Origin of the sequence: Lactobacillus equicursoris DSM 19284 = JCM 14600 = CIP 110162, from assembly GCF_001434815.1 — a bacterium.
GTDB classification, from domain to species: domain Bacteria; phylum Bacillota; class Bacilli; order Lactobacillales; family Lactobacillaceae; genus Lactobacillus; species Lactobacillus equicursoris.
The window spans coordinates 1-57,671 of sequence record NZ_AZDU01000006.1 but is presented as its reverse complement, the minus strand read 5'-3'; the positions used below and the strand labels follow the sequence as shown (position 1 = coordinate 57,671).

The following is a 57,671-nucleotide window of genomic DNA, read 5'->3' as shown; positions in this document are numbered from 1 at the left end:
CGTAAGGGCTGGTCTTTTCTGGGTCCAGCCAAACGGCACCGCCAGCTGACTTGCCGAACTTAGTCCCGTCAGCCTTCAGCATCAACGGAATGGTCAAACCAAAGGCTGGCCGGTCTGCCCCTTCCAAGCGGTGGATCAAGTCGATACCGGCCGTGATGTTGCCCCACTGGTCGGCCCCACCGATCTGCATTTGCACGCCGTAGTCCCGGTTCAGGATGTAGAAGTCGATGGCCTGCAGGATTTGGTAGGAGAATTCAGTGAAGGAAATCCCGTTTTCCAAGCGGCTAGCTACCACTTCCTTGTTCAGCATGTTGTTGACTTGGAAGAGCTTGCCGTAGTCGCGAAGGAATTCCAGCAGGGTCATCTTGCCCAACCATTCGCGGTTGTTGACGATGCGGAAGTTTTCCGTGCCAAAAAGCTTCACCATTTGGCTAGTCAAGGCTTCTTCGTTCTTGTGGATGGTTTCTTCTGATTGCAAAATCCGTTCCGTAGACCGGCCTGATGGGTCACCGATTGACCCGGTACCCCCACCAATGATGATCACTGGCTTGTAACCGGCCAATTGGAATCTCTTCAAGATCATGAAGGGAATCAAGTGCCCAATGTGCAGCGAATCCCCAGTTGGGTCGGTCCCGCAGTAAAGAGCCAGGTCGTCATGCTTGGCCAAGTAGTCTCTTAAGCCTTCTTCGTCAGTTTCCTGGTTGATGGCGCCGCGCCATTTCAAATCTTCCAAAATGTCAAAATTAGCCATTTTTACCTCCAATAAAAAACGCCCCCTGGATCATCGATCCAAGGGACGACTAAGTTCTGCTTTAGCCGTGGTACCACCCACGTTTGCACAATTGTGCCTTACCAAGGGAGATTAACGAGGCCCTTGCCCCGCGCCGTATTTCGGCCATTTGACCTGCCTAGCTTGCACCACCCGCTAGTTCTCTGAACGCTGAGTCAAACTCCTACTGTTTTCTGGCGTTTTATAAACATAAAAATAACATGATTCCGCGCCAAGGTCAAGCTCTTTATCAGGAAAAAGCTTGCCAGCAGCAGCCAAGACAGCCAGCATCCCAAAATGACCACTTGCCCCCACAGGGGAATGCCAAAGGTCAGCACGGCTGTATTTTTCCCCTTCTTGGCTTCAACGACAGGGAAGCCACCGCTCTTGCGGGTTAGCTTTTTAACCGCCTTCCCGTTCAAGGCAACCTGGCTTTGCTGGTAGGCAACTAGCGGCAAAATAACCTTGCCACCTTTGCTGGTCCAGCTAAGCTGCTGCTTGCCTCTCGGCAAAACCTGATGACCAAAGCTTTGCCAGCGGCTGGCGATCTGCTTACGGTAAGCCTTACCGATATCTGGACCCTTTTTAACCACCGGCAAGTAGTCAGCCTGGCTACCATAATTCAGGACCGAAAGCAGTGGGTCCAAGCCCTGTCTAGCCAATTTTGTCTGCAGCAGCTTCTTTGGGCTGAGCTTCTGGGTCCTTAGCTGGTTAGTCTGGTATACAGGCCGTGCCAGTAAAAAAAGCAAGGCTGCTAAAACCGCAGCAAATATCGGTAAATTCTTTTTGGTCAAAACTTTTTGAACCGTCAAGGCAACAGACAGGAGCAGCATCGGGTAAATGATCGTCACCAAGCGAAAGGGAAACTGGAAGTTCGTAGCTAAAAACGGCAGCTGCTTTTGCACATAGCCCCAAGGGAAATAGTTTGATGCAATTAGCAATAAAACCATTGACCAGGCTAGTAACAGTATCTCAGCTGGCCCTTTTTGCTTCAAAAGCAAGTTGCCTGCAAAATCAATAGCAATCAAAAGCGCAAATACCGGCAAAATTTGACCATAGCTGTTACCCAGCTGGGTTTGCTGGCTGACCAGTTTAAGGCCGCTGACTGCCAGGTTGTAGGCGTCTGGACTGGCTAACTGGTTGGTCGCTGACAGCCAAAGCAAGGCTAAGATGGTATTTGATCCTAAGACTGCCGCTAAGGCAACTGCTTTAAAAAAGTCCTTCCAGACCTTTTTGCGCTTGATCAATGCCAACAAAAAGAAGGGTGCTAACAGCAAGCAGGCCAGCAAGGCACTTAACAGGTGGACCTGCAAGAGCAGTCCCATAGTGCTGCCGAGCCAGAGCCAATTAATTGGCTTCTTTGGATCCTTGACCATTCGCCAGCCATTTAGCAAGACTAGCGGCATGAGCGCCTGTCCCCAGCCGCCAAAAGAACTGGCGTTGATGAAGGCGGGAATTAAGCCGATATTCAGGTAAATCAGGCTGATTAAGACACTGATCACTTTCTTGACGCCGCTATAGTGCAGCAGCAGCAGCATACTTCCAGCCGCCACTAGACAGAGCAGATAGATGCTGACAACCTGATAGGTAAACCAGTTGTTGCATAGCAAAAGCAGAGCCCCGTTAAAGTAGGCAAATAAGGGGCCATATAGCGCATTAATCACCCGGCCGCTTTGCTGAAAGCCGTAATTAGTTTGAAAAAAGCTGTAGTGGCCCGTCTTAATCTGCATGGCTGCATCATAGAAACGACCAAAGTAAAAGCCAGCGTCTCTAACAATAATCACTCTTTTGCTCGTAAGCTGCGGCCAAATAATGATTGTGGTCAGCAACATTACTGTTAATAACGGCCACAAGCAATCCCAGGCCTTTTTTATTTTTCTTTGCATCGCTAAACCATTGTTGTCTAACAAAAAAGTAGGAAAACTTAAATTGTCTTCCTACTCTTTCCTAATTTAGAATTAGTCTATTTTTTCATCGTGTAAAAACCCTTAATCTTCAAAGCATAAGCGCTGCCGGCAGTCATGTCGTATTGGATCAGTTCGTAATCCTTCAGCAGAGCTTGCTGTGAGCTGGTCAAGGTCTTTGGATCAACTTCCTTGCCCTTCTGGTCAACCAGCGTGAAGCCGGAGTCATCAGAGTAGGAAATGGTCAAAGCTGGCAGCTTCTTGTGAACTTCCGTCAGCAAGGCTTGATATGCCGTTACCTTGCTGTTGGTTTGTTCCAACAGCATAGCGATGAAGTCACTAGTGTTGACGTAGTTGGTCTTAGAAGTCAGCTTTGCCTTAGCCCCGTGCTGACGCGCATACTTGTTGGAGTAGATAAAGTAGCGCGTTGAGTGCATTTCAACTGGGTACTTAGACGTGTAAGATTGAGAAACGATTGATGGGTAGTGGTCCCCGTAGAAGACCATGGTAATTGGCTTCTTAATCTTGTCGATCTGCTTGATGAACTTCTTAACTGCTTGGTCAGTGTAGTGGGTCCCCATTACATAAGTTGCCATCTGGGTCCGCACGTCGCCATCGCTGAAGAGGTCACCTGAGATCTTACCAGCGTAGTAGTTCTTTGGATACCAGTTGTTGTATGGCATGTGGTTTTGAATGGAGATCAGGTTGATAAACTGGCCCCCCTTGCGAGAGTTGATCTGCTTCAAGCCATTAGCGTAAGTGGTGAAGTCAGAGTTGTAAGAGTTAGTCCCCAGCTTCTTTTGATCGATGATCTTGTACTTAGAACCAATGTAGACAAACTTGTTAAACTTGAACCGCTTGTAGTCTTCAATTCTGGAGTAGTAAGTCCCGATGAATGGGTGAACGGCTGAAGAATAAGTAAAGTTAGCCCCAATGGTTGGGTAGTACTTGTATTGTGGCACGACTTGAACGTATGGAGTCAAGCTAGTGCTGAAGGCCCCCATGTTAAAGCCAGTCAGGGATTCCCATTCCATGTTGGCCGTCCCGCCGCCGTAACCAGCACTCAGCATGGTCCCGTAAGTAGTAGAGTTCTTCAAAGAGTGGATGTATGGAATTGGATCCTTAGTCCCCTTGGCAAACTTGATGGTTGGGAAGGTAGTTGGGTCCATGAAACTTTCACTCAAGTTGAAGATCACGGTTTGATCGGACAAGTTGTTCTTTCTGGTCTTGTTGATCTGGTCAGCCAGCTTTTGATACTTCTGGTAGAGCTTGGTAATTTGGCTCTGAGAGTAATTTTCTGGCTTGTCCATGATCTGCAAGTCAATGTAGTTCAAAGAGTTTAAAATTGGCCCGTTGACTTGGATATCTCTTTCAGGGTTTCTGAAGGATTGTCTGTTGCCAAAAGCTCCGCTTAGGTAGTAAATCGGAGTTCCTTGGTGGTTAAACCAAAGAGGCGTCATAAACAAAGCAAGACTAGCTAAAGCCCAGAGGCCACGCCGCTTCCAGTTGCCACGCTTTTTCACCTTAAACTTAATTTCGCAAAAGACGATCAGCGCAATAACCGCAGCTAAACCGATCAAAATCATGATCAAGGTCTTTTGTCCACCAATCATACTCAGCAAGCTATCAGCGTTGGTTACTTCTGACAATTCACTTGGATAAATTGGTTCCCCACGCAAGTTCAACTTGATCTTGTTAGCAATCGCCCAAGCCAAAACGACAGTTGTAGTCGTAATGATTGATACCCAGTAGCGCGTCGTCACAAAATAAAGAATGGTGAATAAGGCATCAACAAAGATCGTCGTCAGTACCAGAGGGCCAAGTTTGGTTCCGACCAACCAAACGACAGCATTAACGTTAGCAGCCGTAGTAATTTGAATCCGCAGATTATCAGATTCAATCAAGAAGGAAGCAAACGCTAAAATAAAGAAGAAGGTCCAAGTCAGCAGATTGGTTCGGTGGTACTTGATAAAGCCCCAAACCCGGTTGAAGCAGCATTCGACAACATCCCCAAAGCTCTTGGTTTCATACAAGAACTTGTTTATCCGCTTAACTGGCTTGAAGCGGAAGAGGTAGCGGTCTAGAACAAAGTGCCAAACAATGGCAATGGCAAACATGATCAAGATAGTAATCAAGCGGTTGAGCTGACGGCTGCCAGTACCGTATTTTAGCGAGGCCATGAACTTGTGCGCAGCTGGTGCCTGCATGAAGACAATCAAGATGACCAGGAAGCTTAAGTCTTTTTCTTCCAAGGTCTTGATGGCCTTTCGGGCAATGGCAAAAGCCGCTAAAGCCATCAAGCAGATAAATGGCGAGGTTACATTGATCAGGAACAATTCGTTCCATGATCCATTGATGGCTTTGCCCTGCAGGACTTGTGACCAGTAGACAGCATCAAAGCCAGGTACGCCAACTTCTACAGAAACAAAGGCAACTGCCCCAGCCAAAATGGACAAAATCGTTCTCTTAGCAGTCCATTTGATCCGGCCCAAGAACATCCCCCAGGCAAAAGGCAGGATCAGGTAAAGACCATAAATTGAGTAGTTCAAAGTGTAGGTCCCGGCTGACAGGGCGAAGCCCAAAAAGGTCAAGCCGGTCAAGATCATCAAGCTTTGCTTGTGGCTAAACTTTTCCTGCCAATCATAAATCACTGGCTGGACTAAGAGGCCAAAAACAATCCCCGTCATGAGGACCGAGCTGGAGGTCAAGATCGGGAAGAAGATCCCCCACAAGAACCAGGTGTTCATTTGGCCGGGTTTCATGATGAAGTAGACCAAGTAGTAGGCAATTAAGGTTGCCTCCATCACGGCCCAGGCCTTAAAACCCTCATTAAAGCGCAACTTCCGCTTGTTAAAGACTGCCCCAAAAACCATTGGCAAGAACCAACAAGTCACACTTTCAGCAGTCGTGGGCAAATAGCGCAAATAAGTATACGGGCTTCTGATCATCGAACGTTTAAAATTAAACATCTGCAGCAAGATTACTAGTGCTGTGATGACCAAAAAGCCGATCTTCAACAAATTATGTTTTTTATTAGATTGTATTGGTTCACTCATCGTGATCAGACTACTTCTCTTTCTTTCGCATTTTCAATTTTTCATTATACCGGGCAAATAAGAAGAAATACTAAAGATTTACTTTAAAATACCAAGTTTCTTCTTAATACTGTATAAAATATCCACTCTTTTGCCATGGCCAGTGAAAAAGTCGTAAATGTCCTTCTTAAACTTGTAAGCCATAATCCCGGTAATGATCAAAAAGATCACACCCGCTTCAACTGACTTGCTTAGTTCATAAAAGCTAAACAGCAGCATGAAGACCAGGGGCGGGATGGTTAGGTTCTGCATGACGGCCGTTAAAAACAGAGCGATCAGCAAAGTGATCAGCCCCGCCTTGGTATCATATAAAACCGTAGTCATCGCCATGACGGCGACCGCCTTGCCACCCTTGAAATGATTCATAATCGGGAAGCAGTGGCCAATCACCACCCCTAAGCCCGTATAGGCAATCAGCAAATGCTGACGATAGATGGCGTAAACCAGGCCAATGGCTAGCAAAGTTTTTAACAAGTCGCCAACACAAGTCATAATGCCGGCTTTTTTGCCAAAAACTGCCCCCACGTTAGCCGTGCCCGGATTGCCCGACCCAAACTTGGTCGGGTCCTGGTGCAGGTAGAACTTGCCCACGAACATGGCACTCATGAAGTTGCCAAAGATGTAGCCAATCAGCACCGCGATAATCTTCGCTTCCACTAGTAGCCTCCTGAAAATGGATTGGTATTGTAGCTATAGGTGTAATTCGAATAGTAATTAGTAGAATTACTGCTACTAGTATTATACGCCGTTTGCGAGCTGGATTGGCTGGAAGTCGCTGATGATGACGAAGAGGAATTTGATGATGATTTCTTCTTTTCGCCTTCGCTGGTCGTCCTTGATTCTGAATAAATCGTGTAGTTCTGCGTCTTGCTGGAATTAAAGTTAAAACCGTTAGCGATGTTGAGTGCGTTTAACTTGGTTTCCCGGTTAGAAATCGTTTCGGTCTTTAAGCCCAAAAGCTTTCTAATCTTGTTGGACATCCTTTGCAGTTCACTGGTTGAAGCGATCTGGTAAGCTGCTTCATCAATATAAGCGCTGTAGCCGTGCAGGTAGTCGCTTTCGCTTGATGAAGTACAGTCAGAGTAATTAGCCAAGATTGACTTTAGAGCTGAGAAACTCAAGTTGGTCTTTACGTTAGAAGACAGGGTATTCGCAATCTTGGTGAAGTTTTGCAAAGAATCGGTTGTTGCCAGCTTCTTGACCAGCTTGGTAATCACTTCTCTTTGCCGCTTTTGCCGGCCATAGTCCCCTTCAGGATCTTCGTAGCGCATCCGGCTGTAGGCCAAGGCAGCTTGCCCATTCAGATGCTGCCGTACGCCCTTTTTAAACTTGATTTCATTATAGGTAAAAGTCAAGCTTGGCGTCACGTAGATCCCGCCAACATAGCTGACCAGCTTCATTAGTCCGCCCATGTTAACCAGAGCGTAGTACTTGACTGGAATGTTCAACAGGCTCGACACGGTCTTCATGGTCATCTTAGCCCCGCCAATGGAGTAAGCCGCATTGATCTTTTGCACGTCGTCTGAATCATCCCCCACCATGTCCGCCATGGTATCCCGCGGAATGGAGATCATCGTGTAGTTCTTCTTTTTCGGGTTAACGACCACGACAATAATCGTGTCAGTATTCCCCTTCTTTTCCGTCCGGTTCAAGGCCCCGGTGTCGGTCCCTAGCAAGAGGACGGCAAAGGATTTCTTGCCGTTAAACTCACCGTAAGTAGTCTTAACGGCGTTTTCCTTGTCATAAGCCTTGTTAGCTGCATTTTCCGCAGTCTTATAAAGGTGGGAAGCATAAAAGCCGACCCCAGCCGCCACCACACAGATGACGGTCAGAATGCCGATAATCCAATTTCTGATCAGCTTCTTCTTCCGCTTTTTCGCCTGTACCCGACTTTCAGGAAATGTTTTTTGCTCTTTTTTATCCATAGCCTAATTACCTATATTCAAAAAATGTACATTAGTCTTTATTGTAGCAAAAAAGTACCGCTAGCTTAACATATTTCTAGTTTTCTTATTAAAATCGTAAAAACTAGCCTTCCTTTAATGGTCATCAAAATTAAGTTCTCTCTTACAAGCTAACATTTATCCACAGTCAGTGTCAACTTTGGGTAAAAAGAAGATTAAAAGGCAAAAAAGAGCAAGAAAAAAAGCAGAGCCAATCTCTGCTTTCTTAAGGAAAGAAGGAATTAGTCCAACTTTTCCTTGCTTACAACGTTCAACTTGTCGTCGAAAGTGTAAACAACTGGTTCACCAGTCTTCATTTCAACATCCATGATGTCTTCGTCAGAGATGTTTTCAATGTACTTGGTCAAAGCACGGAGTGAGTTACCGTGAGCTGCGATGATCACGTTCTTGCCAGCCAACAGGTCTGGAGCAATGTGGTCTTCCCAGAATGGCATAACTCTGTCCAAGGTAACCTTCAGGTTTTCTGCCTTAGGAACGATGTGTGGGTCCAAGTTTGCGTAACGACGGTCGTTAGCTTGGCTGAATTCTGAGTCGTCTGCCAAAACTGGTGGCAAAACGTCGTATGAACGACGCCAAATGTGAACTTGTTCGTCGCCGTACTTTTCAGCAGTTTCAGCCTTGTTCAAGCCTTGCAATGCGCCGTAGTGACGTTCGTTCAGTCTCCAGGTCTTAGTTTCTGGAACCCAAAGTTGGCCACTTTCTTCCAATGCAAAGTGCAAAGTCTTGATGGCACGAGTCAAAACTGAAGTGTAAGCTTGGTCAAATTCCAAACCAGCTTCCTTGATCAAACGACCAGCCTTCTTTGCTTCTTCAACACCCTTGTCTGAAAGGTTAACGTCAACCCAACCAGTAAATTGGTTTGAAAGGTTCCATTCACTTTGACCGTGACGGATTAAAACTAATTTAGACATGAAAAATCTCCTTTAGCAAATTAAACGTTTCACTAAATATTATACGGCCTATCGCCCGCTTTTCAAAGTCTTTGACCGAAAAAAAGCGAATTTTCTAGCCTCAATTTTACCAATCCCCCGCCAATTTGCTAAAATTATAGGCAAAGGAGGCTGATCACATGATAAGTAAGAAAAAAGGCAAGTTTTTAAGCCTGTTTGCCGGGATATTTTTAGCACTATTCATGCTAACCGGCTGCAGCCAGCCTAGCAGCCAGTCGCTTTTAAAAAAGGCCCAAAAGACCGACATCCAAAACTTCCAGCTGCAGCTGGACGAAAAATCCAGCAGCGAGCACTTCTACGGTCAAGTCAGCTACCAGCGGTCACCCTTTTTAATGAAGACCAAACTAACGGAAAAAGGCGACCAGACCATCAACATGTGGGTGCAAGGCAACTACGCCTACGTTAAGTACTTCAAGGGAAAGCAAGCTGCCTGGTACAAGGCAAAGCTGAGCCAATATACCACCATTAAGCAGTTCCAGGCCACCATCAAGAAGATGGACCAGCTCTATTTAAGCAAGCAGTCAGCCAAGCTGTTTAAGGTAGCTTCTACCGCTTCTGGCTACAAGCTAACCTACACAGGTAAAAATAAAAACTTGTGGCAGGACATCACGGAAAAAGACGGCCTGGCAACTTTGACCAGCGATGCTAGCATGGTCAAGGCGACCATCAAGCGGATCAAGATGACGATCCTGCTAAATAAAAAGGGCCGCCTGACCGGAGTCAAATTGACCGCCAAGTACCAGCCTCAAGGCAAGCAAAAATCGACCACGACCAAGTTGTCTCTTTTAAAGATTAACCAAGGAAAGAAATTGAGCTTGCCGGAAAAGGTGAAGAAGAACTCAGTTGACATCACTAAGCTGAACAAGTAATTTTTAAATCAAAATAAAAAAGAAAGGAAAAGGCACCAGATGAAATTAGGCATTATCGGCAGCGGCAAAATCGTCCACGACTTTTTAACAGCCTTGCCCATCCCGGGGCTAGAATTAGCTGCCATCGCCACCACCAAGCGGTCAGCCCAGGTGGGCCAAGATTTAGCAAAGAAATATCATATCCATAAGTGCTATGACGACTACTTGGAAATGCTAAAAGATCCAGACGTTGATACGGTTTACGTGGCAACTCCTCCATCCATGCACTACCAGATGTGCCGAGACAGCCTCGAAGCCGGCAAGAACGTTATCTGTGAAAAGCCCTTTGTCTTTACGCCTGATGAGGCGCTGGATCTAAAGAAGACGGCAGACGAGCACGGCGGCTTGATCGCAGAAGCCATCACCACGGTGTACTTGCCTAATTTCCAGACCTTGAAGAAAGACCTGGCAAAAATCGGACCCGTCCACGTGGTCAGCCTCAACTACACCCAGTACTCCTCTCGCTACGATGCCTTTTTGCAAGGGGAAATCTTGCCTGCCTTTAACCCCAAGCTGGGCGGCGGGGCCCTCCTTGACTTAAACGTCTACAACATCCACTTGGCAACCGACTTGTTTGGAGCCCCAAAGGCTGTCCACTACTATCCAAACATGCAAAAGAACGTGGACACTTCTGGTATCTTAATTTTGACTTACGAAGACAAGCAGGCCACTCTAACCGCGGCCAAAGACTCCCAAGCCTTTTTCAAGAACCAATCCCTAATTGCCGGGGAGAAGGGCTTCATCTCCTTTGCTGGCAGCCCTGGGGCTCTTGCTTCCTACCGGCTGGACCTAGGTGAAGGACAAGATGAGGAGAAAAAGCTCTCCGTCAAGCACCGGATGATTCCGGAATTTGCAGCTTTTGTTCAAATGATGGATAACCGCGACCAACTGGCCTGCGACCGGGCCTTCCAGCACAGTCTGGAGGTCATCCAGGTTTTAAATGACGCACAAAACGGCTAGACTAAAATCACAGGCACATAAAATAAATCCCAAGATCAATGATCTTGGGATTTTTTGTCTTATATTGTCTGACTTGTATTGTTTGTCTTTTATATTTTTTAACTTGGCTACATAATTTTTCCAATTTTAATTAAACAGTTCCTTGTATTCACCATAGCCGGCTGCTTCCAGCTGGTCATAAGGAATAAACTTGAGGGCAGCGGAGTTGATACAATAGCGCAAGCCCCCCTTGTCCAAGGGACCGTCGGTAAAGACATGGCCCAGATGGGAATCAGCCTGGCGGCTGCGAACTTCAATTCTTTCCATGCCAAAAGACTGGTCCCGGCGCTGGGTAAGTTTGGTAAGCGGCTTGGTAAAGGCTGGCCAGCCGCAGCCAGAATTGTACTTATCCAAAGAGGAAAAAAGGGCCTCCCCACTGACTACATCGACGTAAATCCCTTTTTCAAAGAAGTCGTCGTACTCGCCGGTATAAGGCGGTTCAGTTGCTGCGTTTTGGGTCACGGCATATTGCATTGGCGTCAGCCGGTCTTTCAGCTTGTCTTGTTCAGTCATTTGAGTCACCTCATCTTTAGGATAAGACTATTGTAAACTGACCAGCTTAGCTTTTCCTTGATTTAACTCAAGAAAATCAGCATTAACCGCTGACTATCCAGAATTTTATTCTTGACGCTGTTTGAACGACCGCCGTAAGCGGCTTTAGCCCTTCACTAGCAGACTTTTTCCTCATCCAAATCAAAAGGCACCGGATTTTTCATCCAGTGCCTTTTGATATTACTTAGTCAAAGAAACCGTCAGCCTTTAAAGCTTCCAGGTAGCGGTGCACCGCGTCTGGCCAAGTTGGCAACGGCTTAAAGCCGTTCTTTTCCAGCTTGCTCTTGTCCAAACGGGAGTTAAATGGCCGCACTGCCTTAGAGAGGCCGTATTCTTCCGTAGTAACTGGGGTCACCTTGGTCTTGTAGCCAGCCTGGCGGTAGATTTCCTTGGTGAAATCGTACCAGCTGATGTAGCCGGTCTTAGTGCCATTTTCATCATAGCCGCTGGCCGTTTCCGGCAATTCAGCGTTAGTAGCGTGGTAGTAGCCGTACTTGTCGGTTTCGATCATGTCGACTAAAAGGCGGGCCAGGTCTAAAGTATAAGTTGGCGTACCGATTTGGTCGCTGACCACCTTGACTTCATCATGAGTCTTGCCCACATTAAGCATGGTCTTGATAAAGTTCTTCCCGTTCAAACCGAAGACCCAGGCGATCCGGACGATAAAGTACTTGTCCAAAGTTTCAGATACGGCAAGTTCCCCGCCTAGCTTGGTTTCCCCGTAAACGTTCATTGGCTTGTAGCCCTTGAAGTCCGGGTCCCATGGAGTAGTGCCCTGGCCATCAAAGACGTAGTCAGTAGAGATGTAAACCATTGGCACGTCTAATTCCTTGGCTACGTTGGCAATGTTTTGGGTACCATCAGTGTTGACCTTGCGAACAGCCGCAACCTTGTCGTCGTCTTCAGCCAGGTCAACCGCGGTCCAGGCTGCACAGTGAACGATCACGTCCGGGTTGACATCCTTGATCACTTTTTCAACAGCGGCAGCGTCGGTAATGTCCAGAGAAACGTAAGGAGCAGCAGTGACAGCTGAGCCATCAGCGATCCCACTGTATTCTGGAGCAAGGTCACTGCCGACGCCTTCGTAGCCGCGCTTAGCCAATTCGTTCATCACGTCGTGGCCCAGTTGGCCATTGACGCCAGTTACGAAAACCTTCATTAACTTTTTCCTCCTGAAAATTAGAACTTAAAGGTATCCTTGATGCCCAGCCACTTTTGGTCCTTGTCAGACAAGGTCAGCTTAGTGCCGTCTTCCAAGGAGTAGCCGCTGGCGTCAGCGGAGCCTGGGTATTGGCCGACCAATTTTGGCCATTCGATGCCGATTTCTGGGTCGTTCCAAGCCATGCCGCCTTCATCGTTAGGGTGCCAGAAGTCGTTAACCTTGTAGCAGAATTCTGCCACGTCGCTCAAGACCAGGAAGCCGTGGGCAAAGCCTTCTGGAATCAAGAATTGCTTCTTGTTTTCAGCGGTCAGTTCAACCCCGTACCACTTGCCGTAAGTCTTAGAGTCGCTTCTGAGGTCAACGGCCACGTCAAAAACGTCACCGCGAACAGCACGAACCAGCTTGCATTGTGGGAAGTGCTTTTGGAAGTGCAGGCCGCGCAAAACGCCCTTAGTTGATGAAGATTGGTTGTCTTGGACAAAGTTAATGTCAAAGCCAGCTTCTTTCATGTCGTTTTCGTTGTAGGTTTCCATGAAGTAGCCGCGGTCGTCCCCGTGAACGGTTGGAGTGATGACTGCCAAGCCTTCGATGCCGCCGACGTTCTTTTCAACTTTAATTTGACCCATTTTGATATCTTCTTTCTTTTTAAAAAAATCCAAAAATTAGTACTTGAGCTTGCCTTCAGCAACGGCCTTTAAGTGCTTGCCGTAAGGGCTCTTGCCGTAGTGCTTGGCCGCTTCCAGCAACTTAGCTTCGTCGATCCAGCCGTGCACGTAGGCAATTTCTTCTGGGGCGGAGATGCTTACGCTGGTCCGCTCTTCCACCATCTTGACAAAGTTGGAAGCGTCAACCAGGCTCTGCATGGTCCCGGTGTCCAGCCAGGCGTAGCCCCGGCCCAGCAGCTGTACGCCGAGGTTGCCGGCGTTTAAGTACATCTCGTTCAAAGTGGTGATTTCCACTTCGCCCCGGGCACTTGGCTTAACCTGGGCAGCTTTTTCACTCACGCCAGCTGGGTAGAAGTAAAGGCCCGTAACGGCGTAGTTGCTCTTTGGGTGTTCTGGCTTTTCTTCGATGGAAATGGCCTTGCCGTTTTCATCAAAGTCAACCACGCCAAAGCGTTCTGGATCGTTGACGTAGTAGCCAAAGACGGTTGCCTTGCCAGCTTCGGCGTCACGAGCAGCTTTTTCCAAAAGGTCGGTAAAGCCGTTGCCGTAGAAGATGTTGTCGCCCAAAACCATGGCACATGGTTCGCCGTTGATAAAGTCTTCCCCCAGGGTGAAGGCTTGAGCCAGGCCGTCTGGACTTGGCTGCACCTTGTAGGAGAGCTTGATGCCGAATTGAGACCCGTCGCCTAAAAGCTCCTTAAAGCGCGGAGTGTCAGCTGGCGTAGAGATGACCAAGATATCCTTGATCCCGGCCAGCATCAAGGTTGACAGTGGGTAGTAGATCATTGGCTTGTCATAAACTGGCAACAGCTGCTTACTGGTTACTAAAGTCAATGGGTAAAGGCGGGTGCCTGACCCACCAGCCAAAATAATTCCCTTCATTTTCTCTCCTGCTTCCTTATTTTTCGTCTAAAACTTGCTTCTTACCGTACATTTCCTGGTAGTAGTTTTGGTAGTCGCCAGAGATGATGTTTTCCCACCATTCCTTGTTGTCCAGGTACCATTGGATGGTCTTCTTGATCCCGTCCTTGAACATGGTTTCTGGCAGCCAGCCCAGTTCTTCGTGAATCTTGGTTGGGTCGATGGCGTAGCGTTGGTCGTGGCCCTTACGGTCAGTAACGTGTTCGATCAAGGAGTATGGCTTGCCCAAGTAATCGCAGATCAGCTTAACGATGTCGATGTTGTGCATTTCGTTGTGACCACCGATGTTGTAGACTTCACCAACCGTCCCCTTTTCCAAGATGAGGTCAATGGCCTTGCAGTGGTCTTCAACGTAGAGCCAGTCGCGGACGTTTTGCCCTTCACCGTAAACTGGAAGGTGCTTGTCGTCCAAAGCCCGCTGAATCATCAATGGAATCAGCTTTTCTGGGAATTGGTAAGGGCCGTAGTTGTTGGAGCAACGGGAAATAGTTACCGGCAGGCCATAGGTTCTGCCGTAAGCCCCAACTAAGAGGTCAGCGCTGGCCTTGGATGAAGAATATGGGCTGGAAGTGTGGAGCGGCGTGTCTTCGTGGAAGAAGAGGTCTGGCCGGTCCAGTGGCAGGTCACCGTAAACTTCATCAGTTGAAACTTGGTGGTAACGCTTGATCCCGTACTTGCGGCAGGCATCCATCAAGACAGACGTCCCGATGATGTTGGTTTGCAGGAAGATTTCTGGGTTTTCGATTGACCGGTCAACATGGCTTTCTGCGGCAAAGTTGACCACAACGTCCGGGTGTTCTTCTTCGAAGAGCTTGTAGACACCTTCACGGTCACAGATGTCCAGCTTGACAAAGCGGAAGTTTGGCTTATCCATGACATCCTTCAAAGTTGACAAGTTGCCCGCGTAAGTCAGCTTGTCCAGGCAGATGATCTTGTAGTCTGGGTGCTTCTTCATCATGTAGAAGACAAAGTTGGAGCCGATAAAGCCGGCACCACCGGTAACGATAACTTTCATAAAATGAACCTCCAAGTTCAACTAATCATTTTTACTTGCTGACTTAGAGTATAAAACATTACGTTACGTCACCTTCAATAGAGAAAATAAAATAACTGTCGTTTTTTAAAAAGCTTTAAGGACTTGAGATGGAAAAATTACGCAGCCAAGGCGATATTCATCACCTGCACAGCTACCCCCTATTTGCAGCAGATGAAGACCCCAGCATCTTTACTGATATGAAAGCCGCCAGCAACTTGCTCTTCAACAAATTGCTTGAATTCCTGGTAGCGGTCTAAAAGCAAGGCAGTCTGGTTGCCATGGCAAGACAAGATATAAGAGATGACCGGTTCCGCCACATCTAATTCAATCGCGTCTTCATAGCGCCGGCAGGTCACTTGGTCAAAAAAGGGAGCCAAGATCTCTTCTCCATTGTCCAAGCCAAACTTGTCATAGAGCTTAACAGAAGACAAGACGATTTGGGGGTTGAAATCTTGAACCAGGTCGGTAATTTCGTGCATGTGGCGCTTGCTATAAGTTGAGGCGCAAAAGCGGCCGCCTTTTTTCAAGACCCGGCGGACTTCCTTTAAGACTTGGGGGATATTGCTGCAGTAAAACAGCATGTGGTTGGCAACTACCAAGTCAAACTCTTCGCTTGCAAAGGGCAGCTGAGCAGCGTCGCAACGCTGATAAGAAAAGCGGTCATCTTCACCAATTTCTTTTTTGGCGTCAGCCAGCATCCCTTCGGAAATGTCAGTCAAGATAATTTCGCAATTATCCGGCAAGTGGGCATGGTTAGCAGCCCAGAGTTCCCCATTGCCGCAGCCAATTTCCAAAATTTTCAAATTTGGGGCCAGGTCCAACTGCCTAAAGAGCCAGGGAAACCAGCCCTCATGGTTGAGAGAATAGTCCCGGTGCAGGCGGATCCGGGCAGAAATATTAGTAGCGTTTTGATACTGGGTCTTGAGGCTCTGGGTCATAACCGAGACATTGAGCAGCTTAAGCATCTGGCTCCAGTCAACTGGCCGGCCGGCTTCTAGAGTTTGGGTAGTTGAGTTGATGGCAGCTTCAACAGCCGTCATCTCCTCGATCCGCTCCTCTACCAACCGGCGCTGGATTTGAAGAGAATCCAGCAGGCGCTGGCGGTCATTCGTCCCCAGGGTCAGCCCCCGGATTTCTCCTAAGGAAAAGCCCAGGTACTTTAGGAGCAGGATCTGCTGAAGTTTGGCAAAGTCAGCGTCACTATAGCGCCTGGCCCCACCCTTACTCCGGGTCGAGGGCTTGAGCAAATTCTGCTGGTCGTAGTAGCGGATCGTTCTGACGGACACGTGGGCCCGCTTGGCAAATTCGCCTGAAGTGTAATAGTTTGTCATGGCGACTCCTTTCTGCCTTTTAGTATAGCGAGTTTTTAAAAGCAAAAATACCCTTGAGCTCTGGCCAGAGTTCGAGGGTACTTTTTTAGTCTGATTCTTCTACTTTAACAAAGCTTGCAAGCCGCTGGCCAACAGACCGCCGGCAATTGGGCCTAAAACTGGCACCCAGGCATAAGCCCAGTTAGCCCCACCCTTGTTTGGCACTGGCAAAATCGCGTAAGCCAGACGCGGTGAGAAGTCCCGGGCTGGATTCAAGGCAAAGCCGGTCGTTGAACCCAAAGCTTGGCCAACCACCATGATCAAAAAACCAACGATTAATGGCTTTAATCCTTGAGTAAAGTTGCCCAAGTTAAGCAAGGTGAAGATAAAGACAAAAGTTGCGATCATTTCACTCAAGAAGTTGAAGAAAGGATTGCTGATAGCTGGTCCAGTCGCAAAGATCCCTACGCTATTGCCTTCATCAGCCTTCGTTGCCTTAAAGTGCGGGTAATAGTGCAAAATCACTAAAGCCGCCCCGACAAAGGCACCTAGGAATTGTCCTAATAAGTATGGCATTACCTGGCTCCAAGAGAAAAAGCCAAAGGCCGCGAAACCAAGCGTTACTGCCGGGTTGAGGTGGCCTTGGGAGCCAAATTGCCCCGCCACGTAAACCCCAAAGGTGACGGCCATCCCCCAAGCCAGGGTGACAAAGAGCCAGCCCTGCCCCTTGGCGTAAGCCTTATTCAAACTGATGCCAGCCCCGCAGCCGACCCCCAGCACAACTAAAATCATCGTTCCTAAGAACTCGCCTAAAAATCCGTTCATCATTATTCTTCCTTTTCTATTTTTATCTAGTATCAATATTATAATGCAAGCGCTGCAGAGGCGACAAGTGTTTTTTTAGCAAACTTATCTCTGCAAGCCATTTCCTTACTCTTGGCTACCTCCGTGCTTAAATTCCAGCCAGATTCGGTTGCCGCATAAATACAAAATCACAAAGTAGCCAGGAATTGCCAGCAATGCCGCCAAACCGACCGTCGCTGCCGGCCCTAGTTCTTGAGCTAAAACAGCCTGGCAAACCAGATAGACGTAAAGGCAACCGAGCAGGCTGCTGGCCAACTTTTTGCCGCTGGGCAAAATTCGGGTCGGTCTTTTCGCCAAAAAGTAACAAGCCAAGCAAGTCACTATATCCGCCAGCAGAGTTGCCAGCGCTGCTCCCTTTTCCTTAAAAGCCGGGATCAGCAGGAAGTTCAAACCAACATTGACCACAGAAGCAAGGCTGATCGCCAGCAAAGCCGCCTTCTCCTGCCGGGCCGGCACCAAGACAGCTGCCATGTAAAACCATGCTAAAAGGTAAAAGACCAGGGTCAGACCCAGAAGCTTCATGGCACCCGCGGCCGGCGCGAAATCTAAGTCCGCGGTTAAAATGACGACCTCCTCGCCTAAAACAAACAAGGCGCAGGATGCCGGCAAAGCTAGCGTCAGCAGTAAGTCCCCGATCTGCCGGGCCAATTTTACAAAAAATCCCCCTCCCTTTTGCCCGTATAAGCAAGCCAGGCGCGGCACGGTAACAACAATGACAGCGCCTAACAATTGCTTAAGCAGGGCCGTAACCTTGCTGGCCACCGAGTACAGGCCCGTATAATAGTCGCTGGTCATTACCCCCAGCTGGGCTACATCCGCGCTTACATAAAGCAGGTTAACCAGGGCGTTGGCGAATAAGACAAAGATCGGCAGGAGGTGCTTTTGCCAAGAAAAGCGCCAGGTCAAAGACCAGATGCAATACCTACGCAATCTGATAAAGTTGACCAAGTTGGCCCCGGCGCTGGCAATGACCGTAGTCCAAGCATATAGCAAAAGGTCGCCCTCGTCCTTGACATATGTCAAAAGCAGGATCAGAGATAAAATCTGAAAGCAGATATTGCGCAAGGCCAGGTAGCCATATTCCTCGTGAACCGCGTAGAGCCACTCGCAGCCCAGGGTGGTAAAAATAATGCTAGTACTCAAGGTCCAAATCAGCGGTCCATATTCCCTTAGCTTGCTGGAAAAAAGGAGGCAGGCAGCCAGACCCAAGTAAGCCAGCAAGGTCGAGGCCAGGTTGATGACCAGCACTTCAGAAGCAAAGCGGGACAGCTCTTCCGGGTTATCCCGCTTTTTTGCCCCCTCCCTGACCCCGTAGGTATAGATGCCAAGGCCCGCCACTAGCGCCGCCCAGCTGACAACCGTAGCCGCAAAGTCATATTGACCCAGTTGGTCAACCCGCAAGATCCTGGCCAAATAGGGGTAAGTTACCAGGGCGCAAACTAGGCGGGTCCCCGTCTGCAGGCCGCTGGCCAAGGCGTTGCGGGAGAGGGATTTTGTCTTTCTTTCTCTTTTATCCATCTGTCACCTTCTCTCTGCTTTTTTATCACTATTTTTCCTGTTACTTTTTCAAAAATTCACTGGTCAAGCCCAAGGCAATTGCCAAAAAGACTCCCGAAGCGCTAGTGAAAATCGGGTTGCCTGCCGAGCTGATCAGGAAAAAGGCCACAAGGCCCAAGGCCCCGGCCCGCGGCTGGCCTGGCGGAGCTTTTTTGACGCAGTAACCCAGCTGGACGAATAACCAGTACACATATAGGAAAGCCCCAAAGAGGCCAAACTGGGCCAAAAGCATGGGCCAGAAGTTGTCATTCATGGCAAAGCCCGTCTCTTGGGCTAAGGCGTAGTCATGGTGGAAACCAAAGCGGACATATAGGGGGGAGTAATGCTTAAAGGCCTGATCTGACCCGTAGGTCGCGAAGCCGCTCCCCCAGGGAAAGCAGTCCCGCAGAACGATCAAGGAATGCCTAAGCAATTTCGACCTGACCGTTTCGCTAAAAAAGTACTCCTTTACCTGGGGATAACCTAGGCCAAAAGCCACAAAGGCAGCGCTGACGCCTTTTCTCCAAGTCAGCCGGATCCCCTTTTTCTCAAAGTGCAGGACCAAAAGCAAAATCCCGCTGGCCCCGATCCCGCCAGCCCGCAAGGTCATCACCACCGCCGCCAGGTATAAACAGAGCCAAAACTTGATCTGCCTAAGTCCGCGCTTATTTTCCCCCTTAATTTTCTCAGCCAGCATGATCAGCACTAATGAGACCAGCAGGACCTCATTTAAGGCGGCCGGGTTCTCATAGATGAACTTGTAGGACCGGATCCCGTAGCGCAGGTCGTAGCTAAAACCAACATCGACCACTAAATTGATAAGTCCGCCGAGGAAGGCCAGGAGGATAAAGGCTTTGCTGACCAAAAGCAGGTTGCAGGCCAGCGTCCTTTTTTCCCAAGGACGGAGGACACAGCTGACGTAGAAAAGGACCAAAGGCAGCTTGACCAGCTTAAAAGCGTCGACTAGTACTGGCATCCCGCCGATTATGTCCGACATCCCGTTAGAAATTATCCCCAGGCTTTCCACCAAGCCCAAGGCAAAGCAGCTTTGTAAGAAAAGCCACTCTTTTTCTTTAGTCAGCCGCCTCGTCAATAGTGCCCAGACAATCCCGATCAGGCAAAAAATGGCTAAAAGTTCATCCTGGCTATCAGCCAAAGGCAAGGAGAAAAGTTGGTTCAAACAGGCAAAGCAGGCCATTTGCCAGGTCAAATAAACCGTGACCAGGTTCTGCCGGCGCAGGCGAACTACCATATTAGCGCTTAAGGACGTACTTGCGGTATCGCCGGCTCCAGATGAAGGTCCAATAAGCCAGCTTCACCCGGGCCTCCCCAGCTAGGCTGAAGCCGTTATAGCGCTTGATCTCTCCCATGGTCACGTTGAAGCCAGGTTCTTTAGCGTAAAAGCCATCCTTGCCGATAAAGTAGGAATCAGTCTGGTAAAAGTTCTGCCGCATCTGCCGCTTGGGGAAATGCAGATAGGCCAGCTCTTCATAGTTCATCTTCCCGCCGGCAAAGTAGGCCCGGTACACCCGGCCTTTTTCATAAAAGAAGAGCTGGTAAAAATTATTGAGCCGTTTTTTCTCCCGCCTCGACAAATATGACGTAGTTCTTTTCATCTGTTCGCGCCAGGAATAAATATCCGCGAAATCCCGCTTCAGGCAGCACTTGGCGCCTAGCCTGGCAAACTTCTTCTGGATTCCTTCCACCTCATCAAAGACGCAGGGCAGGTCCGTCTGGAAAACTTGCCGGTAGTTCAGCCCGCCCTTGGCCACGAAGCGGAGGTTGTTGGTCAAGGTATTGCGAAAGACCGTCAGATGCCCGTGCTGGTAAACCTTGTCGTACTTTTCCAGCAATTTTTCTGGCAAAAACTTCTCCAAATCCCCCATGACTTGATCTAAGTCGCAGTGGCCCCAATAGCGGTAGTCCTTCAGCCAGTCAGACAAGAGCCAGCCAAAGGCCGGCCGGTAGTCGCAAATTTTGTAAGGGGCATGCAGGCGGATGGCAAAGCCCAGCTTCTTTTGAAATTTCTCCCGCAAATCCGCTAAGGTCAAATACTTGACCTGAAGATTGGCCGGGGGATTTTTAACCAGCTGGTCAGTCGCCAAAATAAAGTCAATCGTTGGATTCGCCTTAACCGACCTAAAGAATAAGTCCGCATAAGCCGGCAGGGGGCCAAAGTAACAAATTACCAGGGCCAGTTTCTTGCTTTTAGCCATTTTTACCTCCTTGCGCCACAACTTTGGCAAAATAAGTTCCCTTTCGCAAAAACATCCCCGGCGGGAACTTGTAAGACAGCTTGTGGATACTGCTTTGAGCCTTAATCGCCTGCCAAAAATCCGGATCATATTTCTCAAACAAGCGCTGGCCCAAGAGGTGGGGAGCTCCGCTGTCTACCGGCAGAACTGACGCCCAATCTTTGGGACAGGCCTCGGCCGCCAGCTGGAAAAAGATGTGGAAAATATAGTAGTCAAGCAACTTGTCATGCTCTTCCCAGTAGGCATAGAGCAGGTCCCGAGTAATCAACAGCAGTCTGTTTCTTTTCGGCGAAGCCAGGAGCCAGTTGGACATGGGGATGGCTTGGCCGTCCCGGCCCGGCTTGACAATTTGGTAGGCGAAAAGGCGGTTTTGGAAGAGGTAATCTGGCAGATCCCCACTGTAAAAAACAGTCGCATCAGTCCAAATTCCCCCGTAATTGATCAAGAGCTCCAGCCGGATCAAGTCAGCCAAATGGGCGCCTGTTATGATTCCGCGCTTAATTTTCGCCTGGATTTCCGGCGGAAAAAACACATAGTCCCGGTAGTTGTCAGCCGTGATCAAGGTAACCTTCCCCTTCCCCGCGTAAGCCGCCAAAGCCGATCTGTAGCAGTTTCTGACAACTGGCGGAGCCGCTGATAAGCCTTGCAGCCAACAAAACCAGATATAGGGCTGGTCTTCTTTTACTTCTTCCTTGTCTTCTCCACCATGCAGCTTAACTAAATGATCAAGCTCTTTCTTATAGCGTTTGGCCAACTTCTCCTTGACCCGGTACTGGGCACTGAGGCGGAGAATCTCCAGGGCCTTTTCCTTAGTCCCTAAGAGTAGTATTTGGCCAGCGGCCAAGGGGAGGTTGCCGGATGCGGCGTACTGACGGATTAGGTCCCAGCCCCCCTGCTTTTGAATGAGCTTGCGCAAATCACGTGTTTTCATTGGTCATCTCCTTTGCGTGAAATTTTGTAAGCAATAAATTAGCATACAAGTGCAAACCTGTACAAGGGTCATTCCCAGCCTTACGACTCTCACGCTTATTTTTTTAATATTTTGTGAAAAAAATTTCCCGTCAATTCCCGCCCTTCTCCTAATAGGAATAAATTGATTTTTCAGAAATATAGCGGACTTTTTTGCACGAGTGGGAAAGAATTTCTTAAGCTTTTCAGACTTGACGGGCCATATTTTAGCCTGTTAAATTATTTGACTACAAACCCTAAACACAAATCTTGAAGGAGGAAAACATGCGAAAACTCACACTTAACGAGATCCAAGCAGTCGAACTGGAGAATCTCAAGATAATCGACCGGATTTGCCAAGAGCAGGGCCTGACCTACTACCTGGCCTATGGAACCCTCTTAGGCGCCGTTCGCCACCAGGACTTCATTCCTTGGGACGATGACACCGACATCTGGATGCCCCGGCGGGACTATGAGGCCTTCATCGCCTACTGCGAGCACGCTCTTCCTACTCCTTACCGGATCGTCAACCGGGAGAACACCCCTGGCTATCCCTATGGCCTGGCCCGCTTTAGCAACCAGGACTATGAGTTCGTCTCAACCAAGCCAAGCGAGCAATTCCCCGCGGGCGTCTTCACCGACATCTACCCCTTGGACGAAAACGGTTCTTCCTATCCGGTTGCCCGTCAGCTCTACCACCGCTGCAAGCTGGTCAACATGGCCTACTATGCCTACGCGGCCAATTGGCCCCAGAACTGCTTGACCCGATCCGTCCACCGCCTCTACCAAGGGCTGGTCGACTGGGTTTGGGGGGAGAACTTTGCCCAAGCAGTTGATGAGAAAATCCAGCAGATTATTTTGGCCAAAACAAAAGACGGGGCGCAAAAAGTTGGCGTCCCCGCTTGGCCGATGCTGGCCCCCACCTGCTGGACAAAAAATGCTTTGGGGAAGGCAAGTATGTGCCCTTTGCCGGTTCCTTTTTCCGCATCCCAGTCAAGCCGGAACCTATCCTGCAGGAATATTACGGAAACTACCAGGAATTGCCTCCGGCTACGGACCGCCAGCCCCACCACGACTATAAGATTTATCCTCAATAGCCTTTTAACTATAAGCAAAATTTTGCTTTCGATTAAAAGATATCATTTTATCTTATCCATCAGCCATGCTAAGCTGTTAGGACAAGATATATCACGAGTTTTTTTAGAAAAAGAAGGTGACCACATGTCCTACTTAAGTCAGCGGGCAGTCATGACGATTGCCATCTTTTTCCAAGCTGACCCTGATGAACTGAATTTCGTGCCTTTAACTAAAGGCATGACCAACTACTCCTTCCGCCTAGACTATGACGGAAAAAGCTACCACTTTAGACAGCCCAGGCCAAAGCACCAAATCATCGACCGGGTCCAAGAAGCAGCGGTCTACCAGGCCATCCAGCCCTACAATTTCTGCGACTCTCCCCTTTACCTGGATCCAGAAACGGGCTTCAAGCTCAGCCCCTTCTTGCCAAAGGCCCGGCCCTGCGACCCAAGGAAAAAGCAGGACTTAATCAGCTGGACCAAGCAGATTAAGCGCCTGCACCAGGCAAGGATCGAAGTTCCGCATAATTTCGATCTTTTTGCCCAGATCAACCATTACGAAAAGTTGCGGGGAACCCGGCCGTCGCTTTTTCCAGACTACCAAGAGACTAAAGCGAAGGTTTTCAGCTTAAAGCCATACCTGGACACGGTGCCAAAAGAGCTCTGCCTGACCCACCTGGATCCGGTGGCCGACAAACCAAGAAGGCGGGCAAAGCAAGCTGCAATTAACCGATTGGGAATACGCGGGGATGCAGGACCCCCACGTGGATTTGACCATGTTCGTCATCTACGCCGGCTATGAAAAAGCCGAACTTGATCAGCTGCTGGATTTATATTTTGGCCAAAAGTGCCCGGAAGATATCAAGACCAAGATCTACTGCTACATGGCCATCTGCGGCCTGCTCTGGTCGACCTGGTGCGAGGCCTTCCAGCCTGAGCAAGCTTTAGCCCCTTATGGGCGCAGGCAGTACCGCTATGCCAAAGAGTACGCGGCAAGAGCTTTGAAAAGAAGGGGGGTGGCCTGATGACAAGAGCCGATAACGCGGTAATCTTGGCCGGAGGGGCCGGGGCCCGTTTTGCTCCCTTGTCTTATGAAAAGCCCAAGGGCCTGATCGAGGTCAAGGGAGAAGTCATGCTTGAGCGGCAAATCCGCCAGCTTAAAGCAGCCGGGCTTGGCCAAATCTACATCGTCACCGGCTACAAGAAAGAGCAGTTTTACTACTTAAAGGGCAAGTACGGGGTAAGCCTGATCGACAATCCCGCCTATGCCCGGCAAAACAGTGCAGCCAGTCTCTGGCTGGCCCGGAAGGTAATCAAAAACAGCTTCATCTGCTCGGCTGATAATTATTTTTTGACCAACCCTTTTCGCCTGGGCCTGGAAAAAGCGGGCAGCTACTACGCCGGTCAGTACAGCCAGGGCGAAACTGCGGAATGGGGCATCTCGACAGACCAAGACGGCTACATTAAGCAGGTGACCACTTTTGCCAAAAATTCCTGGTACATGCTGGGCCATGCCTTTTGGAGCGAGGACTTTTCCCGGAAATTTTTCCAAATTATGGCCCAAAAGCGAGAAGCGATAGCCGGCAAGTTCTGGGAAGAGATTCTAGCCGAAAATTTAGGCCAGCTCAAGATGCGCCTGGCCAGGTTCCCGGCCGGCTATATCAAGGAATTCGACAGTCTGGAGGAATTGCGGAACTTTGACCACTCCTATCAAAAGGACTCCCGGTCCCATATCCTCAAAAAGTGCGCCCATTTCTTAGCTACCGAAGAAGAGCGCATCGACAAGATCAAGCCTATCAAAGGCCGGAGCAATGAGGCAATTGGCTTTCACTTCCGCCATAACGGACGACTGTACTGCTACCTCTACCAGCTAGGCCGGGTCATCCGCTGCCAGCGGCTGGGTCATCCTTATTAAATAGGAAGGAAGGCGATTATGTTAGCGGGAATTATGGCTGGCATCACTTGGGCGGCGGCAACCCTGCTCTTAAGCAGGGCGGTGACTGTCCCCCTTTTCAACCGGGACCTGGAGGCTGCCTTTTTAGCCCCCTTTGTCTGCGCTTTTTTCCACGACTCCCTCTCCTGCTTCTGGCTGTGGGGGCAAAGGCTAGTGGCAGGGCAGGCTTCTACCTGGAAAAAGTGGCGCAAGGACTATTGGTGGATTGTGTTAGCCGCGGCGGTGGGCGGTCCAGTCGGGATGAGCGGCTATGTTTTAGCCGTCAAGTTCATGGGACCAGCCCTTGGGGCCGTGGCCTGCGCCATCTTCCCAGCCGTCGGGGCCGTCTTGGCCTACTTGATCTTGGGTGAGAAATTGTCGCTCTTTCGCTGGCTCTGCCTTTTGGCAAGTTTGGCCGGAGTTTATGGCTTGAGTTACAGCGGGCAGCTGACAGGCGACAAGCTGATCTTAGGCCTGGCCTGCGCGATCATGTGCGCCGGCGGCTGGGGCTTGGAAGCAGTGATTTTGGCCAAGTCCTTTAAGGGCGGGATCAAGACCAGGCAGGCCCTGCAGATCAGGCAGACCGCGGCAGCGGCTGTTTCGGGGATGCTGTTGGTTACAGCTTTGCAGGCAGGCGGCTTTTTAGGCGAGATAGTCACTAAGGGGCCAAGCAAGCTGGGCCTGTTACTTGTCGGCGCCAGCGGACTGGCCACGGCTTCTTACTTCTGTTACTACAAGGCTATTGAGCAAGTGGGTCCCAGCAAGGCGATGGCCTTGAACGTGACCTACGCGGCCTGGGCCTTTCTCTTTACAGTCCTGGCGGGTGGCTGGGACCTGGTCAACTGGCAGACCATCTTTTTTGCCTGCCTGGTTTTTGCCGGCAGTATTTTGACGGCGGCGGACTGGCGGGCTTTGTTTAAGCGAGGTGATAACTGATGGAAAAAATCAATTACCAAAAAGTAAGAGGGAACCCGGTCTACCGGGCAAGCAGCCGGGTGCTGGATTTGGGCCTGAGCAGCCTGGGATTAGCCCTCTTCTCTCCCCTCTTTTTATATTTGGCAGTAAAAATAAAATTAGAAGACGGCGGGCCCATTTTTTACTCGCAGACCCGGCTGGGCCAAGGGGGGTGGACTTTTAAAATCTGGAAGTTCCGCTCCATGATCGAGGGGGCGGACCAAATGAAGAAAGATTTACTGGAGAAAAATGAGATTGCGGGTGCCATGTTTAAGATCAAAGACGACCCCCGGATAACCAAGATTGGGAAGATGATTCGGCGCTACAGCCTGGATGAACTGCCCCAGCTGGTCAATGTGCTGAGGGGCGAGATGGCCTTGATTGGGCCCAGGCCACCCCTACCGGAAGAAGCCAGGCAGTACAGCGACTATGATTGGCAGAGATTATTGGTCAAGCCGGGCTGCTCGGGCCTTTGGCAGGTGGAGTGCCGGAACGATGGAGATTTTGACCAGATGGTGCAATTAGATATCAAGTATATCAACCAGCGGTCCCTGTGGCTAGATTTGCGGTTGATGGTTAAAACGATTGGCCTGATCTTTAGGCCAACTGGGATGTAAGGAGGAATTTTTCTGAAAGAGAGACACGTATTCATTATCGGTTCCAAAGGGCTAGCTTCTTACGGGGGCTATGAAAGCTTTGTCCAGCAGCTCTTGAACCAGCACGCGAATCATGAAAAGATCCAATACCATGTAGCTTGCAAGGAAAACGGGGATGGCGCCATGGAAGGCGGCGGGATCCGCTTCAAGTACCGGGGGGCAAATTGTTTTAAGATCCGGGTACCGGAAAAGCTGGGCCCAGCTCAGGCGATCTATTATGACCTGGCAGCCCTCCGCTATGGAATTGCTTATTGTAAACGGCATAATTTGGCGGCGCCAATTTTTTACATCTTGGCCTGCCGGATTGGACCATTTATGAAGACATACGTCAGGCAGATCCACCGCTTAGGCGGACAGGTCTTCATTAACCCGGACGGACATGAATGGCGGCGAGGCAAGTGGCCTTGGCCAGTCCGCAAGTACTGGCAGGTATCAGAAAGGCTGATGGTTAAGCATAGCGACCAGGTCATCTGCGATTCAATTGAGATTGAGCGCTATATTTTAAGAAATTACGGCAAGTACCGGCCAGAGACTGCCTTTATTGCTTACGGCAGTCAGCTGGCGGCGAGTCCCTTAGACGACAGCGACCAGCTTTTTACTGACTGGCTGCAGGAGAAAAAATTACAGGTTAAGAACTACCACTTGATCGTGGGCCGATTTGTGCCGGAAAATAATTTTGAGACGATGATTAGGGAATTTATGGCCAGCAAGAGCCGAAAGGATTTGGCCATTATCACCACGGCCAACGAGCGCTTTTTGGCAAAACTGGAGGAAAAATTGCACTTTAAGGCAGATCCCCGGATCAAATTCGTGGGTACGGTTTATAACCAAGACTTGCTCAAAAAGATCCGGGAGAACGCCTACGCCTACCTGCATGGGCACTCAGTTGGCGGAACCAATCCGTCACTTCTGGAGAGTCTCAGCAGCACCAAGCTGAACCTGCTTTACGACGTCGGCTTCAATCAAGAAGTCGCCAGGCAGGCTGGTCTTTACTGGACCAAGGAGCCAGGGAGTTTGCGGCGGTTAATCGAAAAGGTTGAATCCTTCAGCCAGCAGGCAGTCGAAGACTTTGGCAAAGCAGCTCAAAGACGGGTCGCCCAGGCCTACAGCTGGCCCGCGATCGCCGGGGAATATGAGGAATTGTGGCTGAAATAGACGAAGACCCGCATCCGTGATTGGGTGCGGGTCTTACTGATGCTATTTAGTGTAAGGCATATCGTTTACTAGGAATTAAAGCCCATAAAAAATAAAAGTTCTCCGCTCTGTTAGAAGTGAAGTCTAACAGTTACAGAGAACTTTTTTCTATGCTATTTAATTCTGTACCCGGCTGGTACCATCGCTGTAGTTCAAAACAACACCGGGCTGGACGTTAAAAACATAGACGTTATAGGAAACCGCGTTGCTGCCAACAGACTTGGCCTCCATTTGAACGCCGCGGGCCAGAAGCTCATCGCCTTTAAAGATTGGCTTAACCCGGTAGCGGACGTAGTTGCTTGAAGATTCCTTCAAATAGTCAGCTACTTCATTTTCGTATGGCAGCATCCCCGATACGTTCATTTCTTCCGTACCAGTAATTAGGTTCTTCGGGTTGTTATTCTGTCCAGTCAGCTGGTAGCCGATCAAGTGACTCCGGTTATAGAGCCAGCCGCTGGAAATCCGCTTGTTGTGCCAGCCAGTTGGATCCCAGTGCAGAGGTTCTCTTTTAGCAGTCGGCATTAGGGACTGATTCAGCATTGCATTGGCCGTAGTCGCCCGGTTCAAGCTGTCCAGATTGCCGTAGGTTTGCCAGGCACCGCGGCTGGTTGACAGGTCACTTTGGCTGAAGTCTGGTTGGTTGTTATTTACTTCAGTAGACAGTTGTCCGCTATAAGTCAGGGATGCCAGATCAGTTTGCTTTGACTTAGCAGAAGCCGTTTCTTTCGTGGACGTAGTCTGGCTGGTCTTACTACCCGGCTTTTTGGCCAGCTTTTCCTTAGCTTCCTCAGTCTTATCCTTAATAAGATCAGTCTCATCTTTTAAAGTAAGATTATCGGACTCGTAGTCTTCGATTTTATCTTTATACTTATTGACCCGCTTGGTCTTAACAGTAATCTTTGGATAATTCTGGGAATCAACCGGCTTGGTAGATGTCACGGCAAAAAGCAGAGCAACCGCGCCAGCAGCAAAAATCATTCTTTTCTTTTTCATTATCTCTTAGCCCTCCGGTAACCTGCTCTCTGCGCTTCTTCTTCACTGTTGAAGTAGACAGCGTTTGACGAATTCATACGGTAGCCGGCCTGGCCAGGGACATGATAAATTTTTGAGTTGACATTACCAACAATTTTCTGAGAGTCAGCCGTGTTCATATCACCGCGCTGGTCACTTGAAGTATCAGCTGAGTCATCAGTGTTTGAATCTCTGGCACTTGATGCGGCAGCAGCTTGCTTTTCCGCGGCTTTACGGGCAGCTTCAGCCTCCTTCTTAGCTTCAGCTGCCTGCTTTTCCTGTTCCCGCTTAGCCTTTGCGGCTGCTTCTTTTTCTGCCTTTTCCTGGGCTTCCAGCTTCTTAACCTTCTTAGCCAGAGGCGCGTAGGCCAACAAGGCGGCCTTTTTGGCAGAAGTCAGCGCAGCATTCTTTTCTTTTACCCGTTGGTATTCCTTAGCGCCAGTATACTTAACCACGACTTTGGTCCGCGGACCGTATTCTTCCGCTGCTACGCTGCCAACACCGACAGTCACAAAAGAAAGGGCCAGCAAGAACCAGGCGGTTGCCTTTTGTACCTTTAACTTGTGTTCTTTTTTACTGTAGGCAAAATACATCAGAACAAAAGCGGCAATAAAGAGGCATCCGCCTACACTTGAAATTTCTAACGGCAGATAGCTCATCATAACGCCTAGCAGGGACAAAAAGGCAAAGCTGCCCCACCCTCTAACTGAATAGTAATCTTTATCAGCCTTACCAGATTTTTTCTTACGATAGCTGATCGTCGCCATAGCAGCAGATGCTACTAGCAATATGGGCCATAATACGGCCATAAATATCCTCATCTCTTCCTCCTCAAAAAACACACGATTAAACAGCTAAGTGCCGAAGCTCCCACTTAGACACTCAGACTTTACATTATAGCACGCATGTAAAGAGAAAAAGACTCCTTGTAGAAAGAACGAGTAGTTGGTTCAGAAAAAGTGCATAAAAAAAGAGCGCCTATTAAGCGCCCCAACCGGTTCGGCACAAGTAATCAGCTGGTACCATTTCTTGCACATCAGATGTGAACTCCGGTTCATAATCGTGGTATCTATATTGTACTATGTTAAGTGTGCTGCAATCAAGAGGCACATCGAGACTATCAATCTCAAAACTAGGATGTGTGAACGGGGGTGTCTCCCCTATGAACTTTTGGTTCATAATTTTGGCTCAACTCCAACCCCCTATTTTCCTAGTTAAAGGCATAGATCTTCTTGGCCACTTGGTACAAGCGGGTAACTACGCGCCGGCCGCTTGCTGGACCAAATCGATACCATGGACCTCTGCAGCTTGCTGGGCAACAGTCTGGATAACGCTATTGAAGCTGTCAGCAAGATCCCTGACCCGGAGAAGCGGCTAATTGATCTGCGGATCACGCAAAAGGAAAATCTGGTCATCTATAATATCCGCAACTATACTGAAGCCCAGCCTAAACTGGAAAATGGTGCCCTGCCAGAAAGCACCAAGAAAGATACCAGCCGCCCCCACGGCTACGGCCTGAGGAGCATTGAGCAGATCGCCAAGCGTTACAACGCCACCACAAACTTGAGCGTCAAAAACAACTGGTTCTCCCTTACCGTTATGTTTGTGAGCTAGCCTAGAAAGATAAAGTTCTGCTTAGCTGGGCTGCCAGCAGAGATGGCGAAACGGCTTTACATGTGAAACAGGGATGCAATCCGTTATTGGACTGCATCCCTATTTTGTCACCTATCATCAATTTGGCTAAAAAGCTGTTCGTCACTCACGCGACTTTTTCGGCAAAATATTTCATATATATTTTCAATTCTTGACTATCTAAAGTTCTATAAAAAACTGTTTTTTAACTTCTTTGGCAACATTCTCACGAACAATTGGTTTCTCAGCCAGTTTCTTCAGAAGTCCCCCAGAGCATCTTGACAACCAATTCAAGTCAAAGTTGTTGTAATCATATCCATCAACATCTACTAACCATTTACGACATCATGTGTCCAAAAGGCGCACGGCATTGGCTTCATCTCCACTTTACATAGTAAAAGAAAAAGTGTTGAACGACTACTCCGTCGAGTAATCATCCAACACTAGATTAGTATGCTTTGTTTTACATTACTTCTGACTCAAAATCTGGTGGATCCGGTCAGCATCGCGCCAAGGGCCACTGAAGACCAGTTCATCGCCCGGTTCAATCACCGTGGACCCGTGCGGGGAAATCCACTTGTTGCCCCGGCGAATCCGCGAAACAGTGATTTCATCGATGAAGTCCCAGTCCATCAGCATCCGGCCGGTATAGAGCGGATTTTTAACCACAACGTCGTAAAGGGCATTGTTGGTGTCGGTAATGATCCGGTAAACGGCTGGCGACTCGATCAGGGCTCTCAGCATGGCGCCTCTGACGTTGTTAAAGGCAAAAACTTCGATCCCTTCATCCCGCAGTTGGTCGACCACATCGGCCTGGGCCTGGCGCTGGCGGGCAATGACCCGCTTGACCCCGGCCCGCTTGGCCGCTAAGGCAGCTTTATAGTTGATCTCGTCATCGTGGTAGGCGGCAACGAAAATGTCCGTGTCAAAGCCGTCCTCTTTTTCGATGGTAGCAGGACTTGCATCTGGTAAAAGCTGCAGCTGCTTGATCTTGCTCTTATAGGTATTGTAGTTTTCTTCCTTGCATGTCAGCATCTCCACTGAGTACCAGGAATCGTGTAGGTCCTGGAAAACCGTGGTTGTCAGAGTGTTGAGGCCAAGGATCGTAACTTTTTCCTTGATCTTGTCAGCTGGCGTCAATTTAAAGGTCGAGTTAAAGACGATCGGGCAGACGATGCAGACAATAACCGCCGCCAGGATAAAGGCACTGGACTGGGTGCTGGTGATGGCCTTAAGCTTGCGCGCTACCTGCAGGGTTGGCAAGACGATGGTAATGGTCGTTGCCGTTAAAAAGCCGCCCGCAAAGGCATTCCGCTTGTTAAAGTAGCGCATGTAAACCAGGGTAACTGGGGCCTTGGCCAAGAAGAAGCAGATGACCAGGACCGGCAAAAGAGCCAGGGCCTGGGGATTGGCAAAGAGCAGCTTCAAGTTTAGGTTGACCCCAGTCTTGATGAAGAAGATGGGGATAAAGAAGCCGTAGCCAATCGAAGTCAGCTTGTCTTTCGTGGCTTGGCTGGGCTCTAACAGCTTCATGACCATCCCGGCCAAGAAGGCCCCAAGGATGTTTTCGGCCCCCACCTGCTCAGCCACTGTCACCAAGGCAAAAATCAGGAAAAAGGCCAGCCGAATGTCCAGCTGGGTGGTAGCCTTGGTTACTTGGCTAAACCAGTTGTATGGCTGCTTGAACCGTCTCAATAAGAAAATGGCCGCTGCAAAGAGCAAGACGATCAGCCAGAGCTTTTTGGCATCCCCGCCATTGATGGAGGAGTAAATGGTTAAAAGCAAAAGCGGTATTACTTCACCTAAAACCGCGGTTAAGAGCACCGTCTGCCCAATCGGCCGGCTGAGGATTTCCTTTTCCTTTAAGGTGGCAATGACCACGCCCAGGGCCACCGTCATAAAGATGATGGTGGCTAAAGCGACGTCGCTGAAAAGGCCCATCGCCTTCATGATCAAGGCCAGACCCACGGCAAAAACGGCCACTCCGACAAAGGCCAGGCCAGCCACTAAGAGCGGCTTAACCTCCTTGCCGGCTTCCGACTTTCTAGACCGGTTGGTCCGGCTGGGTTTCAGTAAGTCAAAGTCGATTTCCATCCCGGACAGAAACATCAAGATGATAACCCCCAAGTTGGACAAAAAGGTTAGCTGGGAGTTGATGGTAACTAGGTTGAGGGCACTTTGGCCCATGATAATGCCGACAATGATTTCGGCGACCGCGGTTGGCACGGTCGTGACCTTGAAGCGGGCCATGACGATGGGAATCACCAGGGCCAGGAAGGTCGTTAAGAGTAATGACAATCCGTTCATTCAGATCATTCTTCCTAAATTAAGAGTTTTATCTATTATACCAATTATTAAAAGTGAAAAAAGAAAAACGGACTCAGAGTTTCTGAATCCGTTTCTGCTTTGTTTCTGTTGATTTGTTTTTTAACTAAAAGTTGCCAGCCTTCAGGTACAAAGCGGTGTTGCCGCTAAAGCCAATCATGTAGTACTTCTTGCCCTTGATGGTGACAGCTGAGCCGTAGGCCGTAACTCGCGTCCACTTTTTCCGAGTAGCTTCGGTCTTGATCCGGCTGCCAGCAGCTGAGTAGACGTAGGCATTGTGCTTCAAGGTTTTCACCGTGCCATCGATGCTGTCGGCCTTCACGTACTTGTTCGTAGCGTAGCGGTAGAACTTGGTGTTGCCAATGGTTACGGCGCTGCCGTAAACCGTCAGGTAGCTGCCAGCCTTGAACTTAGCAATAGAAGTGACCTTTTGGCCCCGACCGTTGTAAGTGTAAGTATTCCGCATCAGCCGCTTCTTCAGACCGACTTCCCGAACTACAAAGTTGCCAGCCTTCACGTACTTGGCTTCGCCCTTGGCGTTAAAGCCGATCATGTAGTACTTCTTGCCCTTGATCGTCACCTGGCTGCCGTAGGTAGCTTGGCTTGCGCCCTTGATCAGCTTGGCTGAGGTCCAGTCTCTGGTCCCCTTGATCGTGTAGACGTAGGCATTGTGGGTCACCGTCTTGGCGGTTCCATCGATGTTGCCGGCCTTCACGTATTTGTTGTCGCCGTACTTGTAGTACTTGCTATTGCCAATGGTTACGGCGCTGCCGTAAACCGTCAAGTAGCTGCCAGCCTTGATGGCCTTGGTGCTTTGCTTTTGGCCAGCTGAGTTGTAAGTGTAGGAGTTCCGCATTACTTGCTTCTTCACAGCGTTAGCTGCCTGACTGGCTGGCTTTTGGCTAGAAGAACTGGATGAGGAGCTCTTAGAACTAGAGCTGCTTGAGCTAGAACTGGATGAAGAACTCTTAGAACTAGAGCTGGATGAAGAACTCTTAGAACTAGAGCTGGATGAAGAACTCTTAGAACTAGAGCTGGATGAAGAACTCTTTGAGCTTGAGCCAGCTTGCTTGTTGTAGTAGTAAGTAATCAAGCTGTAGAATTTGCTCATGGAGTAGCCCCACTTAGCAAAGTAACCGTCCGGATCCCCGTGGTCAGTCCCGCCCAGGTACTGCGAGACTTCATTGTGGGACCAGATGGTACCTGACCCGTTCTTGTTTGCCCGGGAAGGGGTCAAGTTGTAGCTGTGCAAAAGAGTGGCAATATAGTAGGCATCGTTGGCCACGCTTTGCACGAACTGGGACCGGGTTGAAACTTCACAGAGTTCAATCTGGATATAGCGCTTGTTGGCAATTGGACCTGCCCCCCAAACTCCGTAGTCGGTTGACATCAGCTGGATGGTTTTGGTGTTGTCGACAACCGCGTGGACGTAGGTATAAGCCGTCATCCAGTTGTTGTTGAAGTAGCGGCCTTCATCCCAGGCAGTTGCACCTGGCGTCGCCGTTTCGTGAACGACCACCCCTTCTGGCTTGCCGACCCCTTTGCGGTAGCCAAAGCGGCTGCCGTACTTCTTGCCGTTGGCCACGCTGTTGAACTGGTTGTAAGTCATCCCCGCAGCCTTTAGCAGATCTTTCAGGTATTTGGTCCCGCTATAAGTCTTTTTCTTAGCATCGCTGTTGATCGATGCGCTAGCCGTTTGTGCTTGACCGGCAAAGCCAAAGGTCAAAGCACCCACGGCCAGCATGGATACTAAAAGACGCTTAAATTTCATGTGTTTGCTCTTTCTCTTTTCCTTTTATCCTAAAAATTTAGGCTATCTACTAAAAGTTGCCCTTCTTGACGTATCGGTTTAAGCCAACAACGTAGTAGTACTTGCCCTTGATCTTGACGGTCCCGCCGTAAACGGTGTGCTTAGACCTCTTCAGCCACTTCTTGGCAGTCTTGATTCGCTTGCCTTGACCATTGTAGAGGTAGGCGTTGTGCTTCAGCTTCTTGCTAGTCCCATCAAAGTTGGTAGCCTTGATGAACTGGTTGGCGCTAGCGGCGTTAACCCGGTAGTAGCTGGCGCCGTTGATGGTTACCTTGCCAAAAGTCGTCACGCTGGTGCCGGCCTTAACGGTTTTGGCCTTGGTCCGGCTGCCCTTGCTGTTATAAATAGCAGCGCCATGCATCAGGGTCTTGGCTTGGCCGGTTGCACTGGTTTGAGAGTCAGTTGCCGGATTAGCACTGGTGTTGCCTGATGGCGCTTGAGAAGAGCTGGTCGTCAAGCTATCGCTATTCACCCAGCCTAAACCCTTCAAGTACATGCGCTTAGTGCCATTGTAGTAGGTAAAGGTCTTGGTAACCGTCACGATTTGGCCAGCCGTAATCGTACTCAATTTCGGGGAAACTGAGTGGTCAGTTGGGTACAGGTAGGCTGAGCCAGACTTGACGATCTTGGCCTTGTAAGAGGTCTTAGAAACGACTGGGTCGTACTTGGTCAAGTTGTAAGTTTTGATCAGCCGCTTCAATTTTGATGGGTAGTTAACGTCAGTAGCGTAGCCGGCAGCCTTGATCGCGTCAGCGGCTTTTGATACGCTAGAGGCATTTTCCAGCCAAGTGGCGCTGTAGCGCAGGCCCGTCCCGCCCAAAGTCGTTCGCATCTTCAAGCCATAGTCGTCAAAAGAAGCTTGGTAGCTTGAGTACTTTCTAAAAGCAGCCTTGATGTAATAAGTCTTACCTTTTGAATCCTGTTCAGCCGTCCGAGCGGCGTAAGTCGCCCCGGTCCAGGCTGTACCAGCCTTCATGCCAAAGAAGTTGTAGGCTTGCGTGGACAAAGTTGAGTTGCCCCAGCTGGATTCAAGAGCTGCTTGGGCTAACATCATAGAGGCGTAGACGCCGTACTTCTTAGAAGTCTTTTGCGCCTGCGTCCCCACCTTGCTCAAAAAGGCATCACTAGTTGCGGATGCCTGAACGGTATTATTGGATAAAGACAAGTTGTTGGTCACTGGAACGGCGATTGAGGTCAACATCGCTGCGGTAGCAAGTCCAGTCATGAATCTTCTCTTCATTAATTTCCTCCTAATTTTAACTGCGGTACATCCTATTGTATGATCTTCCGCCCTCCCTTACAATCGAACTCACATTCTGTAAAGGAAAAGTAATATTCACCCGCAAAAAAGCGTTTTATTCACCTTTGCGGCAATAGAATTTAAAGTTAAAAAGCAAAAAGGGCAGCCAGGCCGCCCTTCTTACTTAAAGATACTAGTTTTTGCTTCAGGCACTCACACTTGGTGATGATGCAGCCTAAAAGCTCATTAATGATTACTATCGTCAAACACAGTCGTAACGTTGCGTTCGATATATTTTGCAGACAGCGGTGCATCATAGAGGATTTCCCCTTCCTTGACGAATAGCTTCTCGCCAGCGATGGCACTGGCTGCGGCCTTGACTTGGTCGGCGGTCAGGTTTGGCAAGGCAGAAGTGAAGTTGAGGTTCTTCTTCTTGCCGGCGCTGGACTTGAAGGTTAATTGCAATTCAGTAGTAGTGGTAGTCATTTTTTGCTCCTTATTTGGTAAAAATCTTATCTAGTTTTCGTGTATAGAGTCAGCTTGTCAAAAATTACTTGTTTTCGGCTTCAGCCACGTTCAAGGTCTGCTTTTGGACGAGGCAAAGCTCCGTTAGGTCGTCGCCTTGCAGGGCGCTGATGGCCTTGCCAACCTTAACCAGGCTGTCCGGGGTTGCGTCAAGCTTGACGTCCTTTAAGCTGCGGGTCATTTCCCCGCCCTTGTACTTATCGGCCTTGAAAGTGTATTGAATGTTTTGGCTGGATAACTTGAAATTCATGGTTTGCTCCTTTTTCTTCTAATTTAGCTAATTGGATTCAATCAAATAATCGGATCGGAGATTTCCCTCTCCGGCGGGGGTAAGTCAGGCGCCTTTGTCTTACACTTACACTAACGATTTGAGATGGCAAAGTCGGCCAACTTTTTGCCAATTTTTTTAAAAGTTTTTCGGAGTGCTTATTTCCCAATTCTTAAGCTTCAATTACAAATCTCTCAAGCAAAAGATCTCAGAAAAAAGTTTGGTATAATGAGTACCTAACAGGAGGAAACATCTAATATGAAACGCAAAACCCTATGGTCCATCGTTGCCCTAGTTGCTGCAGTGTTAGTCGGAGGCGGCATCTTCTTTGCCAGCCGCAAGTCAAATTCTACTAACGACAATTCTGCCAGCTACCAGACCTACATGCAGGCCGGCAAGGATGCAGCCCAAGCTAAGAAATACGCTAAAGCCGCTGACCAGTTTGGCCAAGCCTACAACGTAAAAGCTACGAAGACGGCCAAGCACTACCAAGACCAGGCCCAAAACCTGGCTGATTCCGTCAACTTGGCCAAGACCACGACCAAGTATCAAAGTGCAGTTAATCTGGCCCAAAAGGCCCAAAAGCAAACTGGCGGCTATTCTGTAATGACCACTCAAGCCAAGAAGCTGGTCAAGACCTTGAAGGCCGTCTTAGACAACTACCAACACGAGATCAAGCCACTGCTGAAGTCGGCTGCTAGCGACATGACTGATGGCAACTACAGCGATGCCGCTTCGACTTACAGCAAGATCCTGGACCTGCCTTACATCAACGGCGCCTACTACGCTAAGGTGCGCTCTGAGGTCAAGAGCCTGCTGAAAGAAGCTAAGAGCAAGAGCGATGACAGTGATTCATCATCTTCTTCTAGCTCAAAAGACTCATCATCCAGCTCCAAGTCCAGTTCTAAAGACAAAGCAAGTTCTAGCGCTGATTCCAGCTCTAGCTCATCTAACCAAGCTGAAGGCCAAAGCCAAAGCAGCAACGACAAGGTCAACGGGTCAACCGTGACGAGCCGGGATACCCAGCAGATCCGCAACCAATTGGACAACCTTGGCGTTGGGTCTAGCGGCTGGAGTCCGCAAGACTTGATCAACCTCTTCCGCTATGCTTCCAGTCAAGGCCACACCACGATCGACTCCATTACCAAGAGCGACGTTGAAGGCTACTTGAACTCAAGCAAGTAAGGAATTTTTTAGAAAAAATCAATCGTTTTTCAGCGCCAGGTCCCGAGTTTTCGGGGGCTGGTGCTTGCTTTCTGAGCCTAAAGTCGTTAAAATTACTATTGACTTTATGGACTTTTATTGGAAAAAGGAGCTACAACTTTGGCTGAAGAAAAGAAAATCCGCGATAACGAAGACTTGCTCAAGATTGTCATGCCTGAGCCTGAACGCGTAACTATGCCCGCACGCGAAGTTGAAGAACAACCAGCTTACCTGGTAAACTTCGCCAACTTCTACGTTTCTTCTTTTGAAAGAGACGATTTGGAAATCATTTCTGAATTTGACAGCGACCACAACATGGTCAACATCAACCACTACCTGCTGCTCAACCAGCCATTCACTAGAAAGAACCTGGTAAAGCACGTACTCGTTGACCACGCCCACAACTTCCAAGCCATCTTGGACAAGATGACCGAAAAGACCGGCGTTGACCCAGAAGCCATGACCACTTACGAAGACTGGAGCAAGTGGTATGAAGCAGAACGGGCAAAGATCGAAAGCAGTTTATCCTAAAAGACTTGAAAAATTGCTCTAAATATAAGAAAATTACAGTAAAAAGAATGTCTGATGGCATTCTTTTTTTACTTGTTAAATCTAACTACTGTGTGTTGAGATTAACAGTCTAATCAATTACAAGCTTTATTTAAAAGTTTGAGGAGTATTTTTATATCATGGAAGCACAAAACAAACGCAATCGGATGTCCGCTGCGGGCCTCTTGATCGCGATTGGGATTGTCTACGGTGATATCGGGACCAGCCCTCTATACGTTATGAAGTCCGTCATTTCAGGTAATGGCGGGATCAATACCGTTAGCCGGGACCTGATTATCGGGACTATTTCCTTAATTTTATGGACCGTGACCGTCTTGACGACGATTCAAACGGTCGTTATCGCTTTGAAGGCAACCAACCACGGTGAAGGTGGTATCTTTGCCCTTTACGCCTTAATTAGAAAAAAGGCCGCCTGGCTGGTTTGGCCAGCCCTGATCGGGGGCGCGGCCATCTTAGCCGATGGGACTCTAACCCCGGCCGTGACCGTTACGACCGCTATTGAAGGGCTAAAGGGTCTGGAATTTGGCAAGGGCAACGTCCCAGTCAACAACCAGACCACCGTCTTGATCATCACCATCGTCATCTTGCTGGTCCTCTTCTCCATCCAAAGGATGGGGACCAGCATCATCGGGAAGGCTTTTGGACCAGTCATGTTTATCTGGTTCACTTTCTTAGGCCTAATGGGTTTGATCAATATCGGCGGTGACTGGACTATTCTCCAAGCTTTGAACCCATACTATGCGATCAAGCTTTTGTTTAGTCCTTACAACAAGGCTGGCTTTGCCATCTTGGGCTCCATCTTCCTGGCAACGACTGGGGCTGAAGCCCTCTATTCAGACGTTGGCCACGTCGGCAAGGGCAACATCATTGGCTCATGGCCATTCGTCTTTGTCTGCTTGTCCCTCAACTACTTTGGCCAAGGGATCTGGATCCTGCACAACACTGGGATGAAGTCAGCAACTGAAATCAACCCATTCTACGCCATGATTCCAGAAAGCATCCGTCTGGCTTCAATCGTTTTGGCAACCTTAGCCGCCATCATCGCTTCTCAAGCCCTGATCACCGGTTCCTTCACTTTAGTGGCAGAAGCCATCAACTTGAAATTCTTGCCAAGAATGAACATCCTCTACCCATCAGATGAAAGAGGCCAGATCTACATTCCAGCCATCAACAAGATGCTGGGCGCAACCACCATCGCTTTGGTTCTCTTCTTCAGAACCTCCGCTCACATGGAAGCAGCCTATGGTCTGTCCATCACCATCTCCATGCTGACGACGACCATCCTGCTTTACGAATGGCTGGTTCTCAAGCGCGGCCACAACTTGTGGAACACGATTTTTGTCGTCTTCTTCAGCACGATCAACATCCTCTTCATGGGTTCAAGCTTGAGCAAGTTTACCCACGGTGGTTACGTATCACTCTTGATCACCCTCTTGATCGCCGCTGTCATGGTTATTTGGTACTTCGGCAACAAGGTTCGGGACAAGAACGAATCTGTTAATGCTTACGTTCGCTTGGACGAATACACTGACATGCTGACTGACCTCAGCCACGATGACAACTACCCAACTTACGCTGACAACCTGGTTTACATGGCCAAGGTTAAGTACAACAAGTTCATCAAGCGGGAGATCCTTTACTCCATCTTGGACAAGCGGCCAAAGAGAGCGCGGGCTTACTGGTTCGTTTCTGTTAACGTCACTAACGACCCATTTACAGCCGAATACGCGGTCAACACTTTTGGCACCAAGAACGTGATCAACATCCAGCTCTACCTCGGCTTCAAGCGGCAGACAAGCGTTAACGTCTACTTGCGGCAGATCGTTCACGACCTGATCAAGGACAACACCATCGAAGCTCAGCCGCAGGAATACACGACCACTCCAGGCCGGGACGTTGGTGACTTCAAGTTCGTTATCGTTAACGACGTCATCTCGCCATCAACCACCCTGTCCTCTTTCCAAAAGTGGCTGGTTAAGGCCCGGGTACAGCTGCAAAACCTGTCACCAAACCCAGCTCAATGGTTTGGCCTGGAATTTGCCGACACGGTGATTGAACGCGTACCTTTGATCCTGGGTAAGCAGAAGCCGGAAAGAATCAAGCGGGTAGCCCCAATTGACTACAGCAAGACGGCCATCAACCCAGACAAGGTCAAGCTTGTTAGGCAAAAAAACAAGAAAAAGAAGTAACAAAGGCTATTTGACTAAATAGCCAAAAAACAAGAGCAGTCGTTGATGGAGCGGCTGCTTTTGTTTTGCTGTGAAAATGACCTTGCGGTCTAATATTAGTTCTTTTTAACTTCTTAAGCATTTAAAGAAAATGCAAAGAGTTTTTTCATTGAAGTTCACCAAACTGGTCATAAATTGGAAACAAAATCCCGTTATTATATAAGCATAGACAGAAGCAAAGAGCTTCTCCTATAAAATTACTTTTTCTTTTTTCCTCTTTTACACACAACACATTAGACAGACACACAGCAAAAAGGAAGCCAGATCGCTTGATCTGACTTCCTTTTGTTTTACTTTTTGGAAAAAGCCTACCAGATCTTAACCCGCTTGTCCTTTTCCAGGTACATCCCGTCACCTGGCTTGACGTCGAAGGTTTCGTAGAACTCGTCCTGGCATTGAGCTTGGACGTTAGCTCTTAATGGACCTGGCGCGTGGACGTCGATGGACACGATCATCTTAATGGCTGCTTCCAAAGACTTTTGCGCCCAGACTCTTGCCCAGTTGGCGTAGAAGTCCTTCAGGTCTTCCCCTTCTTCCTTGCATGCCGTCATGGCTGCCGTCAAGCCGCCTTGGTCAGCGATGTTTTCTGACACAATCTGCTTGCCGTTCAGGGTGCTTGGACCGTACTTGAGCCCGTCAAAGAGGTCGATTTCGGCTTGGGTCCGCTTGGCGAATTCCTTGTAGTCCTCTTCGGTCCACCAGTTCTTCAGGTTGCCGAATTCGTCGAATTGGGCACCGTTGTTGTCAAAGGCATGAGAAACTTCGTGGGCAATGACTGCACCGATCCCGCCGTAGTTGGCTGCCCGGCTTTGGTCCACACTGTAAAATGGCGCCTGCAAGATGGCCGCAGGGAAGGTGATATCGTTTCTTTGTGGGTCGTAGCAGGCGTTAACCAGGTCCCCTGGCATCAGCCATACCGTCCGGTCAACCGGCTTGGTCAATTTTTCCAAACTGTACTTGAGGCTTGCTTGGCCTGCAGCCTTCAAGTTGGAGTAAAGGCTGCCGCCTTCGCTAGCCGGAGTAACTTCCAAGCGGTTGTAGATTTCTTCAATCTTATCTGGGTAGCCCACCTTCAAGATCAGGGCTTGCAGCTTAACGATCGCCTTGTCCTTGGTTGATTGAGACAGCCAATCGTTTTCCGCAATCCGCTGTTCGTAAACCTTGAGCATACGGTGGATCATCCCTAAAACGTCATCCTTAGCGGCTTGACCAAAGTAGGTTTGACCGTAGTAAACACCGACCACTTCGCTAAAGGTGCCATCAGCCAAACGGAAGGCTTGCTTTTCCCCGTTGGCCAATTCTGGTTGTCCAGTCAAGGCTTGGTGGAATGGGAAGGCAGCTTCACGGAAGGCTTGAGACAAGCTGGAAGCTGCGCCGTTGATGAACTTGACGATCATCCAGCCCTTGATTTCGTCAAAGAGGTCGCCGTTAATCAAACTGTCAGCTTGGTCTAAGTAGCGTGGCTCGGAGTTGATCAAAGTGTCCACGTCTTGGCCCAGGTAATTCTTCAAGAAGCCAGCAATGTCAAAGTGGGTAAACTTAGCCTTGAAGTCGCCGCTAGCAATTGGGTTGTACATGGCTGGGTAGTCGGCCCATTCTTCGCTGGACTTCACGACCTTGGAAAGACGGCCGTCGTAAGCCAGGGCTTGGTCCACGTACTTTTCCGCGTCAGCTTCAGCTACGCCGGCCATGGTCAGCAGCTTGACACTTTGTTCTTTCAAAACGCCCAAAAGCTTTTCGGCATCGTCGCTTTGGTAGGTGGTGGTGTCAGGCAAGAAGACGCTGGGACCGCCAAAGTAGACGATGTTTTGCTTGGTATTTTTCATATCAGCATCAACCGAAACAGCAAAAGGCAGGTCAAAGCCAGCCTTGGCCAAGCCGGCCGCGTTTTGGTTAAATTCGTCCCAAGTCAGGGCTTGTAGCTGCTTCAAGTCGGCTTGGATTGGCGCAGCACCGTCGCTGTTTCGCTTGTCAAAGTCCTTGGCCAGCTTGTAGAGCTCAACGGCCTTGTTCAAGTTAGGCACGTCAGGAATTTCTTTTTTACCATTTGCAAAGGCCGCAAAGTCAGCCATCAAGGTCTTTTCAACATTGTCAGCGATTTGGACAAAGCTGCCCATGCTGGAGCGGTCAGCTGGGATTTCCAGCTTGTCCAGGTATTCGGAGTTAACCGCCAAATACAGGTTGTCTTGTGGGCGGGCGTCCTTGTTTAAAACAGTCGTGTCGCCGGCGCCGCCGCGTACGTTATTTTTCATCTTTTTCTCCTTTAAAAATTAGCAACCAGCTTGGTTGATAGCGCAAGCATTCTTTTCAGCTTGGATCTTGGCCATTTGTTCATCGGCTTCCTTAGGCCAGATTGGTTCAAAGCCGCGTGCTTTTAAGTAGCCTTCCCAGTCAAGGTTGACGCTGCCATCTGCTTCAGTGATGGCGGGAATGCCAGCGTTGCCAGCTTCTCTAGCTTCAGCGAAGGCTGGATTTTGGTCTCTCAAGCGCAGAAATTCTTTAAACTTTGGCATTGATTCGAAAATGTTGACGAATTGGTAGTCGATACCATACTTCTTAAAACTAGCTTCAAACGCGATGCAGTCAGGACAAAGCTTAGTCCCGTAAACTTTGAGCATGAACTTTACCTCCTATATTTTTCACTATTCTTTTATTTTACATTTTTACAAGGGAAAGCGTTATGGAAATGCTTTGCTTTTTAGCTAAAAAGACCAAGCCCACACGGCTTGGTCTTACAACTTATCTAAAATAATGCACCTGGTCCTTCAGCTTAGCCTTGAGCGGAACCAGAGCGATCAAGCACAGAAAAATCCCGCAGCTGGCCACGACAAACATGGTCTTGTAGCCAAATAGGTCAATCAAGGTCCCGCCAAACAGCGGCCCAAAGGCCCGGCCGACCCCGCTGGCCACCAAGGTTAAGCCCTGGTACTTGCCCTTGCTGGAATACGGCGACATGTCGTTGACATAGGCCGGAATCGCCGAAAAGGCGGTCGATTCACCCAAGGTTAGGATGGACATCGACAAGACGAAGCCCGGGTACGTTTTGGCAAAAATCAAGGTCAGCCAGGAAATGGCAAACATGAAAATGCCAAAAAAGATCTGCTGGTAGATCGTCTTAAAAATCCCCGGGAAGCGCGCCAAGATCAGCTGCACGACCACGATGATGCTGGCATTGATGGTCCACAAGGTGGAATACAGGTGGAAAGGAATCCCTAAGCTGACCATGTAAACGGAGAGGTTAGACTCCCAGTTCATGTACATCAACCAGGTTACGCCCAAGGTGATGAAGAAGCCCAGGGTCATGTAGAAATTGGCCTTTGGCATTGGCTCGGCCTTGGTCGGCGCTTGCCCACTCTTTTGCTTCTCTTTTCTTTCAGCATGGTAGGCAATGATTGGCCGGAACTTGGTCAAGGCCACAACCGTCCCGATCAAGAAAAGGCAGCTGGCGATGATAAAGAGCAAGTGGATGGAGTAGTCATAAAGATACCCCACGATCAGGGTCCCGATGACCACGCCCAGGTTCTGGGAGAAGTAGAGGATGTTAAAAATATACCGTCCTGGATACTTTTTCAAGCTGGTAGCGATGGAATTGACCAAGGCCCCATTCCAGCCACCCAAAAAGCCAGTGCAGACCAGCCAGAACCAGTAAATCGGCCAGCCATGGAAGAAGGCCATAGCCAGTAAGACTAGGGCGTCCAGACCCATCCCCCCGACAATCAAGGGATAGGGGTTGAACTTGTCAAACAAGCGCCCGCTAATCGTGGACCCCACCATGTTGGCTGCACAGTTGCAAAAAAGAACGATCCCGATCACCGACAGGCTGATCCCCAGCCTTTTATTCAGATAAACCGAAGTCAAGGGCCAGATAAAGCTGGCTCCAATCCAGGTGGCCAATTCTGCCACCACCAGCCAAGGTAGGCCAATTTCCGGCAAGGTCTGCTGACCATGTTTAGTTTTCACAAAGATCGTCCCCTTTCCTAATTTAATTCATTAACCTGATCACTTTTGCAAAAAGAAAAGCCCATGCAAGGCATGAACTGTTTCTTATCTATTTTATTATAAATCTTTCTTGCTGCCTTTTAAAGACCGGACATAGGTCGCGTCTTGCAAGACTTCCAAAACGCCCAGGTACTTGCCCTCGCTTCTGACCGCGATGTACTGGATGTAGACAAAGCGGCCCCGGATTTCAAACCAAAACTCGTGCTTGTCCTTTTTCCCGGTCCGCAGGTCGTCAACAATCTGCTTGACCTTGGACACGCTCTTGGGCATGTGGATGCTGAAGAGGTTCATCCCCAGGTCATTTTTAGAGTGGGGATAAAAGCCGCAATTGCCGCCAAAGAAGCGGATGGTGTCGGTATCGTCGACAAAGGCGATGTCAAACGGCATCACGCTGAACATGGCCCGGAGCTGGTCGACCCGCAGCCGCCCTTCCGCGAAGTCGACAAAGAGACTAGACAGCTGATTATCTTTTTCCCCATTTGCCTTTTCTCCTTCAGCCACGGCAACCTGCCGATCATAGTTTTCCTTTTCATTGCCGCCCAGGTTTTGGGCAAAAAGGTCCACCTGCGCATTCCACTTGGCGATGGTTTCGGGATTTTGCTTGAAGTCGGCAATTTCCTTGGCAGCCGGCTTCCAGTTGACCGGCGGGTTGATCAGGCAGTAGCCCACCTGGCCTTCATCTTCTTTCACCGCCTGCCAGTCTAATGGGCTGGCGACATCGGCCAAAAGCGGGATCATGATCGCTTCTTCTTTGAAGATCATCTCCGTCACTTCTTTAGCAGCCTGCTTGATCTTTTGAGCCAACAAGTCTGGATCAGGATTCTCCTTGCCAGCTTCGTCCTTGGCTTCCTTGATCCAGCGGCGGATGTCGTCATCAACGCCCCACATGACCTGGGGCGGCGCCGTAATCCCGTACTTGGTCATCAGGGGAAACATGGAAATTTCTTTTCTGGTGTAGTGCTTGTGGATCTGGCTGAGGTCAGCTAGTTCTTGCCGGATGGCAGCTAATTTTTCCTTTTTCCCAGCTAAAAATTTGTCCAGATCTGGCAAAAGGGCGTCGTTCACCAAGCTGGTCAAAACCAAGTTTTCCTGCTTCAATGTGTGAACCGGATGGCCCGGCTTTTCAAAGGCTGGCAGTTCTTCTTTTTCCCCGATGGCTCCCCGGAAAACCTCGGCGTGGACAGTGCAGAGGTTCTGGATTTCCTGGGGGGGAAGACCGCTAGCAATCAAAGCTCGCTCGGCTTCGGTGATTTCTTTGACGGAAACCTCGTCAAAGGCGGTTTGAAACATGCTCTTGGCCTGGTCAAAGTCGCCATCTTCTTGCAAAAAGCGCAAGATCTGCAAAATCTTGTCCTGCCGATCTTTTAGTGACAAAGCCATTAGTCGCTCACCTGATATCCTTTCTCTTCCAGCTTCTGCTTGAATTCAGCTAGGTCAAAGCCCATGGCCTGGCTACCCAATTTCAGGTTCATCACCCGGCCGACCGTGTTCAGCATCCCCGGGATCTTGATCCGGTCAAAGCCGATCGATGCCATGTCGTCAGCAAAGCTTGGATATTTGTCGGCAAAAGTCTTGATCGGGGTGTGGCAGTCGATTTGCTTTACCGTGTCTACGGAATTTTCCACCTTCTCTTGCTTCTTTTGCTCAGTTTCCTCCCCAATCCCCAGTTGCCTTTTGGCACTGTCAGACATCCGGTCAACGCTCCAAACCGGGTACCAGACCAGCTTGATATCAACCTGGTCAATCCCTGGCACTTCTAAGACCGCCTTTTTAATGGCTTGGTCCAAGTAGCCGCTTAAGGGGCAGCCCATCGTCGTCAGGGTCATGGTCACCGTGCAGTGGCCATCATCCAGGTCAATCCCGTAGATCAAGCCCAGGTTGACCACATCGACTAAGAGCTCGGGGTCTTCAACCTCCTGCAATTTTTCCAAAACTTGGTTGGCTAATTCTGCCTGCGTGACTTCCATATACCCTCTTTTCTAGCGAATCAGCTTGTCCCAGAGAACTGGGTGCTGGTCTGGCGTTGCCAGCGACTTTTGCACGTCAATGATCCGCTGGTTGCTGGACCCTCTAAATTGCAGGGTCAAGTCCTTCAGGTTGTCCATGAAGCGGCCATCAACCAGGATGTCGATCTTGTGCAGCATGTCCAGCTTGTCTGGGGTTTCTTTCAGCAATTCTTCCCAGGTATAGCCGGACCAGGACCAGATGTCCTTAGTGTGGCCAAATTCCTTTCTCACCCGGTCAATGATCTTGTTGCAGACCCAAGTATTTAAAAAGGGCTCCCCGCCAAGCAAGGTCAAGCCCTGGACGTAGGACTGACCAATGTCTTCGATGATCTGGTCTTCTAGTTCTTGCGTATAAGGGCGGCCATAGTTAAAGTTTTGCGCGGCCAGGTTGTAGCAGCCTGGGCAGTCAAAAAGGCAGCCGGATACGTAAAGTGAGCACCGCACCCCTTCCCCGTCAACGAAGTTAAAAGGCTTGTAGTCGGCAATCTTGTGCTTAGAGTGCTCTTCTGAGATCCATTCGCCAGGCTTGGGATTTTTAGGCATCCGCTTCATCTTTTTGACCGGGCCCTTGCCCTCAGTTTTTGGCTTATACTGGTTGGCATCGACAAAGACGGTTTCCCCGCCTACGCTGATTCTGATCAGGTTATCGCGGACGTCAGGTCCTTCTTGCTGGTTCTTGTCTTTTTCTGGCATGATTTTTCTCCTCAAAAGCTAACGATTCTGAATAAAAATAGGCAAGGCTCTCACCTTGCCTATTTTACTATCTTGGCTGTTTGATCACAATTTTAGTATTCGCTGTTCTTTTGCTTTTCAGCTGAAGCAGCTTCTTCAACAAGGCCCAAAGTCATGTGCTTTGCCCGGTGAGCAATTTCTTCATGACGGCCATGAACCATTGGCCGCTTCAGTGGGTTGCCCAAGTAGCCGCAAGTTCTCTTGACGCAGTCACAGGTTTCTGGGTTGTGGTTGCCACATTGTGGGCATTCAAAGCCCTTCGCCGTTGACTTGAATTCGCCAGCAAAGCCGCATTCGTAGCACTTGTCGATTGGGGTGTTGGTGCCCAGGTAGCCAACCTTGTCGTAAGCCCAGTCCCAAACTGCTTCCAGGGCTGCTGGGTTTTGCTTCAGGTTCGGGTATTCGCAGTAGTGGATGAAGCCGCCAGCTGCGTAGTATGGGTAGTCCTTTTCAAAATCCAGCTTTTCAAAAGGAGTTGGGTGCTTGCGGACGTCGTAGTGGAAGGAGTTGGTGTAGTAGTCCTTGTCCGTGATGTCCTTGACCTTGCCGAACTTTTCCGTGTCGAGACGGCAGAAGCGGTCAGTCAAGCTTTCGCTTGGCGTAGAGTAAACACTGTAGTGGTAGTGGTTAGGGTCTTCCTTTTCCCACTTAGCGCAGGCGTCGTGCATCTTCTTAACCACTTCCAGGGTGAAGGCCTTAGCTTCTGGGTTCTTTTCCCAGTTTGGACCGTAGAAGACAGTACCAACTTCGTACAGGCCGATGTAGCCAAGAGAAACCGTTGCGCGGCCGTTCTTGAAGAAATCGTTCACGTCGCCATCATCGCCCACGCCCTTGCCAAAGGCACCGTATTCGTACAGAGTCGGTGCGTTGACTGGCTTGGCTTCAGTTACCCGGTGAGCCTTGAATTCAACGGCTTGGCGGCAAAGGGCCAAACGGTCGTTGAAGATTTCCCAGAAGCGGCCCATGTCGCCCTTGCTTTCCATGGCGATTCTTGGCAGGTTCATGGTAACCACGCCCAGGTTCATCCGGCCAGAGTTGACCTCTTGGCCGTTTTCATCCTTCCAGCCTTGGAGGAAGGAACGGCAGCCCATTGGCGCCTTGAAAGAGCCAGTGATATCGATAATCTTGTCGTAGCTCAAAACGTCTGGGTACATTCTCTTGGTTGCACATTCCAAAGCCAGGCGCTTTACGTCGTAGTTAGGGTCGGTTGGGTGCAGGTTCAACCCCTTCTTCAAAGTGAAGACCAGCTTCGGGAAGATGGCAGTACGGTGCTCTCTGCCCAAGCCTTCGATGCGGACCTTCAGAATATCCTTTTGGATTTCCTTTTCAATCCAGCTCGTGCCTAAGCCAAAGCCCAAAGTAGTAAATGGGGTTTGCCCTTGGCTGGAGAACATAGTGTTGATCTCGTATTCAAGACTTTGCATGGCATCGTAGATGTCCTTCTTGGTGCGCTTTTTAGCAAAAGCTTCCACCTTGTCTTCATCATCGATGAATTCGCGAGCTTCTTCCAGGTGCTTTTGGTAGTTCTTTTCGGCAAAAGGAGCCAGAACTTCGTCGCAGCGGTCAAAAGAGCAGCCGCCGTATTGGCTGGAAGCCACGCTGGTGATGATTTGCGCTACTTGGCTAGTGGCCACCCGGATGGAGTTTGGTACTTCCACAAAGGCGTTGCCGATCTTGAAGCCGTGGTTGAGCATGTAGTCAAAGTCGATTAAGCAGCAGTTGGACATTGGTGACAGGGGCGTGTAGTCCAAGTCGTGCCAGTGGATGTCCCCGCGCAGGTGGGCCTTGGCGATGTGCTGCGGCATCAAGGTCAAGCCAACCGTCTTGCCGACCGTCCCGGCAGTCAAATCTCTTTGAGTGGCAAAAACGTCAGAGTCCTTGTTGGCATTTTCGTGAACGATGCTTGGGTCCTTGTCAACCAGCTTGGCCAACCGGCGCTTGGTGTCGGTTTGTTCAGCCCAGAATTCTTCGTCTTCTTGGCGCTTGGCTTCGTATTCCTTGGCTTCGTCCAAAAAGCCCAGTTCGTTCAGGCTTTCCTTGAAGTCCTTGTGGACAGTTGCCGCATCAACCGTGTAGGCTGCAAGCTTGCCATACAGCTTGTCCAAAACGGCTTCCTTGGTTTCTAAGTCAGTCAGGCCCAGTTCGTCCAAGACGATTTCCAACTTGAATTGTTCAAATTTAAAGGAAGCACCATCTCTCTTAATAAACTTCTTTGGTGCGTTGGCAAACTTTAAGTCTGCAGCTTCTGGTGCTGGCTTTAACATGATCATCTACCTCTTATCTTTTTCGTTTCTTGCTTATCCACAATTTTAAGCTTATCTTGTGGATTAAATGTTGATAACCACTATATATGGTTTCCTCTATGGATTAAGCATAGCACAAAATACCAGATCTTGTGGTCTAGACAAAGGGCAAAAAATGACAAGTCGTAAAGACGGATTCAGTGATCACGCCCGCTTAGGCCCGTATAGTTTAAAAAAAAGAATATTTTGTTCGACAAAATATTTTTAACAATTTGAAGCAGATTCAAAATCCTTTGCAAAAGTTCAAAAGCACATAAAAAAGGCCTTGACTCTTCGTCAAGGCCCGCCGATTTTTCCAGACAATGTCCACCGCCACCGCCATGTAGATGCCAACGGTATTAATCATTTCACTTCCTCCCCTCTATAATCGATATTACTAGATATTGTGTTTTAATTTATAATGCTTTGCCAATTAATTCTTTCTTCTTACTTCTATTTTATTTGTCATTTAGCCCTTTGACCACCAAATTTTGGTATAACGCACTAATTTTTAGGTATAAAAAAACTGCCAAAATTATTGGCAGTTTCTTCTCTCTATATAGGACTATATAAGGCTGTTTAGGCTACTTTTTGTCAAAGTATTGACCCTTGTTGACCTGGAAGTAGGTCTTGAAGCGCTTGTAGTAGTTGTGGAACATGTACTTCATCAGGAGCCAGCGCTTGAAGGAAGCATCTTGGTCGTAAAAGACGGTCGTGCCCACTTGGCCAGCCGCAATCAGCTTCATAGCAGTGTCCTTAGCCTCATTTTCTACCGCATATTCCGCAAAAATCTTCTCTGGTACGCCTAGCCAGAGCATGTGGCCACTTTCCAGCTTGTTGCCGTAAACCGTCTCCTGGCCCGCTAATTTGTCTTCTACGTAGTCGTCAATGTACCACTTGGCCAAGTTGTAGCCGTTCAAAGTCACATAGAAGCTGGAGCGGCCTTGGCGCAAGTTGATTTCAAAGAACTTGTATTGACCGTCTCTTGAGTCGTACTTGATGTCGAAGTTGGCCATGCCGACATAGTTGATTTTTTCCAAAAAACTCTGCACGGTCTCATAGAGCTTTTCGTCGTAGTCTGGCAAGATGGCCATATAGTTGCCGATGGATTGCGGGGTTGGGTCTTCCAAAAGCGGGTGACCCAGGCACATCATCTTGACTTGGTGATGCTTATCAACGTAAGCGTTCAGAACTCGCATGTTGGAGTCGTCGCCTGGGATAAAGTCTTGGAGGATCAAGTCTTCTTTGTAGCCGTTAGTGTAGATCTTGCCCACGATATCCTTAAATTCAGCTAAGTCTTTGATGACAAAAGCCTTCTTCCGTCCTTCGAATTGGACATCCAGCCAAGAAACTGGGTCTTCTGGCTTCAAGGCAACTGGGAAGGAAAATGGCACGTCAGCGTAAGACCCATCTTGGTAGTCAGCCATGGTGATGATCTTGGTCTTCGGGTATGGCAGGCCGTATTCTTCACAAACTTCGTAAAAGCCTTCTTTAGAAATCAGCTTTTCCAACATGTCGTAGTTGATGTAAGGAACGATGAAGGTACCTTCTAATTCTGCCTTGTGCTTGGCGAGCAGCTCGGCATAGCCATCCCCGCAGGCAATCAGGATTACTGGTTCTTCGTGGTTTTGGTATTCCTTGATCTTTTCCTGCATCACGTTCATAAAACCAGGGTCTTCGGCAAAACCGGGGTGAACTTCGACATCCACGATCTTGGAATAGCGGGTGGCGGCCAGCTGGCTGGCGGCCCAAGCCTGGACCTTGATGCCATAGGCTTCGTTGAAAGACCGGGCCATGCCATAGACGTTAATGTCGCTGCCCAGCAGAATCGGTGTAAATTTAACCATTGTCTTTGTTTTTTCTCTCTAATCTCTTTTATCTCTACTGCTTTTACTAATTGCTTGAGTTTTTTACAGCAGCTTGCCTTGAGAAATCAGGCTGGCTACTTCTGGTTGGACATGCTGATACTTGCGGACCGTTTCTTCGTAGTCAACGAAGAAGAGCTTGTACCAAACCAGGAAGGTGTAAATCGCCCAGATTTGCCGGCGGTGGGAGCCGTCGCCTTCGTAGTTTTCGTCCAAAAGGTCAATGATCTTCTTTTGGTCAAAGATGTCATTGACGAAGCTTTCGCTGAAGAGCTCCCGAACTTGCTTGTAGAAGCGTTCTTCCTTCAGCCATTGCTTGATTGGGGTTGGGAACCCGAGTTTTGGCCGCTTAGCCCATTCATCTGGCAGGACTTGTTCTGAAGCCTTCCGCAGCGCGTACTTGGTGTCGTACTTGTTGACCAGGTACTTGGTTGGGATGGAGTTGGCCAGTTCGGCAATCTTTTTGTCCAAATAAGGAACGCGGAGTTCCAGGGAGTGGGCCATGGAGATCTTGTCAGCCTTTTGCTCGATGTCGTTCAGCATGAAGTGGTGGAGGTCGATGTACTGCATCTGCTTAACGTTGTCGACGTCCTTGACCTTCTTGAAGTCTTCTTGGTAGATGCCGTTAACCGTCAGCTTGTTGCGGTAGCTTGGCTGCAAGATGGCGTTAGCATCCTTAGAGGTAAAGATGGTTGGGTAGTCCATGTCGTAGATGACAGATTGACCAACGTAGAATTCGCTTGGCTCAGCCAGGTTGGTGTAAAGGTGGACCTTGCCTGGGAAGTTTGGCATCTTCTTGATCTTGTGAGCCAGCTTAACCCGCTTGCCCTTAGGAAGCTTTTTCAGCTTAGAAGTAAAGACCTTGATCACATTGTTGTGGGTGTGCATCCCGTAGTTAACGTATCCGGCAAAAAGCTCGTCGGCCCCTTCCCCGGACAGGGCAACCGTCACGTGCTTGCGGGCAAGCTTGCACAGGTACCACAAAGGAATAATGGATGGGTTGGCATCTGGTTCATCCATGTGGTACTGCATTTCTGGGAAGTCGCGCATGGCTTCTTCTGACTTCACCTTGTCAGCGTAGAAGTGCCAGCCATTGATGTCAGACAAGGCCTTGGCCTTAGAAGCTTCATCGTAGGTGTTGTCGTCAAAGCCGATTGAGAAGACTTCGTCTGGGTCTAAGAGGGCCGTCAAGAAGCTGGAGTCAACCCCTTCACTGAGGAAGGCCCCAACCTTAACGTCGGCATTCCGGTAGAGGTCAACGGTTTCCTTCAAGTCTTCGTTGATCTTCTTGATGGTTTCTTCGAAACTAAGGTTATTTTCCTTGTATTCGGCATCCCAGTATTGGTGGGTGGTCATCTTGCCGTCCTTGTATTCAAACCAGTGGCCTGGCTGGAAGCGGTAGACGCCCTTGAAGAAGGTTTCCTTCAGGTCGTTATACTGGTTCATCAGGTATGGCTTAACGGCTTCGGTGTTCAGTTCCTTTTTAAAATGAGGGAAGGCTAAAAAGCTCTTCAGTTCTGAACCCACCAAGAGGTGACCGTCAACGTCTTGGTAGTACATCGGCTTGATGCCGAAGAAATCGCGGGCACCGTACATGGTTTGGGTGTTGTCATCCCAAATCACGAAGGCAAACATCCCTCTAACCTTCTTCAAGAGGCCGTCCATGCCCCATTCTTCATAGCCGTGCAGGAGGACTTCGGTATCGGCTTTGGTGGTGAAGGTGTGGCCCGCCTTGATCAGGTCTTCTCTTAAAGGCTTGAAGTTGTAGATTTCCCCGTTAAAAATAATGGCCCGGCTGCGGTCTTCGTTATAAATTGGCTGACTGCCCCCGCGCAAGTCGATAATCGACAATCGTCTAAAGCCCAAGGCTACCTTGTCGTTGGTGTACATGCCATCGCTGCTTGGCCCCCGGTGCTTGATGGTTTCCATCATCTTCCCAATGGCTTTTTGCTTGTCATTAATTTCTGGATCGTAAAAGGCGACAATTCCGCACATAGTTTATCTTCCTTAATCTAGTTATTTCCTAAAGTCAACTTCTTATTATAAAACAAGGACTCTAATGTTCAAAGAGTCCTTGTCAATCTTAAACTAAATGAAAAAAATTCTTCTTCTGGTAGCTGCTCCATAGCCAAAAGCCTTGATCCGCCGTCTGGATAAGTCAACATTGACAATGTAGCCAGCGAATTCGTTTTGGTGGTCCATCTTCCGGTTTAGATTTTTATTATACTTGGTGGTCAATTGGTGGCTTGGCCCCATGAGGGCTGAGCAATTGAAAAGGATGTACTGGATCCCGTTGATCCGGTACTGGTCTTCCACGTGCCGGTGGCCGCAGAAATAAGCAATGATCTTGGCGTCTTGCACCTTGGTAAAGTCAAAGTCGTTGCTCAAGCGGAATTCCGGCGGCACATCCTTGCTGGAGTGCATGCGGCCCTTTTCCTTTTGGTTAAAGGCCACTAAAAGCTCATGGAGAGACCGGCCATTATACTTCAAGGCATTGCCGCCCTTGCGGTTGATGGGGTTGGCATGGCTCATGAGGACGATCTGCTTGCCGCTTGACTGCTGCAAGATTTCGATTAATTCCTGCACCTGGTCTTCCCGGATGCCTAGGGTGATTTTCACGTCATACTTCTTTTGACCTTTTTCATCCAAAATATAAGGAATGTCAGACGTATTCAGGCTGATCACCCGGACATGGCCCTTGTCAAACCAGGCAACGCCATGCTGCTTGGAGAGATAGTGCAGCTTTCTTTGCTGATACATCTCCGGCCACATCAGCTTTTCAAACTCCCGCTCCGGGAAGCTGGCCTTCAGGTCATGGTGCTCGTCAAACTTATCGTTTTCGTCATGGTTGCCCTTGATCATCAAGTACGGCACCTTGGATGACTTAAAGGAGTCGCGCAGCTTCATCAGTTCGCTTTCGCTAATGAGGCCAGCGTCAGACCCATCAATCCAGTCGCCCAGGTGGCACTTGAAGTCTAAGATGTCCAGGTCATCCAGATAGGAAAATTCCCGGACGTGCATTAGGCCGTTCCAGCCATAAAAGTCCAGGCTGTCCACGTTTTTAAAGTGGGTGTCGGTGATGACGCCAATATTGACGGAATCGTCGCCTTCTCGCACTTCTTTTTTCACGTCGCGGACAAAGCGGCGCAGGTAGTCTTCCACTACGTAGCGCCGGCCCGTCTTCCGGCTTCGAAAAGCCTTGAACCGCTTTAATTCCGGCACAAATTTCCGGTCATATTCTGCCGCTAGCCCCTCAGTGTCTTCTGGACTCAGAGCTTGGTGCAAAACGCCTTGGTCGTCTTGGTAGACAGTCAAGGTAAATGGCCGGTCATCGGGCGTTGCATCGCGAGCATCGACATGGTACTCCCCTACCGTCAGATACTTCTGCATTGGGTCTAAGAGCTCGCCACCGCCTTTTTCGACAGCATGCAGCTTAGACGCGCCCACTGCTTTATCGATAATTCCCTTAGTATATTTAAAGATGTCCATTTCTACCCAACTTATCCTCAAAGCCTAAAATCAGAAAAAGCCGGCTGCCACCGGCTTGCGATTACAGATTTTCTGCTAATGCATGCGCTGCTAAGCCCAAAGACAATACTGCGTCTTTTGACAAAACGCTGCGGACGTCTTCAGGTGCAATGGCCAGCGTAGCACCAATCACCTTTAAGCCGTAAACCAAAACGTGCATGTCCTCGCGTGCTACGTAGCTGTCATCAGCGTAGGCATTTTCATGGTTGTAAGTGAAGTTGATCTCATCCTTGTCAACGAAGCCGTCAACGTGGTTGGTCAAGATCCGGTCATGCAGGTCACCGAGCTTGCTGCTTAAATTAGTTAAGGCCAAGTAGTGGTCGCTTTCCGTTTCGTAGTATTCATCTTCAGTTCGGTCAAAATACTTGCTGATTGGATCGTTCAATACGCCCAAGTCATCAATTGCTTGGTAAACCCGAGCCGTGTCTAACTTTTCTTCACCGTTAAGAATTTTGTCTTGAGCTGCAGCTAATTCATCAGCCAGCTCCATGGTTGCTAATTTGTCCATGATGTCCTCCTTGCAGTCTTAACCTAATTATAACAAAAACTAGCCCCCCGTTAGCCTTTTTTACTCGGACACGAGCGCTTTTTTTCGCGCATTAAGCGCCCTAACTGCTGGGCATTTCTATCTTATTATAATGCTTATGGGGGCCATTAGGCAAAAAGTGCTTGTTCGGGCTAAAATTAATACAAAATGAGAAAAAGATTGGACGAATTTAATTTTGATGCTATAATGAACTTAGTCTTAATAAGTTCCGCTTTTTACTTATTAACCCAGTAATTTTATTTTTGTGTAATTGTCTAAATAATTGTCTGTGATCTTTTAGGAGGCATTTTTATGAAAAAGCGCGCCTTTTTAGCCAGCAGTACCTTCTTGGCAGCCGCTGCTCTTTTAACCGCATGTTCATCTAATAAATCATCTTCATCCAGCAAGAGTCAAAGCATTTCCTGGATGAATACGGCCGAAATCAACACTTTGGACGCATCTAAAGCCACTGACCAAGCTTCTTACGAACAAATCAACAACATTGAAGAAGGACTGTACTTGCTAGGCAAGAACGCCAAGGTGCAAAATGCCTTAGCCACTAAGACCACGACCTCTAAGGATGGCAAAACTTGGACTTTTACCTTGAGAAAGAATGCCAAATGGTCTAACGGCGATCCCGTTACTGCTCAAGACTTCGTCTATTCTTGGCGCAGAACGGTTGACCCAAAGACAGCTTCAGAATATTCCTATCTGTTTAGCGGCATCACCAACGCCGACCAAATCGTGGCTGGCAAGAAGAAGCCTGCAACTTTAGGTATCAAGGCTGACGGCAAGTACAAACTGACCGTTACCTTGGAAAAGCGGATCCCATACTTCAAGCTTTTGATGGCCTTCCCACTCTTCTTCCCACAAAACCAAAAGTTTATCGAAAAGGCCGGCTCTAAGTACGGTACTTCTTCTAAGTACATGATCTACAATGGTCCATTCGTTCAAAAGGGCTGGACTGGATCAAACCTGTCTTGGAAATTGGTTAAAAACAAGAATTACTGGGACAAGAAGAGCGTTAAACTCGACAACGTGAAGTTCTCCGTTCAAAAGACGCCTGCAACTGACTACAACCTCTACCAAAGCGGCAAGCTGGACGCAGCCTTTTTGGACGCATCAGCAACTCGTTCACTCAAGGGCAAGACCGGCTACACCCAACGGAAGATGTCATCAACCCAATATCTGTCCTACAACTTGAAGAAGCGTAAGGAATTCCAAAACGTTTATCTCCGGCAAGCTATCTCCTTGGCAATCAACCGGAAGGAATTGGTTAAGACCCTGGGCGGCGCTGCTACAACTGCGGATACTTTTGACCCAGACGGCATGACCACGGTTGGCGGCAAGGACTACACGGATACTGTGAGAAACGCCGACACCAAGAAGCACGACACTTACAACGTTGCCTTGGCAAAGCAATTGTACAAAAAGGCTTTGAAGCAATTAGGCAAGAAGTCAATCAGCTTCACTCTCCTTGGCGACGATGACGATACGGCAAAGAAGGCAGCTGAATTCGTTCAAAGTCAACTGGAAACCAACCTGAAAATGGATGTCAGCGTCCAAAGCATCCCTAAGAAGACAAGACTTAACCGGATGATGAGCGGCAACTTCGATGTCGTTTCAACTGGTTGGAATGCCGACTTCTCTGACCCAATCTCCTTCCTTGACTTGCAAGTAACCGGCAACTCTTACAACTATGGCAAGTGGTCCAACAAGACCTACGACAAGTACGTTGCCGCATCTAAGACTACTAGCTCGACTAGTGAACGCTTCAGCGACATGGCCAAGGCAGAACAAGTTTTGCTTGAACAGCAAGGCGTAACGCCACTCTACCACCCAATCGAAGCCTGGATGGTTAAGCCCAACATCAAGGGCGTTATCTACAACGGGGCCGGTGCAAACTACAGCTTCAAGTACGCTTACGTAAAATAGTAATTAGTAGCAAGACAAGCAACCGCCATGGCGGTTGCTTGTTTTTTGTGTGGAGGCGGTGGCGGCCGGGCAGGCCAGTAGGTTTGTGGGCAATTCTTGTGGGCAAGTCGCCCCCAATCTATGTCAACCGGCTGCGATTTTGCCGATTTTTGCCCCCAATCTATGTCAACCAACTCCATTTTTCCTAAAATTCGCCCCCGTTTTATGTCAACCAACTCCATTTTTCCTAAAATCGGCCCCCGTTTTATGTCAACCGACTCTATTTTTCCTAAAATTTGCCCCCGTTTTATGTCAACCGAGCTCTTTTTTCTAAAAATATGCCCCCAATCTATGTC

Annotated in this window: 49 protein-coding genes and 1 pseudogene (1 of these 50 running past the window's edge); 14 read left to right on the top strand and 36 right to left on the bottom strand. The window is 49.0% G+C overall.

The genetic code is table 11. The features are described from left to right. The 6 genes from tyrS to FC20_RS02295 all read right to left on the bottom strand — a co-directional run. A protein-coding gene (gene tyrS, locus FC20_RS02320; protein WP_008461920.1) for a tyrosine--tRNA ligase crosses the window boundary here: on the bottom strand, window positions 1–751 show its 5' portion. The gene continues 515 nt to the left of window position 1, outside the view; 751 of the gene's 1,266 nt are visible here — the first part of the coding sequence; it begins with the start codon at window positions 749–751; its stop codon lies off the left edge, out of view. A 194-nt stretch (window positions 752–945) separates the two neighbouring features. Further along, the gene (locus tag FC20_RS02315; protein ID WP_008461918.1) at window positions 946–2,553 is read right to left on the bottom strand and encodes a 6-pyruvoyl-tetrahydropterin synthase-related protein; all 1,608 of its coding nucleotides are present in this window, start codon (window positions 2,551–2,553) and stop codon (window positions 946–948) included. Between the two features lie 179 nt (window positions 2,554–2,732). After that, window positions 2,733–5,729 (bottom strand): LTA synthase family protein, encoded by a 2,997-nt coding sequence (locus FC20_RS02310; protein ID WP_008461917.1) that lies wholly within the window; start codon window positions 5,727–5,729, stop codon window positions 2,733–2,735. A 78-nt stretch (window positions 5,730–5,807) separates the two neighbouring features. Continuing rightward, window positions 5,808–6,425 (bottom strand): glycerol-3-phosphate acyltransferase, encoded by a 618-nt coding sequence (locus FC20_RS02305; protein WP_008461914.1) that lies wholly within the window; start codon window positions 6,423–6,425, stop codon window positions 5,808–5,810. Next, complete coding sequence (locus FC20_RS02300; RefSeq protein ID WP_008461912.1) at window positions 6,425–7,693, bottom strand: LCP family glycopolymer transferase; 1,269 nt, start codon at window positions 7,691–7,693, stop codon at window positions 6,425–6,427. The genes FC20_RS02305 and FC20_RS02300 overlap by 1 nt, the downstream gene beginning before the upstream one ends. A gap of 260 nt (window positions 7,694–7,953) precedes the next feature. Further along, window positions 7,954–8,643, bottom strand: coding sequence for a 2,3-diphosphoglycerate-dependent phosphoglycerate mutase (locus FC20_RS02295; protein ID WP_008461910.1), 690 nt, complete (start codon window positions 8,641–8,643; stop codon window positions 7,954–7,956). A 158-nt stretch (window positions 8,644–8,801) separates the two neighbouring features. On the opposite strand from FC20_RS02295, the gene FC20_RS02290 reads away from it, so the two are divergent. After that, entirely contained in the window at window positions 8,802–9,551 is a 750-nt protein-coding gene (locus FC20_RS02290; protein ID WP_008461909.1) for a hypothetical protein, read from the top strand. A 39-nt stretch (window positions 9,552–9,590) separates the two neighbouring features. Then, window positions 9,591–10,550, top strand: coding sequence for a Gfo/Idh/MocA family protein (locus FC20_RS02285; protein ID WP_008461908.1), 960 nt, complete (start codon window positions 9,591–9,593; stop codon window positions 10,548–10,550). Between the two features lie 126 nt (window positions 10,551–10,676). On the opposite strand, the gene msrB is transcribed toward FC20_RS02285, so the two are convergent. From msrB to FC20_RS02230, 11 genes are all read right to left on the bottom strand, one after another. Next, window positions 10,677–11,102 carry a peptide-methionine (R)-S-oxide reductase MsrB gene (gene msrB / locus FC20_RS02280; protein WP_008461907.1) on the bottom strand — a complete coding sequence of 142 codons (426 nt, stop codon included), beginning with the start codon at window positions 11,100–11,102 and terminating at the stop codon, window positions 10,677–10,679. Between the two features lie 223 nt (window positions 11,103–11,325). Further along, entirely contained in the window at window positions 11,326–12,300 is a 975-nt protein-coding gene (rfbD, locus tag FC20_RS02275) for a dTDP-4-dehydrorhamnose reductase (protein ID WP_008461905.1), read from the bottom strand. A gap of 20 nt (window positions 12,301–12,320) precedes the next feature. After that, window positions 12,321–12,929, bottom strand: coding sequence for a dTDP-4-dehydrorhamnose 3,5-epimerase (rfbC, locus tag FC20_RS02270; protein WP_008461902.1), 609 nt, complete (start codon window positions 12,927–12,929; stop codon window positions 12,321–12,323). Window positions 12,930–12,965: 36 nt separating this feature from the next. Further along, window positions 12,966–13,850: a glucose-1-phosphate thymidylyltransferase RfbA gene (rfbA, locus tag FC20_RS02265; RefSeq protein WP_008461900.1), complete on the bottom strand. Its 885-nt coding sequence runs from the start codon at window positions 13,848–13,850 to the stop codon at window positions 12,966–12,968. Between the two features lie 16 nt (window positions 13,851–13,866). Then, on the bottom strand, window positions 13,867–14,904 hold the full coding sequence (rfbB, locus tag FC20_RS02260) for a dTDP-glucose 4,6-dehydratase (protein ID WP_008461898.1): 1,038 nt from the start codon (window positions 14,902–14,904) through the stop codon (window positions 13,867–13,869). A gap of 179 nt (window positions 14,905–15,083) precedes the next feature. Next, window positions 15,084–16,256, bottom strand: coding sequence for a MerR family transcriptional regulator (locus FC20_RS02255; protein WP_008461896.1), 1,173 nt, complete (start codon window positions 16,254–16,256; stop codon window positions 15,084–15,086). 99 nt (window positions 16,257–16,355) lie between these two features. Then, on the bottom strand, window positions 16,356–17,060 hold the full coding sequence (locus FC20_RS02250) for an MIP/aquaporin family protein (protein ID WP_008461894.1): 705 nt from the start codon (window positions 17,058–17,060) through the stop codon (window positions 16,356–16,358). A gap of 105 nt (window positions 17,061–17,165) precedes the next feature. Beyond that, window positions 17,166–18,617, bottom strand: coding sequence for a flippase (locus tag FC20_RS02245; RefSeq protein WP_008461891.1), 1,452 nt, complete (start codon window positions 18,615–18,617; stop codon window positions 17,166–17,168). A 40-nt stretch (window positions 18,618–18,657) separates the two neighbouring features. After that, complete coding sequence (locus FC20_RS02240) at window positions 18,658–19,887, bottom strand: polymerase (RefSeq protein ID WP_008461889.1); 1,230 nt, start codon at window positions 19,885–19,887, stop codon at window positions 18,658–18,660. 1 nt (window position 19,888) lies between these two features. Further along, a complete protein-coding gene (locus FC20_RS02235) occupies window positions 19,889–20,851 on the bottom strand; it encodes a DUF6625 family protein (protein WP_039944448.1) in 963 nt (320 codons plus the stop codon). Then, a complete protein-coding gene (locus tag FC20_RS02230) occupies window positions 20,844–21,821 on the bottom strand; it encodes a capsular polysaccharide synthesis protein (RefSeq protein WP_008463536.1) in 978 nt (325 codons plus the stop codon). The genes FC20_RS02235 and FC20_RS02230 overlap by 8 nt, the downstream gene beginning before the upstream one ends. A gap of 302 nt (window positions 21,822–22,123) precedes the next feature. On the opposite strand from FC20_RS02230, the gene FC20_RS02225 reads away from it, so the two are divergent. Genes FC20_RS02225 through cps2T form a run of 6 tightly spaced genes read left to right on the top strand, consistent with a single transcriptional unit; the run spans window position 22,124 to window position 27,612 of the window. Beyond that, window positions 22,124–23,716 (top strand): LicD family protein, encoded by a 1,593-nt coding sequence (locus tag FC20_RS02225; RefSeq protein WP_008463538.1) that lies wholly within the window; start codon window positions 22,124–22,126, stop codon window positions 23,714–23,716. Next, window positions 23,664–23,939 carry a phosphotransferase family protein gene (locus tag FC20_RS02220; RefSeq protein ID WP_008463540.1) on the top strand — a complete coding sequence of 92 codons (276 nt, stop codon included), beginning with the start codon at window positions 23,664–23,666 and terminating at the stop codon, window positions 23,937–23,939. The genes FC20_RS02225 and FC20_RS02220 overlap by 53 nt, the downstream gene beginning before the upstream one ends. Beyond that, window positions 23,939–24,829 (top strand): NTP transferase domain-containing protein, encoded by an 891-nt coding sequence (locus FC20_RS02215; RefSeq protein ID WP_008463542.1) that lies wholly within the window; start codon window positions 23,939–23,941, stop codon window positions 24,827–24,829. The genes FC20_RS02220 and FC20_RS02215 overlap by 1 nt, the downstream gene beginning before the upstream one ends. 18 nt (window positions 24,830–24,847) lie before the next feature. Then, window positions 24,848–25,783 (top strand): DMT family transporter, encoded by a 936-nt coding sequence (locus FC20_RS02210; protein ID WP_008463544.1) that lies wholly within the window; start codon window positions 24,848–24,850, stop codon window positions 25,781–25,783. After that, window positions 25,783–26,418, top strand: a complete 636-nt coding sequence (locus FC20_RS02205) for a sugar transferase (RefSeq protein ID WP_008463545.1) — start codon at window positions 25,783–25,785, stop codon at window positions 26,416–26,418. The genes FC20_RS02210 and FC20_RS02205 overlap by 1 nt, the downstream gene beginning before the upstream one ends. 6 nt (window positions 26,419–26,424) lie before the next feature. Beyond that, window positions 26,425–27,612: a beta 1-4 rhamnosyltransferase Cps2T gene (gene cps2T / locus FC20_RS02200; RefSeq protein ID WP_338034783.1), complete on the top strand. Its 1,188-nt coding sequence runs from the start codon at window positions 26,425–26,427 to the stop codon at window positions 27,610–27,612. Between the two features lie 156 nt (window positions 27,613–27,768). Here the strand turns inward: cps2T and FC20_RS02195 are convergent, their stop codons facing one another. Together FC20_RS02195 and FC20_RS02190 are read right to left on the bottom strand one after the other, a co-directional pair. Further along, on the bottom strand, window positions 27,769–28,644 hold the full coding sequence (locus tag FC20_RS02195; protein ID WP_008463548.1) for a DNA/RNA non-specific endonuclease: 876 nt from the start codon (window positions 28,642–28,644) through the stop codon (window positions 27,769–27,771). After that, window positions 28,644–29,471 carry a sunset domain-containing protein gene (locus tag FC20_RS02190; protein ID WP_008463551.1) on the bottom strand — a complete coding sequence of 276 codons (828 nt, stop codon included), beginning with the start codon at window positions 29,469–29,471 and terminating at the stop codon, window positions 28,644–28,646. Before FC20_RS02190 ends, FC20_RS02195 begins: the two co-directional genes overlap by 1 nt. A gap of 463 nt (window positions 29,472–29,934) precedes the next feature. Here FC20_RS02190 and FC20_RS02185 point away from each other — a divergent pair, with 463 nt between their 5' ends. After that, window positions 29,935–30,276, top strand: coding sequence for an ATP-binding protein (locus FC20_RS02185; protein WP_008463554.1), 342 nt, complete (start codon window positions 29,935–29,937; stop codon window positions 30,274–30,276). 486 nt (window positions 30,277–30,762) lie between these two features. On the opposite strand, the gene FC20_RS02180 is transcribed toward FC20_RS02185, so the two are convergent. From FC20_RS02180 to FC20_RS02160, 5 genes are all read right to left on the bottom strand, one after another. Next, complete coding sequence (locus tag FC20_RS02180; RefSeq protein WP_008463555.1) at window positions 30,763–32,601, bottom strand: monovalent cation:proton antiporter family protein; 1,839 nt, start codon at window positions 32,599–32,601, stop codon at window positions 30,763–30,765. Between the two features lie 124 nt (window positions 32,602–32,725). Then, window positions 32,726–34,390, bottom strand: coding sequence for an SLAP domain-containing protein (locus FC20_RS02175; RefSeq protein WP_056945296.1), 1,665 nt, complete (start codon window positions 34,388–34,390; stop codon window positions 32,726–32,728). Window positions 34,391–34,439: 49 nt separating this feature from the next. After that, on the bottom strand, window positions 34,440–35,669 hold the full coding sequence (locus FC20_RS02170) for a glucosaminidase domain-containing protein (RefSeq protein WP_008463563.1): 1,230 nt from the start codon (window positions 35,667–35,669) through the stop codon (window positions 34,440–34,442). 246 nt (window positions 35,670–35,915) lie between these two features. Continuing rightward, window positions 35,916–36,155 carry a DUF2922 domain-containing protein gene (locus FC20_RS02165; RefSeq protein WP_008463565.1) on the bottom strand — a complete coding sequence of 80 codons (240 nt, stop codon included), beginning with the start codon at window positions 36,153–36,155 and terminating at the stop codon, window positions 35,916–35,918. A gap of 64 nt (window positions 36,156–36,219) precedes the next feature. Continuing rightward, a complete protein-coding gene (locus FC20_RS02160) occupies window positions 36,220–36,444 on the bottom strand; it encodes a DUF1659 domain-containing protein (protein ID WP_008463567.1) in 225 nt (74 codons plus the stop codon). A gap of 276 nt (window positions 36,445–36,720) precedes the next feature. Here FC20_RS02160 and FC20_RS02155 point away from each other — a divergent pair, with 276 nt between their 5' ends. From FC20_RS02155 to FC20_RS02145, 3 genes are all read left to right on the top strand, one after another. Continuing rightward, a complete protein-coding gene (locus FC20_RS02155) occupies window positions 36,721–37,647 on the top strand; it encodes a hypothetical protein (protein ID WP_008463569.1) in 927 nt (308 codons plus the stop codon). A gap of 189 nt (window positions 37,648–37,836) precedes the next feature. Next, entirely contained in the window at window positions 37,837–38,196 is a 360-nt protein-coding gene (locus tag FC20_RS02150) for a hypothetical protein (protein ID WP_195837460.1), read from the top strand. 158 nt (window positions 38,197–38,354) lie between these two features. Continuing rightward, the gene (locus FC20_RS02145) at window positions 38,355–40,424 is read left to right on the top strand and encodes a KUP/HAK/KT family potassium transporter (RefSeq protein WP_008463572.1); all 2,070 of its coding nucleotides are present in this window, start codon (window positions 38,355–38,357) and stop codon (window positions 40,422–40,424) included. 347 nt (window positions 40,425–40,771) lie between these two features. On the opposite strand, the gene FC20_RS02140 is transcribed toward FC20_RS02145, so the two are convergent. From FC20_RS02140 to FC20_RS02090, 12 genes are all read right to left on the bottom strand, one after another. Next, window positions 40,772–42,715: a M13 family metallopeptidase gene (locus FC20_RS02140; RefSeq protein WP_008463573.1), complete on the bottom strand. Its 1,944-nt coding sequence runs from the start codon at window positions 42,713–42,715 to the stop codon at window positions 40,772–40,774. A gap of 18 nt (window positions 42,716–42,733) precedes the next feature. Further along, window positions 42,734–43,081 (bottom strand): glutaredoxin domain-containing protein, encoded by a 348-nt coding sequence (locus tag FC20_RS02135; protein ID WP_008463575.1) that lies wholly within the window; start codon window positions 43,079–43,081, stop codon window positions 42,734–42,736. 121 nt (window positions 43,082–43,202) lie between these two features. After that, a complete protein-coding gene (locus FC20_RS02130) occupies window positions 43,203–44,423 on the bottom strand; it encodes an MDR family MFS transporter (protein ID WP_008463577.1) in 1,221 nt (406 codons plus the stop codon). Window positions 44,424–44,519: 96 nt separating this feature from the next. Continuing rightward, window positions 44,520–45,842: a DUF438 domain-containing protein gene (locus FC20_RS02125; RefSeq protein WP_008463578.1), complete on the bottom strand. Its 1,323-nt coding sequence runs from the start codon at window positions 45,840–45,842 to the stop codon at window positions 44,520–44,522. Continuing rightward, window positions 45,842–46,429, bottom strand: coding sequence for an iron-sulfur cluster assembly protein (locus FC20_RS02120; RefSeq protein ID WP_008463579.1), 588 nt, complete (start codon window positions 46,427–46,429; stop codon window positions 45,842–45,844). The genes FC20_RS02125 and FC20_RS02120 overlap by 1 nt, the downstream gene beginning before the upstream one ends. A 12-nt stretch (window positions 46,430–46,441) precedes the next feature. Beyond that, complete coding sequence (gene nrdG, locus FC20_RS02115; protein WP_008463580.1) at window positions 46,442–47,161, bottom strand: anaerobic ribonucleoside-triphosphate reductase activating protein; 720 nt, start codon at window positions 47,159–47,161, stop codon at window positions 46,442–46,444. A gap of 92 nt (window positions 47,162–47,253) precedes the next feature. Further along, entirely contained in the window at window positions 47,254–49,464 is a 2,211-nt protein-coding gene (gene nrdD, locus FC20_RS02110; protein ID WP_056945295.1) for an anaerobic ribonucleoside-triphosphate reductase, read from the bottom strand. A gap of 262 nt (window positions 49,465–49,726) precedes the next feature. Beyond that, a complete protein-coding gene (locus FC20_RS10995; protein WP_008460534.1) occupies window positions 49,727–49,849 on the bottom strand; it encodes a hypothetical protein in 123 nt (40 codons plus the stop codon). A gap of 217 nt (window positions 49,850–50,066) precedes the next feature. Continuing rightward, window positions 50,067–51,329, bottom strand: a complete 1,263-nt coding sequence (locus FC20_RS02105) for a carboxylate--amine ligase (protein WP_056945294.1) — start codon at window positions 51,327–51,329, stop codon at window positions 50,067–50,069. Between the two features lie 63 nt (window positions 51,330–51,392). Further along, window positions 51,393–53,342: an asparagine synthase (glutamine-hydrolyzing) gene (gene asnB / locus FC20_RS02100; protein ID WP_008462152.1), complete on the bottom strand. Its 1,950-nt coding sequence runs from the start codon at window positions 53,340–53,342 to the stop codon at window positions 51,393–51,395. Window positions 53,343–53,435: 93 nt separating this feature from the next. Beyond that, window positions 53,436–54,836: a metallophosphoesterase family protein gene (locus FC20_RS02095; RefSeq protein ID WP_008462154.1), complete on the bottom strand. Its 1,401-nt coding sequence runs from the start codon at window positions 54,834–54,836 to the stop codon at window positions 53,436–53,438. 61 nt (window positions 54,837–54,897) lie between these two features. Continuing rightward, complete coding sequence (locus FC20_RS02090) at window positions 54,898–55,383, bottom strand: hypothetical protein (RefSeq protein ID WP_008462156.1); 486 nt, start codon at window positions 55,381–55,383, stop codon at window positions 54,898–54,900. Window positions 55,384–55,713: 330 nt separating this feature from the next. On the opposite strand from FC20_RS02090, the gene FC20_RS02085 reads away from it, so the two are divergent. Further along, on the top strand, window positions 55,714–57,336 hold the full coding sequence (locus FC20_RS02085; RefSeq protein ID WP_008462157.1) for a peptide ABC transporter substrate-binding protein: 1,623 nt from the start codon (window positions 55,714–55,716) through the stop codon (window positions 57,334–57,336). Window positions 57,337–57,432: 96 nt separating this feature from the next. Beyond that, a pseudogene (locus FC20_RS10245) lies at window positions 57,433–57,671 on the top strand (hypothetical protein); the annotation flags it as partial.

What these genes read in the sequence shown, in the direction of transcription:
- FC20_RS02150 (WP_195837460.1), top strand. Translation starts at nt 37,837, where the DNA reads ATGCCTGAGCCTGAACGCGTAACTATGCCCGCACGCGAAGTTGAAGAA.
- FC20_RS02220 (WP_008463540.1), top strand. Translation starts at nt 23,664, where the DNA reads ATGCAGGACCCCCACGTGGATTTGACCATGTTCGTCATCTACGCCGGC.
- FC20_RS02155 (WP_008463569.1), top strand. Translation starts at nt 36,721, where the DNA reads ATGAAACGCAAAACCCTATGGTCCATCGTTGCCCTAGTTGCTGCAGTG.
- FC20_RS02215 (WP_008463542.1), top strand. Translation starts at nt 23,939, where the DNA reads ATGACAAGAGCCGATAACGCGGTAATCTTGGCCGGAGGGGCCGGGGCC.
- FC20_RS02090 (WP_008462156.1), bottom strand. Translation starts at nt 55,383, where the DNA reads ATGGACAAATTAGCAACCATGGAGCTGGCTGATGAATTAGCTGCAGCT.
- FC20_RS02195 (WP_008463548.1), bottom strand. Translation starts at nt 28,644, where the DNA reads ATGAAAAAGAAAAGAATGATTTTTGCTGCTGGCGCGGTTGCTCTGCTT.
- FC20_RS02205 (WP_008463545.1), top strand. Translation starts at nt 25,783, where the DNA reads ATGGAAAAAATCAATTACCAAAAAGTAAGAGGGAACCCGGTCTACCGG.
- asnB (WP_008462152.1), bottom strand. Translation starts at nt 53,342, where the DNA reads ATGTGCGGAATTGTCGCCTTTTACGATCCAGAAATTAATGACAAGCAA.
- FC20_RS02095 (WP_008462154.1), bottom strand. Translation starts at nt 54,836, where the DNA reads ATGGACATCTTTAAATATACTAAGGGAATTATCGATAAAGCAGTGGGC.
- FC20_RS02105 (WP_056945294.1), bottom strand. Translation starts at nt 51,329, where the DNA reads ATGGTTAAATTTACACCGATTCTGCTGGGCAGCGACATTAACGTCTAT.
- FC20_RS02190 (WP_008463551.1), bottom strand. Translation starts at nt 29,471, where the DNA reads ATGGCCGTATTATGGCCCATATTGCTAGTAGCATCTGCTGCTATGGCG.
- FC20_RS02165 (WP_008463565.1), bottom strand. Translation starts at nt 36,155, where the DNA reads ATGACTACCACTACTACTGAATTGCAATTAACCTTCAAGTCCAGCGCC.
- FC20_RS02235 (WP_039944448.1), bottom strand. Translation starts at nt 20,851, where the DNA reads ATGGCTAAAAGCAAGAAACTGGCCCTGGTAATTTGTTACTTTGGCCCC.
- FC20_RS02255 (WP_008461896.1), bottom strand. Translation starts at nt 16,256, where the DNA reads ATGACAAACTATTACACTTCAGGCGAATTTGCCAAGCGGGCCCACGTG.
- FC20_RS02210 (WP_008463544.1), top strand. Translation starts at nt 24,848, where the DNA reads ATGTTAGCGGGAATTATGGCTGGCATCACTTGGGCGGCGGCAACCCTG.
- FC20_RS02225 (WP_008463538.1), top strand. Translation starts at nt 22,124, where the DNA reads ATGCGAAAACTCACACTTAACGAGATCCAAGCAGTCGAACTGGAGAAT.
- FC20_RS02140 (WP_008463573.1), bottom strand. Translation starts at nt 42,715, where the DNA reads ATGAAAAATAACGTACGCGGCGGCGCCGGCGACACGACTGTTTTAAAC.
- FC20_RS10995 (WP_008460534.1), bottom strand. Translation starts at nt 49,849, where the DNA reads ATGATTAATACCGTTGGCATCTACATGGCGGTGGCGGTGGACATTGTC.
- FC20_RS02120 (WP_008463579.1), bottom strand. Translation starts at nt 46,429, where the DNA reads ATGGAAGTCACGCAGGCAGAATTAGCCAACCAAGTTTTGGAAAAATTG.
- rfbD (WP_008461905.1), bottom strand. Translation starts at nt 12,300, where the DNA reads ATGAAGGTTTTCGTAACTGGCGTCAATGGCCAACTGGGCCACGACGTG.
- FC20_RS02180 (WP_008463555.1), bottom strand. Translation starts at nt 32,601, where the DNA reads ATGAACGGATTGTCATTACTCTTAACGACCTTCCTGGCCCTGGTGATT.
- nrdD (WP_056945295.1), bottom strand. Translation starts at nt 49,464, where the DNA reads ATGTTAAAGCCAGCACCAGAAGCTGCAGACTTAAAGTTTGCCAACGCA.
- FC20_RS02250 (WP_008461894.1), bottom strand. Translation starts at nt 17,060, where the DNA reads ATGAACGGATTTTTAGGCGAGTTCTTAGGAACGATGATTTTAGTTGTG.
- FC20_RS02160 (WP_008463567.1), bottom strand. Translation starts at nt 36,444, where the DNA reads ATGAATTTCAAGTTATCCAGCCAAAACATTCAATACACTTTCAAGGCC.
- FC20_RS02310 (WP_008461917.1), bottom strand. Translation starts at nt 5,729, where the DNA reads ATGAGTGAACCAATACAATCTAATAAAAAACATAATTTGTTGAAGATC.
- FC20_RS02245 (WP_008461891.1), bottom strand. Translation starts at nt 18,617, where the DNA reads ATGGATAAAAGAGAAAGAAAGACAAAATCCCTCTCCCGCAACGCCTTG.
- rfbC (WP_008461902.1), bottom strand. Translation starts at nt 12,929, where the DNA reads ATGGGTCAAATTAAAGTTGAAAAGAACGTCGGCGGCATCGAAGGCTTG.
- FC20_RS02230 (WP_008463536.1), bottom strand. Translation starts at nt 21,821, where the DNA reads ATGAAAACACGTGATTTGCGCAAGCTCATTCAAAAGCAGGGGGGCTGG.
- FC20_RS02290 (WP_008461909.1), top strand. Translation starts at nt 8,802, where the DNA reads ATGATAAGTAAGAAAAAAGGCAAGTTTTTAAGCCTGTTTGCCGGGATA.
- FC20_RS02240 (WP_008461889.1), bottom strand. Translation starts at nt 19,887, where the DNA reads ATGGTAGTTCGCCTGCGCCGGCAGAACCTGGTCACGGTTTATTTGACC.
- FC20_RS02295 (WP_008461910.1), bottom strand. Translation starts at nt 8,643, where the DNA reads ATGTCTAAATTAGTTTTAATCCGTCACGGTCAAAGTGAATGGAACCTT.
- rfbB (WP_008461898.1), bottom strand. Translation starts at nt 14,904, where the DNA reads ATGAAAGTTATCGTTACCGGTGGTGCCGGCTTTATCGGCTCCAACTTT.
- msrB (WP_008461907.1), bottom strand. Translation starts at nt 11,102, where the DNA reads ATGACTGAACAAGACAAGCTGAAAGACCGGCTGACGCCAATGCAATAT.
- nrdG (WP_008463580.1), bottom strand. Translation starts at nt 47,161, where the DNA reads ATGCCAGAAAAAGACAAGAACCAGCAAGAAGGACCTGACGTCCGCGAT.
- FC20_RS02085 (WP_008462157.1), top strand. Translation starts at nt 55,714, where the DNA reads ATGAAAAAGCGCGCCTTTTTAGCCAGCAGTACCTTCTTGGCAGCCGCT.
- FC20_RS02145 (WP_008463572.1), top strand. Translation starts at nt 38,355, where the DNA reads ATGGAAGCACAAAACAAACGCAATCGGATGTCCGCTGCGGGCCTCTTG.
- FC20_RS02125 (WP_008463578.1), bottom strand. Translation starts at nt 45,842, where the DNA reads ATGGCTTTGTCACTAAAAGATCGGCAGGACAAGATTTTGCAGATCTTG.
- FC20_RS02135 (WP_008463575.1), bottom strand. Translation starts at nt 43,081, where the DNA reads ATGCTCAAAGTTTACGGGACTAAGCTTTGTCCTGACTGCATCGCGTTT.
- rfbA (WP_008461900.1), bottom strand. Translation starts at nt 13,850, where the DNA reads ATGAAGGGAATTATTTTGGCTGGTGGGTCAGGCACCCGCCTTTACCCA.
- FC20_RS02170 (WP_008463563.1), bottom strand. Translation starts at nt 35,669, where the DNA reads ATGAAGAGAAGATTCATGACTGGACTTGCTACCGCAGCGATGTTGACC.
- FC20_RS02175 (WP_056945296.1), bottom strand. Translation starts at nt 34,390, where the DNA reads ATGAAATTTAAGCGTCTTTTAGTATCCATGCTGGCCGTGGGTGCTTTG.
- FC20_RS02300 (WP_008461912.1), bottom strand. Translation starts at nt 7,693, where the DNA reads ATGGATAAAAAAGAGCAAAAAACATTTCCTGAAAGTCGGGTACAGGCG.
- FC20_RS02285 (WP_008461908.1), top strand. Translation starts at nt 9,591, where the DNA reads ATGAAATTAGGCATTATCGGCAGCGGCAAAATCGTCCACGACTTTTTA.